Below are 55,307 nucleotides of genomic sequence, written 5' to 3' on the forward strand. Positions count from 1 at the left end.
GCCGAGCGCGACCGCCGCGGGCACCATCATGCGTGCGAGCTGGCCACCTCCGATGACGCCGACGACGGGCATGCGGGCTCTCCTCTAGATTGGGGGCTTCGTCTTCCATTGTGGTGCACCCCGGAGGCCCCATGCCCCACTTGCTCGCCCAGTTCGCCCGCTTCGGCGCGGTCGGGCTCGTCGGGCTCGTGGTCGACGTCGCGCTGTTCAACGTGCTGCGGGTGACGGTGCTCTCGCCCGAGGCGCTCGAGGCGGGCCCGATCATCGCCAAGGTCGTCTCGACGTCGGTCGCGATCGCCGTGAACTGGGTCGGCAGCCGCTACTGGAGCTTCCGCCTCCGTCGACGTCGCCCGCCGGCCCGCGAGGCGGTCGAGTTCGCGATCGTGAGTATCGGCGGCATGCTCATCGCCGTCGGCTGCCTCGCGGTCTCGCGCGAGGTGCTGGGCTTCACGAGCCTGCTCGCCGACAACATCGCCTCGAACGTCGTGGGGCTCGGCCTGGGCAGCCTGTTCCGGTTCGCACTGTACCGCTGGTGGGTGTTCCACCCCAGGCGGGATGCCCCCGCCGAGCAGCTCGTCGGCTGAGGTCAGCCCGCGAGGCGGGTGGCGCCGGTCTGGCGCCGAGCATCCGCGACCGATGACCGACTGTGCTCCATGAGGTCGGTGAGCGCCTCCTGCACGAGGGCGGCTCGGGGCAGGTCGCGCAGCACGACGGGGCGGTCGAGCCCCGTGTTGAGCAGGATATCGCCGGAGCGGAATAGCCGCTGCAGCCCCGACTGCCGCAGCGCGACGTCGTAGCTGCGACTGTGCAGCACCTCCTGCCGGGTGCGCACGACGAGCCCGTGCCGGATCACGATGCGCCGCGTCGTGATGAGCACGTGGCTGGCGAGCCAGCGCACGTACGGCGCGAGCACGAGCAGCAGCAGGGCGAGCGCGCCGGCGGCGATGATGAGGACGCGCAGCCAGAGCTCGTCGAGCACCGCCGCACCGTAGACGGCTCCGCCCGACACCGCGAGCAGCACGAGCACGGGCAGCACGAGCGCCCGCGCGTGGGCGCGCAGCAGCACGATCACGCGCTCCGGATCGGGCTGCTCGCCGGTCATGCCCTATTCATAGCGCAGGTGGGTCACGTCGCCGGCCGACACGGCGACGAGGCTCGAGGAGGGCTCAGCCGCGCGCACGAGCAGGCGGCCGTCGTCGTCGAGCGCCTCGGCGACGCCGCGAAGGGGTGCGAGCCCCGGCTGGTCGACCCGCACCGCGTGGCCGAGGGTCGCGAGCACGGGCTCGACGAGGGAGCGGAGGGCCGCCGCGGTCGGAGCGGCGCGCCACTGCGCCACGAGGTCGAAGGTCTCGCGCAGGAAGGCGGCGAGGGCGCGATCGGTGAGCGCAGCATCCGCCGCATTGTCGTGGTCGGAGGCGGCGGCGGTCGTCGCGACGCCCTCGAGGGCGAGCGAGGTCGCGGTCGGCACGGGCAGCTGATCCTCGCGCAGGGTGAGGTTGAGGCCCGCGCCGATGACGACGCCGTGCGGGGTCAGCTCGGTGAGCACGCCGCTGAGTTTGCGCCCGTGCACGAGCACGTCGTTGGGCCACTTCAGGCCCGCACCGGCCACGCCGAGCTCGCGCACCGCCCGCGTCATCGCGACGCCCGCGAGCAGCGGCAGCCAGCCGAGCTGCTGCGGGTCGAGGGCGGCCGGGTCGAGGCGCACGAAGATCGAGACGGCGAGGGATGCGCCGGCGGGAGCGCTCCAGACGCGGTCGAGGCGGCCGCGGCCGGCCGTCTGGTCGGCCGTGGCGAGCACCGCGAGGTCGGGCAGGTCGGCGGCCCGGCTCACGAGATCGGTGTTGGTCGAGGGGCAGGAGTCGCGCCACTCGAGCTGCGGTGCCACGGCGCGGGCCAGGGGATGCTCCATGCCTCGAGGGTACGGCGCGGTGGTACCGTGGCCGACCGTCCGCGACCGCTCCCGCCACCCCTGGAGGTCACGCATGACAGCCGCCCCCACCACCGCGCCCCGCGAGGCCTTCACCGGTCAGGTCGGGTTCATCCTCGCCGCGATCGGATCGGCCGTCGGCCTCGGCAACATCTGGCGCTTCCCCGGCGTCGCCTACGAGAACGGGGGCGGCGCGTTCCTCATCCCCTACGTGGTGGCGCTGCTGACGGCGGGCATCCCGATCCTCTTCCTCGACTACGCGATCGGCCACCGGTTCCGCGGCGCCGCGCCGACGGCCCTGCGGCGGCTCGGCGGTGCGCGCGCGGGCAGGCTGCTCGAGGGGCTCGGCTGGTTCCAGGTCGCGATCGCCTTCGTGATCGGGCTGTACTACACGGTCGTCATCGCGTGGGCGCTCAGCTACTTCGTGTTCTCGTTCGACATCCGCTGGGGGGATGACCCGGCCGGCTTCTTCACCGGCGAGTACCTGCGCGTCTCCGACCCGGGGCTCAGCCTCGACTTCGTACCGGGTGTGCTGCTGCCGCTCGTGCTGGTGTGGATCGCCACGATCGCGGTGCTCGGCCTCGGCGTCGCCAAGGGCATCCAGCGGGCGAACGTCATCTTCCTGCCGCTGCTGCTCGTGGGGTTCCTCGCGCTCGTGGTGCGCGCCCTCTTCCTCGACGGCTCGGCCGCGGGTCTGAACGCGCTCTTCACCCCCGACTTCGCCGCCCTCGTGAACCCCGACGTCTGGATCGCCGCCTACAGCCAGATCTTCTTCTCGCTGTCGATCGCGTTCGGCATCATGATCACCTACTCGTCGTACCGGCGACGCCGCTCGAACCTCACCGCACCGGCGCTCGTCGTGGCGTTCGCCAACTCGTCGTTCGAGATCCTCGCCGGCATCGGCGTCTTCGCGACGCTCGGCTTCTTCGCGGTGCAGCAGGGCGTCGCCGTCGGCGAGCTCGAGGGGCTCACGGGCGTCGGGTTGTCGTTCATCACCTTCCCCGCGATCGTCGCCGAGATGCCGGGCGGGCCGATCTTCGGCGCGCTCTTCTTCGGCTCGCTCGTCATGGCCGGCTTCACCTCGCTGCTGTCGGTGCTGCAGGTCGTCTCGGCGGCGTTCCAGGAGAAGTTCGGCGTCGGGCCGCGCGCCGCCGCGGCGACGATCGGCGGCGTCTCGGCGGTGCTGTCGATCCTGCTGTTCTCGACCACGAGCGGCCTCATCGCGCTCGACACCGTCGACCACTACGTCAACAACCTCGGTATCGTCGGCTCGGCGGTGCTGACGACCGTGCTCGTGATCCTCGTGCTGCGTCGCGGCGCCGAGCTGCGCGGGCACCTCACCGCGGTCTCGACCTTCCCCGTCGGCCGCATCTGGACGGTGCTCGTCGGCGCGCTCGCCCCGCTCGTGCTCGGCTTCATGCTCGTCTCGCGCATCATCGCCCTGCTCACCGAGGGCTACGAGGGCTACCCGCCGCTCTATCTCGGCATCGTCGGCTGGGGCTCGCTGCTGCTCATCGCGGTGCTCGCGGTCGCGCTCACCGCGCTGCGGTGGCGGCGATCGCCCGACGACTTCACCCCATGGCCGGCGCCGCACCAGCTGCCCACTTCGACCACGGGAGGCTCGCGATGACTCCCACCGCCATCCTCTTCCTCGTGCTCGCCATCGCGGTCGTGTGGGGCGGGCTCACGGCGAGCCTGCTCGTCCTGCGCGCGCGCCCCGAGCGCGCCGACTACCCCGCCGGCGGCGAGCACGACCAGCGCGAGGACGCCGGGCCGGTCGAGCGCGACACCTAGCCGAGCATCGCAACCGTCTCGGCCAGCGTCGGCGCCGTGGCCGGCCCCCGCCGCGTGACGGCGAGCGCGGCGGCCGCGTTCGCGAGCCGAGCGGCGCGCGCGGGCGCCTCGCCGCGGGCGAGCGCGGCGGCGAACGCACCGAGATGCGCATCACCCGCGCCGTTGGTGTCGACCTGCTCGACGGCGATGCCGGGGACTCGCTCGACCTGCCCGCACACCGCGACGAGGCAGCCCTCGGCGCCGAGCCGCACGAGCACGCCGCGCCCCTGCGCGGCGAGCGCGCGCGCCGCCGACTCCGGCTCGGGCTCGCCCGTGAGGGCTCGGGCTTCGGCGAGCGAGGCGCTCACCCAGTCGGCGCGCGCGAGGGCCGCCGCAAGCGCGTCGGGACGCTCGACGACGGCCAGCGGGCCGGGGTCGAGCAGCACGGTCGTGCGCTCGGGCAGCGCGGTCAGCCAGGGCGCGAGCACCCCGCCGTTCGTCGCCCCGAGCAGCCCGTAGCCGGAGACGTGCACGAGGTCGTCGTCGGCGACCTCGACCTCCGCGAGCGCGGCGCCATCGAGGTGCGCCTCGGCGCCGAACGCGGTCGCGAACGCCCGCTCGCCGTCGGCCTCGGTCATCGCGACATCGAGCCCGGTGTCGAGCGACGGATGCGCGGGCAGCAGCACCTCGACCCCCTCGGCCGCGAGGCTCGCCCGCACGAGCTCGCCGAGCGGACCGGTGCCGTGCGCCCCGGCGTAGGCGGCCGCGAGCCCCTGCCGGCGGGCGGCGAGCAGCACGTTGACGGCGCCGCCGGCGTGCAGGCCGCGGGAGCGGCCGAGCACGTCGCCGCCGCGCGCGGGCAAGTGCGGGAGGTCGAGGGCGAGGTCGACGAGGGCGTTGCCGACGCTGACGAGGCGCGCGGTCATCCCGCTGCCCGGTGACGGAGGGCGAGCAGAGCATCGGCGATCGCGGGCAGGCCGAGCGAGTCGGCGCCGAGCCTCGCAGCGCTCACCGCGTCGACGGTCGCCGCGGGCCCCCTCGCCCACGGCGCGGTGCCGTGCACGGCGCCGGCGATCGCACCCGCGATGGCAGCGATCGTGTCGGCATCGCCTCCGAGCGAGGCGGCGGCGCGCACCGCGAGCCACGGGTCGTCGACGAGGGCGAGCACGGCGAAGGCCGCCGGAATGGACTCCTGCGAGGCGAGGCTCGTGCCGACGACGAGCGCGAGGCGGTCGATGGCCTCGCCGAGCGGCACCTCGGCGGCGCGCAGCGACTCGACGAGGGCCATCGCCTCCCGGATGCGCGCCGCGACGTCGGCCCCCGCAACCCAGTGCCCGCGGTCGCGGCACCGCTCGGCCGCATCGACCCCGGCGGCGAGTGCGGCGGGCAGGTCGGCGCCGGCGACTCCGGCGCTCACGGCGGCGGCCACGGCCGAGGCGGCGGCGAGCGCGAGCGAGGTGGCGTGGGTCACCGAGCTCGCGGCCTCGACGGCGTCGAGCAGGGCATCCGCCCCCGCATCATCAGCAGAGAGGGGCGTCGCGATGCCGACGGGCGCGATGCGCATCGCCGCGCCGTTCGTCGTGCCCGTGCGTCCCGCGGTCTCGAGCGGCTCGCCGCGCAGCACCGCCTGCACGGCGCGCGTGGTCGAGGGCCCGAGCAGGTCGGTCGAACCGCGGCGGCGCATGTCGTCCTCCCACGCGACGAGGGCGCGGGCGAGCGCGGCCGCCTCGATGCGGCCCTCGCCGTCGATGAGCAGTCGCGCGACGAGCAGCGCCTGCTCGGTGTCGTCGGTGATCGCCCCGGCGGGCATGCCCCCGGCGAGCGGATGCTCGGCCTCGGCCTCCACGAAGCCGTCGACGACGCCGCCCGTTCGCTCCCGCACCGCATCGCGGCGCAGCAGCTGGAACGGCATGCCGAGGGCGTCGCCGACCGCGAGCCCCTGCAGCGCGCCGAGCGCGCGATCGAGTTCGCCCTCCGTCGGCGCCGTCGCGTCGCTCACGGGCCGGCGACCTCGGCGAGCACCGCGTCGGAGCTGGTGATCTCGATGAGCGGCGCGTAGAGCGCCATCGCGGCAAGCGCCCGCTCGTGGTCAGCCTCCGAGACCCCCGCGCACGCATCGGCGAGGACGCGCACCCGCACGCCCGCGTCGGCGGCGGCGAGCGCCGTCGAGAGCACGCAGCAGTCGGTCGAGACCCCGGCGAGCACCAGGTCGTGGCCGACGAGCGAGGCGAGCTCCGCATCCCATTTCGAGAACGTCGTGCGCGTCACGATCCGGTGATCGCCCGCCGGGAGGCTCGGCAGCAGATCCCAGATCGCATCGGTCGGCGGCACGAGCGCGAACGACCACTGCGCGTAGTAGGGCACCCACGCGCCGACCGGCTCATCGGGAGCCACGAAGCGCGTGAGGGCGACGCGATCGCCGAAGGCCTCCACGAGGCGCGCGACGGTCGGCTCGATCGCGGGCGAGCCGGGCGCGAACCACGGGCTGCCCGCCTCGCCGAAGACCCGCTGCATGTCGATGACGACGAGCCACGGATGCCCGCCCGCGCGATCCCCCGCCACCGGGGCCGCACCGCTCATCACGCGACGGGAGCGGTCGCGCCGAGGGCCTCCTGCCGCCGCACGGCCGCGCGGCCGAGCAGCAGGTAGCCGACGAACCCGATCAGCAGCGAGATGAGCACGCCGAGGTTCGCGCCCTCGAAGCCGGGCGTGAGACCGAGGAAGTACCCCTGCCACAGGAACGCGTCGCCGTAGAAGGCGTTCGAGACGAAGCCCCAGCCGATCGCGGTGCCGACGACGAGCAGCACGATCGACTCCCAGCGCACGGCGCCGTAGCGGCCGCGGCGGTCGTAGAGCTCGGCGTCGGCGTACGGCTGCTTCCGCAGGATGATGTCGGCGATGAACATGCCCGCCCAGGCCGCGATCGGCACGCCGAGCGTGATGAGGAAGCCCTGGAACGGCCCGAAGAAGTCCTGCGCGACGAAGACGACGAAGATCGTGCCGAGCACCATGAGGGCGCCGTCGATGCCGACCGCGGCGGCGCGCGGCAGCTTCAGGCCCGCGGCGAGCAGCGACAGCCCCGAGGAGTAGATGTCGAGCACGGCGCCGCCGACGAAGCCGAGCACGGCGACGATCGCGAACGGCACGAGGAACCAGGTGGGCAGGATCGTCGACAGCGCGCCCACCGGGTCGGCGCCGATCGCGTCGAGCAGCGTCGTCGACGAGCCGGCGAGCAGCAGGCCGACGAGCAGCAGCAGCGCGGGAGCCCACGAGGCGCCGAACGTCGTCCAGCCGACGACGCCGCGGCTCGAGGCCGAGCGCGGCAGGTAGCGGGAGTAGTCGGCGGCCGCGTTCACCCAGCCGAGCCCGAAGCCGGTGAGCATGAACATGAGGCCGCCGATCACGGCGCCCGCCTCGGCAACCGGCAGCGCGAGCACCGCGCCGAGGTCGATCTGCGGCAGCACGAGCACGACGTAGACGACCGTCAGCACGCCCGTGGCGATCGTGATCCACTTCTGCAGCCGCATGATGAGGTCGAAGCCCATGACGCCCGCCCCGATGACGAGCGCCGCGACGACCACGAGCGCCACGACCTGCGTGCCGACGCCGGCGTCGAAGCCGAGCGCGCCGAGCACCGTGGAGGTCGCGAGCACGGCGAGCGAGACGAGCACCGTCTCCCAGCCCACGGTGAGCACCCACGACAGGATGCTCGGCACGCGGTTGCCGTCGACGCCGAAGATCGCCCGGCTCAGCACGAGCGTCGGGGCCGAGCCGCGCTTGCCCGCAAGCGCGATGACGCCGACGAAGAAGAACGACACGGCGATGCCGATCGCGCCGACGATGAGCGCCTGCCAGAACGAGACGCCGAAGTACAGCAGGAAGGCGCCGTAGGCGATGCCGAACACCGAGATGTTCGCCGCCGCCCAGGGCCAGAACAGGTCGCGGGGCGCGCCCTTGCGCTCCGACTCGTGGATGACGTTGATGCCGTTCTGCTCGACGGCGAGCGCCGCAGCGCTCCCGCCCTCGGTCGCCGTCGACATGGGGGTTCCTCCAGTGCGCGGGGTGGTCGACCGCGGGTGAGGAGCGGCCGTCGCCGCGAGCGTATCCCCGGCCCCCGGGGCGGTCAACGCGCCGCGCACAGCGGTCCTCGGGCCGCACGCGACCACCGACGGGGGCGCGGGGGCGTCGCGAGCCCCGGATGCCCGGACTCAGCGGGCGAGCGCGCTCCGCACCCGGCGGGCGCCGGTGACGATCGCGCGCGCGGGCGCCCCGACGGCGAGCGCCGCCGCACCGCTCACCGAGCGGTCGTGGGCGCCGAGGGCGGTCTTGCGATCCCAGGCCCGGCGCAGCGGACCGCCGAGGGTCGAGCGCACGGGGCGGCGCGTCGGCAGCCCTCCGCCCGCGCGCTCGGCGACGAGCTCGGCGAGCGCGGTCGCGGCGTCGGCGTCGGCCTCGGCGTGGAGGTAGTTGTCGGCGGCCCACGCGGCCGCGGGCATCCGGAACCGGCCCTCGAGCATGTCGGCGACCGAGCCCAGCAGTCCCGAACCGCGGAAGACCGTGTTGATGAGCGCGTCGTCGACGCCGAAGTCGTCGAGCGCGATCGAGGGGATGCCCCGCGCGACCGCCTCGACGATCGCGGTCGAGCTCACCGTGGCGAGCGCGCCCGCGGTGTCGAGGGTCTGCAGCATCGAGCCCCCGCGCACGATGAGGTTCGGGGCCCGGTGCGGCAGCTCGTCAAGCAGCGCGGCGAGGGGCCAGCGCTCGGCGTGGGTCTGCTGCTCGCCCGCGCCCGCGCGCACCTTGAGCACGACGCGACGCTCGGGGCGACGCCTGGCGAGCTCGTCGAGGCGGGCGACGAGCCAGCGACGCTCGTCGAGCGACGCGGGCACGAGCGCCTGGGCGGCGAAGACGATGTCGTCGCCGGCCGAGGCGTGGCGCTCGAGGAAGGGCAGCGTCGACAGGGCGAACCGCTGCGGCCAGCCCAGCTCGCGGGCTCGGGCCGCGAACGCCCGGCGCTCGCCGCGCGAGTGCACGAGCATGAGGTCGGCCTGCGCGCGGTAGAACAGGGCCTTGCGGGTGGCGGGGATCGCCACCCCCGGCAGCCCCGTGACCAGCACCGGTCGGTGCGGCAGCTCGGCGAGCTCGCGCAGCACGACGGCCGCGGCGGGTCCGCGCATGCCGACGAGCACCGCGTCGGGGCGGCGCTGGCGCACCTGCTCGACGAGGTCGTCGAGCGCGAGCACGGCGAGGTCGCGACTGCGCCAGCGCGTGCGGTCGAGCGCGGCGCGGCGCTGCGGCTCGCTCGGCAGCACCGGATTCGCGAGCAGCTGCAGGGCCACGTCGCCGACCGTCCAGGGCGCCTGCTCGGCCAGCCGCTCGGCCGTGCCCGCGACCCACTTGAGGTACGAGTCGGAGTCGGCGAGCGCGACGAGGGTCATGCGCCGACGCGGCGCAGCTTCGCCATCGGCGCGAGCTCGCCGGGCTGCACGCGCTTGAAGCCGTCGCCGAGCGCCTGCTCGATGATCCGGATGTCGCGCACGAGGTGCTCGAGCCCCTGCGGCTCGAGCGAGGCGGCGTGGTCGCTGCCCCACATGGTGCGGTCGAGGGTGATGTGCCGCTCGATGACCGTCGCGCCGAGCGCGGTCGCCGCGAGGCTGATCTGCAGGCCCCGCTCGTGGCCCGAGTAGCCGATCGGCACCCCGGAGTAGCGCGCGCCGAGGGCCGGGATCATGCGAAGGTTCGCCTCCTCCGCCGGCATCGGGTACGTCGACGTCGCGTGCAGCACGATGAGTCGGTCGTCGGCGTCGAGCGCGGCGACGGCGGCGTCGATCTGCTCGAGCGTCGACATGCCGGTCGAGAGGATCACGGGCCGCCCGGTCGCGCCGATCGCCCGCAGCAGTGCGAGGTCGGTCACCGAGGCCGACGCGACCTTGTACGCCGCGACGTTGAGGCTCTCGAGGAAGTCGACGCTCGGCTCGTCCCACGGCGAGGCGAACCACGTCAGGCCGCGCAGCGTCGCGTGGTCGCCGATCTCGATGTACTGCTCGCGATCGAGCTCGACGCGGCGCCGGTACTCGAGGTAGGTCATGGTGCCCCACGGCGTCTCGCGCTCGACGTCGCGCATGTGCGCGGGCGTCGCGAGCTCGGGGGTGCGCTTCTGGAGCTTCACGGCGTCGGCCCCGGCATCGGCCGCGACGTCGATGAGGCGCTTGGCGAGGTTGACGTCGCCGTTGTGGTTGAGGCCGATCTCGGCGATGACGTAGACGGGGTGGCCGGGCCCCACGGGCCGACCGGCGATCGTGACGCTCACGCGTCTCCTCCTTCGATGGTGCCCGCGAGGGCGTCGGCGAGCCGCAGCTGCTGCTCGGTGTCGATCTCGAGCGCGCCGCGCTCGTCGACGACGGCCGGCTCGATGCGGCCGAAGAAGCGGTGCCGCGCGGCGCGGAACCCCGCGGCGTCGAGCACGTAGAAGGCGCCCGTCTCGGCGACCTGGGGCGGCAGCTCCTGCCGGCGGGGGCGGTGTGCGGCGTCGTGGTTGACGCCCGCCCAGCCGCCGGAGGGCTCGTTGCTCGGCGCCCAGAGGAACACCGGAGTCGCGATCGCGGCGAAGACGACGTCGGCCTCGCCGGAGCGCACGCGGGCGACCGCGGCATCCAGGTCATCGTGGTCGACGAAGGGCGACGTCGCCTGCACGAACACGAGGACGTCGACCCCGTCTCCCGCGACCTCGAGGGCGTGCAGCAGCGCGCTCTCGCTCGCCGCCTCGTCGGTCGCGAGCTCGGCGGGCCGCACGACGACGACCGCGCCGCTCGCCTCGGCCTCGCGGGCGATCGCCGGATCGTCGGTGCTCACCACGACCCGGTCGACGGATGCCGCGGCGCGGGCCGCGCCGACCGCCCTCGCCACGAGACTCCGCCCGCCGACCGTGCGCAGGTTCTTGCCGGGCACTCCCTTCGACCCGCCCCTCGCCGGGATCACCGCGAGCACGGTCATGACGCCGCCGCCAGCGGGTCGGCGAGCAGCACGCGCGAGCCGGTGCCCTCGAGCACGAGCTGCAGGGTCTCGAGCGCGCTCGACGGGCGGCTCACGATGTCGAGGGGGCGCGCGGCGCCGCCGAGCGCGAGCTCGACGGGCACGAGCGGGGCGATGACCTCGACGTGGCGCTCGCGGGCGAGGGCGCGCACGAACCACTCCGGCTCACGACGGTGGGGCAGGTAGGCGATGCGGCCGGCGCGCGCGAGGGCGAGCACGAGCGCGCGCTGCTCGTCGGGGGTCGAGGTGCGATCGGCGACGGCCGCGGTGCCGAGCACGACGCGGCGACCGGCCGGCACGTCGCGCGCGGCGAGACCGTGCGCGCGCGTCCAGGCGAAGCGGTGGTGCCGCACCGCGGCCCCGAGTCCCTCCAGCAGGGCGACCGCCGGGTCGCCGGGGTCGAGGTAGGTCGTCACCTCGAGCCGCCCCTCCTCGGCGAGCGCCCGCAGCGTGCGGGTGGTCGCCTCGGCGAGCGTGCGACGAAGCCCCGGCACGCGCTCACCCGGTCGGCGATCCGGGCGCAGCAGCGGCTCGCCCGCCGCGAGCAGCCGCGCGAGCCTGCGGGTGATGGCGCCGTCGTCGACGAGCACGAGCCGCTCGGGCACCGCCCGCGCGAGGCGCGCCTGCACGAGGCCGGAGAACGCGTCCCCGACGAGCCAGTCGCCGCCCGCCGCGAAGCGGTGCCACGGCAGCAGCCGGCGCTCGAGCCCGATGCCGACGCCCTCCGGCTCGCCGCCGCGCTCGTGCACGAGCGTCGCGGTGCGCTCCAGCTGCGCGTCGCCCGCCCGGGGCACGATGGCGATCGGCCGCTCGCGCTCGCCCTCGGTGAGCGCCGCGTGCTCGAGCGCGCCCAGCAGCTGCAGCGGCGACTCGACCCACGCAGTCGTGCACGGCCTCGGCATGCGGATCCCCCTCGCCAGCCCGCACGAGCGCGGGCACCCCCGCCCGCTCGCGGGCTCGGTTCGCCAGCGACGGTACGAGCGGCCGGTGACGGCGCGCGGGCGCCGCGGTGAACGGAGGGCGACCGTCCGATGACCGCGCGCCGTCTCGCGACGCACACCGGGCATCCCCCTTTTTGTGGCCTTCCACCAACGGCACCCCGCCCTGCCTGGTCGATAGGCTGACCCGGTGACCGACGAGACCACAGCCCCCGACCTGTCGACGACCGCCGGCAAGATCGCCGATCTGCGCGTGCGCTACCACGAGGCCGTGACGGCGGCGGGCGAGGCGGCGATCGAGAAGCAGCACGCGAAGGGCAAGCTCACGGCCCGCGAGCGCATCGACGCGCTGCTCGACCATGGCAGCTTCGTCGAGCTCGACGAGTTCGTCCGCCACCGCACGCACGCCTTCGGCATGGAGGCCAAGCGCCCCTACGGCGACGCGGTCGTCACCGGCACCGGCACGATCCACGGCCGGCAGGTGACCGTCTACAGCCAGGACTTCACGATCTTCGGCGGCTCGCTCGGCGAAGTCGCGGGCGAGAAGATCATCAAGGTCATGGAGCTCGCCATCAAGACGGGCGTGCCGATCATCGGCATCCTCGACTCGGGCGGCGCGCGCATCCAGGAGGGCGTCGTCGCGCTCGGCAAGTACGGCGAGATCTTCCGCCGCAACACCGCCGCGTCGGGCGTGATCCCGCAGATCTCGATCATCTGCGGCCCCGCCGCGGGCGGCGCCGTGTACTCGCCGGCCCTCACCGACTTCGTCATCATGGTCGACAAGACCAGCCAGATGTTCGTCACCGGCCCCGACGTCATCAAGACCGTCACGGGCGAGGACGTCGGCATGGAGGAGCTCGGCGGCGCGCTCACCCACAACCGCACCTCGGGCGTCTCGCACTACCTCGCGCAGGACGAGCCCGACGCCTTCGACTTCGCCCGCTCGCTGCTGAGCTACCTGCCCGACAACAACCTCGCCGAGCTGCCCGAGTACGCCTCCGACGCCGAGCTCGAGGTCACCGACGACGACCGCCGCCTCAACGCGATGATCCCCGACAGCCCGAACCAGCCCTACGACGTGCTCGACATCATCGACCACGTCGTCGACGCGGGGTCGTTCCTGGAGGTGCAGCCGCTCTTCGCGCCGAACATCGTCATCGGCTTCGCACGTGTCGAGGGCCGCAGCGTCGGCGTCATCGCGAACCAGCCGAAGGCGATGGCCGGCACGCTCAACATCGACGCCGGCGAGAAGGCCGCGCGCTTCGTGCGCTTCTGCGACGCCTTCTCGATCCCGATCCTGACGCTCGTCGACGTGCCCGGCTACCTGCCCGGCACCGACCAGGAGTGGACGGGCGTCATCCGCCGCGGCGCGAAGCTGCTGTACGCCTACGCCGAGGCGACCGTGCCGCTCGTCACGGTCATCACGCGCAAGGCCTACGGCGGCGCGTACATCGTCATGGGCTCGAAGCAGCTCGGCGCCGACATCAACCTCGCCTGGCCGACGGCCGAGATCGCCGTGATGGGCGGGCAGGGCGCGGTGAACATCCTGTACCGCAACGAGATCAAGGCGGCCGAGGCGAACGGCGAGGATGTCGCGGCGGTGCGCACGCGGCTGGCGAACGAGTACACCTACAACGTCGCGAGCCCGTTCCTGGCGGCCGAGCGCGGCGAGATCGACGGCATCATCGAGCCGGCGGCGACGCGCGTGGCGGTCATCAAGGCGCTGCGGGCGCTCAAGGGCAAGCGCGCGAGCCTGCCGCCGAAGAAGCACGGGAACATCCCGCTGTGACGCACGCCGACACCCCCGCGGCGGATGCTGCGCCCGCGCCCGTCGTGCGTATCGAGTCGGGGCACCCCACCGACGAGGAGCTCGCCGCCGTGCAGGCCGTGCTCGCGGCGGTGCTCGCGGAGCAGGCCTCGCTCGGGGCGCCGCGCACCGAGCCTCGGGTCAATCTGTGGCGTCAGGCCGCGCGGGCCCCTCGCGCGGAGGTGCACGCGGGCCCCGGGGCGTGGAGCGCCTCGCGAGGCCAGCGCGGCTGCTGAGGCCGCACATCGCCCGCGCGCGCGAGCGCGATGTGCGGATTCCGTCGTGCTGACGACGGATTCCGCATCGACAAGGGCATGCACGCCCTCGTCCGCTACCCCCGGACGGGGGATGTACCCCGATTCCGCACACATCACCGTTCCACACCCGCGCGAAATGGCCTCAGTCGCCGACCGGGGTACGAGAATTGTCCCCCAGGTGTCCCCCAAAATGACGACTATGCGGACACGATGGCGACCGGCACTATTGCAGGTAAGCGGTGCGGCTCTCTCTGAAGACCGCACCACCCTTCACCGGCCGACTAGGGTAATCGGCCCGTTGATTGGGGGGCGAGTTAGGTCCATATTCGGGTTGTGGATCTAACTCGATACGTTACGAGGGGCCGGAGATGGGTACTCCGGCCCCTCGATCGTTAACGGGCGGTGAGGCCCGTCGAGCGACGTCCCCATCGGGGGCGCTCACGCCGCCTCAGCGCGGAGACACCGCCGACGGCCGGGGGATCTCCATCCAGAGGTCAACCTCGTCGTCCTCGTCGTCCTCCTCCTCGGCCGAGCCGAGGTCGCGCGCCGAGCCGTCGCCGACGGGCGTGAGCCCCACGACGGTCACCGCCACATCCGAATCCGCGGGTGCCGTGCGAGCGATGATCCGCCGGGCGGTCGTGCCGCCGATCGCCGCCGCGAGCCGATCGAGCACCTGCTCCCGCTCGGCCGGGTCCATCCCGTCGAGCCCGCCCTCGTCGAAGAGCGTCACCGTCGCACCGCGACGCCGGGCCGCCATGACCTCGACGCGCACCGCGTCGTTGAGCAGCTCACGGCCGCGGATCTCGTCGCGGATCGCCGCCTCGAGATAGAGGCACTCGCGCCGCTGCTCGTCGGTCAGCTCGCCGCCGGAGCGCTCGATCACCTTGAGCATGGGCGCCGCTATCGTCGCGGTCTGGCCCAGCCGGAACTGCCGCTCGTAGAGGTGCGCCTCCTGCGCCGCCTGCCAGTCGGTGGCCTCCCGCTCGGCCTGGGCGAACCGCTGGGCGTCGAGGGAGGCCTTCGCGAGGGCGCGACTAAGGATGTGCGAGATCGCCACCCACGCCGCCGAGCCGATGACGCCGGTGCTGAGCAGCAGTCCCGCGCCGCCCCACCAGATCGTCTGGACGATGAGCAGCGCGATGCCCGTCCACGCGAACAGGTGCCGCCGACGCGTGGAAGTGATCGTCATGAGCGTGCCGATCGCGGCGACGTACCAGGTCGCGTAGCCGAGCCCACCCTCGCGCTCGGGGTCGAGCTGCGGCGTCACGAGCAGCGTCATGCTGACGCAGACGGCGACGTTGAGCGCGGCCATCCAGACCGGCATGCGCTCCGGCTGGCCCGGCAGGAGGCTGATGGTCGAGGCGAGCGCGTAGAGCGCCATCGCGGCGAGCACAGCGAGCGGGTTAGCGGGGATCGCGATCGTGTAGAGCCCGAGCACGATGTGGTAGCCGGAGAACAGCGCCGCCATCGTCACGATGAGCGAGCGGGGCACGCCGATCCTCATCGCGTCCCCTCGATCGTCGGCGACGCGGCGTCGAGCTCCGCAGCCCCGTCGAGCGGCGCCATCACGACAGGCCAGCGCAGCGTGATGACCGTGCCCGCCCCGGGCGCGGAGCGCACCTCGGCGCGGCCGCCGGCGTTCGCGACGCGCTCGATGATCGAGCGCCGCACGCCGAGCCGCTCCCCCGGCACCTGGTCGAGGTCGAAGCCGACACCGGCGTCGCCCACCTCGATCTCGATCGCACCGCCCTGCACGCCCGAGACGCGCAGCCAGCGCTTCACCTCGTGACCGCCGCCGTGCTGGAGGGAGTTGACCATCGCCTGCACCGCGGCGGAGTAGAGCGCCTCGGCCTGCGCCGCCGGCAGGATGCGAGTGTCGAGCGAGCGCACGCGGATCGAGAACGGCGCCGAGAGCTCGCGCGCCGCCGTGACGATGCGGTCGGCGACCTGCCGGAACCGCACGGTGCTGCCGTCGTCGGGAGTCGCGAGGGCCGCCTCCTCCAGATGCCGCATGGCATTGCCCGCCATGGTCGCGGCGAGCTGCTTCTCCTCCGCCGACTCCGCCCGCGCAGCCGAGAGGAACGTGGTCAGCACGCTGTCGTGCACGATCGCGTCGACGTGGACGCGCTCGACTTCGGTGGCGTGCTGCCGCACCGCGTGCGAGTACCGGTCGAGCGCCATGCCCTGCGCGTCGTCGACCGAGGTGGAGGCCGCGCGCGTCATCGTGATGATGACGAGCACCGCACCGCCGAGGATGACGGCATAGACGGCGTTGAACAGCCCGAGCTCCCACGGCCCGTCGCCGCCCCACGGGGTCGCCCGGATGATGCCGTAGATGAAGGGCACGACGAAGAGGTAGACGAGCGCGCCGCGCACGCTCAGCCCGATCGCAGCGCTCGCGGTGGCGACCGTCGTCAGCAGGTACAGCCAGTGATCGCCCTCCTGCGGCTGCGAGGGATCGGCGAGGAAGAACGGCCAGGTCAGCAGGGCGAGCACGTAGACGACGGCGACCGCGCGGTGGGCGCCGACCACGAAGCGTTTGACCGTCGAGCACAGCAGCGACAGCAGCAGCGAGCCGTACATCGCACCGACGGCGAGCGCCGACCACACCGGCTGGCCGAGCGAGTACTGCGGCAGCACGAGCAGCAGGGCCTGCAGGCCGAAGACCACGCCGAACCAGGCGACCGAGCGCGACAGCACGGTGTCGACCCGTTTGCGGCTGATCGGCTGTCGCGGCAGCTTGGCCGCGGAGGGAGCCGGGTCAGGCCGGCTCATCGCCATCGTTGTCGAGCCCCGGCAGGATGCCGTCCTCCACGGCGCGGCGCAGCAGGTCGACCTTCGTCGGGGCGGGCCTGCCGACCTCCACGTACTTCGCGCGGATCCGGTCGAGGTACTCGCGCGCCGTCGAGTAACCGATGCCCAGCTGCTGCGCGGCGAGCTTGAGCGGTAGGCCGGAGGCGTAGAGGTGCAGGATCTCGCGCTCGCGCCGGCCGAGCTGCGCCTTCGCGAAATCGCGGTCGGCGTCGATCGCGCTCGCCCACTCCAGGTTGTTGAGCACCTCGCCCCGCGCGACCGTCTCGGCCGCCGCGATGACCGTCTTCGTCGCCGACGACTTCGGGATGACGCCGGCGGCGCCGGCGGCGAGCGCCTCCCGCACGCTCGCGACGCGGTCGGCGATCGAGTGCACGAGCACGGCGGACCCCGTGGCCTGCACCGCCTTGACGTTCTCGGTCACGCTCGAGCCGTCGCCGAGCGAGAGGTCGAGCACGACCACGTCGACCTCACGGGCGCCGAGGCCCTCGACGAACTCGGGCACGGTGGCCGCGGCGAGCACGAAGTCGAAGCCGGCGTTCGTGAAGGCCGCCTGCAGGCCGAGGCGGACCGACTCGTGGTCGTCGACCACGGCGATCCGGACCTTCTTCCCCTGCGGTGCGACCACGACGCGCTGTTCCCCCTGTGCCGATCAAGCCCCGAGCGGTGGGGCGCACCGTCGGGCTGCGGTGCTCGCCCCCATGCTAGTCGGCACGAGCGCCCGCACGACCGTATCGGCGCGCCGCCGGGGAGCGCCCGCCCCCACCGCTCAGTCGCGCACGAGCGACGCGACCGCCTCCACATGGTGCGTGTGCGGGAAGAGATCGAAGGCCCGCAGGCCTGCCAGCCGATAGCCGTGCTCGGCGGCGAGCGCGACATCCCGGGCGAGGGCGACGGGGTCGCACGCGACGTAGACCAGCTGCGCGGGCTTCAGTCGGCCGAGCGCCCCCATGACCTCGGTGCCCGCACCCGAGCGGGGCGGGTCGAGCACGACCGTCGCCGCCCGCAGCCGCGCGCGCTCGGCGGCCGAGGCGCTCGCCTCGAGCTCGCGCAGGAAGCGGTCGACGCGCGCGGTCACCGCGGCGGCGCCCACCCACTCGGCCAGGTTCTCGGCGGCGTGCTCCGTGGCCCGCTCATCAGCCTCGACGGTCGTGATGCGGGTCGCCGGCCCGAACCGGTCGCCGACCGCCGCCGCGAGCAGGCCGACGCCGCCGTAGAGGTCGAGGTTCGCCGCGCGCGGGTCGAAGATCGCGTCGTCGATCGCCGCCTGCACGGCCGCCGTGAGGGCCGCGGGCGCCTCGCGGTGCACCTGCCAGAAGCCCGTGTCGTCGAGGCGGAACGTGCGCTCGCCGACCCGCTCGGTGATGATGCTCGGCTTCTGCTCGCCGAGCACGAGCCGGGCATCCCCCACGGTGGGCGCGAGCACGTCGACCGTCGGCAGCCCGACGAAGCGCTCGGCGAAGGGGATCGCGGCCTGCACGGCGGGCGAGGCGAGCGGGGCATCCGTGACCGGGATCACCGTGTGCGAGCGGCTCGCCATCGGCCCGATGCGGCCCTCGTCGTCGACGTGCAGGCGGATGCGCGTGCGCCACCCCAGCCCGTTCGCGGCGTGATCGCCGGGCAGCTGCTCGACGCGCACCTCGCTCGACAGCCCCGCCATGCGCTGTAGGGCCTCGGCGAGCACCTGACGCTTCAGCTCGCGCTGGTGGCTGAGCGCGATGTGACCGAACTCGGCCCCGCCGGCGCGCTGCCGCGGATCCCGGTCGATGCTCGCCGCCGCCCAGACGTGCTCGCGGCGATGCTCGCTCGCCTCGAGCACCTCGACGGCGTCGGCGCGCCAGAAGCTCTTCTTACGGTCGTCGCTGATGCGCGCGCGCACCCGCTCGCCCGGGATCGCGTCCGAGACGAAGACCACGCGCCCGTCGAGCCGGCCCACGGCGATGCCGCCGTGCGCGATGCGATCGACCGACAGCTCGACCTCGCGGCCCACGTTCTCACCCATGCCGCCAGCCTACGGGCCGGGCCCGCGGCGCCTCGCGGGGTGCGGCGCCTCGCGGCGGCGTGCGACGCCTCGCGCGCCTTCTCGCGGCCGCCGCCTAGCATCGGGGCGTGCGCCTCATCCTCGCCTCCACCTCGCCCGCCCGCCTCGCGACGCTGCGCGCGGTCGGCATCGAACCGCTCGCCCTCGCACCGCTCGTCGACGAGGATGCCGCGGTCGCCGCCGCCGGTCCGCTCGGCGCCGCCGAGATGGTGCAGCTGCTGGCCCGCCTCAAGGCCGAGGCCGTGCTCGACCCGGAGGTCACCGCCGCCGCGGGCCTGTCGCCCGCCGATCTGGACGGGTTCATCCTCGGCGGCGACTCGGCGTTCGAGCTCGACGGCACCGTGTTCGGCAAGCCGCACGAGCCGCACGTCGCGCGCGAGCGCTGGCTCGCCCAGCGCGGGCGCAGCGGCGTGCTGCACTCGGGGCACTGGCTCATCGACCACCGAGGCGGGCGCGTTCGCGGCGCCGTCGGCCGCGCCTCGAGCGCCGTCGTGCACTTCGCCGACGACATCGAGGATTCGGAGATCGACGCCTACATCGCCACCGGTGAGCCCCTCAAGGTCGCGGGGGCGTTCACGATCGATTCGAAGGGCGCGGGCTTCATCGACCGCATCGAGGGCGACCCGCACACGGTCGTCGGGCTGTCGGTGCCGCTCGTGCGCAAGCTCGTGCACGAGCTCGGCGGGCGGTGGACGGAGCTCTGGAACCGCTAGGCGCGCCGCGACGCTCGACGCTCGCGAGGGGGCCGGCTCACCCGCCGTCCACGCGGCGGCGGGCGAACGCCGCGAGGGGCTCGGGCAGCGTGGGAACGAGCATCCGGTAGCGGTCGACCGCGCGGTGGCGCTCGCCGCGCTGCCAGTCCAGGTCGGCGAGCGCGAGCGACGCATCGCGGCGCGAGGCCGGCATGCCCTCGCGCTCGAGCGTCTCGAGCTCGTCGACGACCGCAGCCACGTCGCCGCCCCCGCGCAGCAGCAACCGCCCCCGAGCGACCGCGGCCGCGACGCGCGCCGCGCTCGAGGGCCGCAGAGCGACGAGCCGCTCGTGCAGCGTCACGATCGCCGCCCAGTCGGTCGCCTCGACACGGGGGGCGGCGACGTGGAGGGCGGCGATCGACGCCTCGAGCGCGAATCGCCCGCCCGAGCCCGCCGTGCGCGCGGCGCGCGAGGAGCACGACGGCGGTGAGCGCCGCCGCCTCGGGGTCGTCGGGCTGGTCGCGCTCAGCCGCGACGGCGAGCGTGAGCGCGCTGCGCCCCAAGTCGTCGGTCGCGTCGCTGGGCCGCAGCGCGTCGCGCTGACCGACCGCGTGGACGGCCGCGATGCACTCCAGGACGCCCGGCAGACGGGGAGCCCGCTCGGCGCGATCGGGCACGCGGAAGGCGCCCACGGCATCCGCCAGACCGCGCTTGGCGCGCGTCAGTCGCGCCGCCGCCGCTCGCGGATCGATGCCGAGATGCCAGGCGATGCGCGCGGTGTCGAGCCCGCACACGAGCCGCAGGGCGAGCACGAGCCGGCCCCCGGCACCGATCGCCGGGTCGCACGCGACGTGGAGGAGCGCGAGCCGGTCGTCGACGGCGTGCGCGTGAGCGCGGTCGGCGTCGCGCTCGCTCGCGCGCAGCTCCAGCTCGGGCAGGGCGCGCTCGCGCACGGCGCTGCGGCGTACGAGGTCGACGTGGAGCCGGCGCCCCACGGTCGTGCACCAGGCCACGAGGTCGTCGATCTCGCCCTCGTGCGCGACGGCGCGCGCGAAGGCCTCGGCCGCGAGCTCCTCGCCCAGGTCGATCGAGCCCGAGTGCGCTGACAGCTGGCGCACGACGCTCGGCCATGCGCGGCGGAAGTCGAGATCGGCCGGGCGCACGCGCCCATCGTGGCACGCGGCACCCGGCACGACGAGTGCTCGGCGATCGAGGAGATCAGCCGCCGTCGAAGGGGAAGATCTTCCGCCACTCGATATGGCCGCCCGTCGGGATGAGCACGGCAAGCTGCCGAGCGACCTCCTCGTCGGCCTCGACGAGGTAGTAGCCCGTGATGACCTCGTCGCTCTCGATGCTCGCCCCGTCGGTCCACACGGCCTCGGCGAGCTCGCGCCCCTCCGGTCCGGGCTTCACGGTGCCGCCATGGCGACGGTGATGCAGCGCGTTGCCGCCGACGATGCGGGCGCCGAGCTCCTCAGCGCGCCTCTCGAACGAGGCGAACTCCGGGAACTCCGCCTCGATCCGTTCGGGGTTGCCGACGTACGCGTCGGAATCCCAATCCGGCTCGACGATCATGAACAGATACTGGTCGGCCATCGCCGTGTCCTCTCCATCGCGGACTGCGCGGATCGGCAGTCTCCCATGGAAGACGCGCGCGGTGGCGCGGAATCGACACGAGCGCCGCGAGATCTGCGCTAAGCCGGTGCCGAGCATCCGCCCTCTGGGCTCTTCTCCAATCGATCGACGCCGCTTCTGTGAGAATGGGCCAAACGGGGGGTGCGCGACGGCCCCTAGGGTAGAGAACCATGGCCCGCATCACGAAGGTTCTCATCGCCAATCGTGGCGAGATCGCCGTCCGCGTCATCCGCGCCGCTCGCGACGCGGGGCTCGGCACGGTCGCCGTCTACGCCGACCAGGATCGCGATGCGCGCCACGTGAAGCTCGCCGACGAGGCCTACGCGCTCGGGGGCACCACGAGCGCCGAGACCTATCTCGTGATCGACAAGCTGCTGTCGGTCGCCCGCCGCTCCGGCGCCGACGCCGTGCACCCCGGCTACGGCTTCCTCGCCGAGAACCCCGACTTCGCCCGCGCCGTCATCGACGCCGGCATCATCTGGATCGGCCCCTCGCCGGGGGCCATCGAGGCCCTCGGCGACAAGGTCAAGGCGCGCCACATCGCCGAGAAGGTCGGCGCACCGCTCGCCCCCGGCACCCTCAACCCCGTCGCCGGCGCCGAGGAGGTGCTCGAGTTCGTCGACCAGCACGGCCTGCCCGTCGCCATCAAGGCCGCCTTCGGCGGCGGCGGCCGCGGCCTCAAGGTCGCCCGCACGCGCGAGGAGGTGCCCGAGCTCTTCGAGTCGGCCACCCGCGAGGCGATCGCCGCCTTCGGCCGCGGCGAGTGCTTCGTCGAGAAGTACCTCGACAAGCCGCGCCACGTCGAGACCCAGTGCCTGGCCGACGCGCACGGGAACGTCGTCGTCATCTCGACGCGCGACTGCTCGCTGCAGCGCCGCCACCAGAAGCTCGTCGAGGAGGCCCCGGCGCCGTTCCTCACCGAGGCGCAGACGACGCTGCTGTACGAGTCGTCGAAGGCGATCCTGCGCGAGGTGGGCTACGTCGGCGCGGGCACGTGCGAGTTCCTCATCGGCGCCGACGGCACCGTGTCGTTCCTCGAGGTCAACACGCGCCTCCAGGTCGAGCACCCCGTCTCGGAGGAGGTCACCGGCATCGACCTCGTGCGCGAGCAGTTCCGGATCGCCGAGGGCCAGGCCATCGGCTACGACGACCCCGTCGCGCACGGCCACTCGATCGAGTTCCGCATCAACGGGGAGGACCCTGGGCTCAACTTCATGCCCATGCCCGGCCCCGTGCACGCGCTGCGCGTGCCCGGCGGCCCCGGCGTGCGCGTCGACTCGGGCGTCACCACGGGCGACGTCATCTCCGGCGCCTTCGACTCGCTGCTGGCCAAGCTCATCGTCACGGGCAAGACCCGTGAGGATGCCCTCGAGCGCTCGCGACGCGCTCTCGCCGAGTTCGAGGTGGCCGGCCTGCCCACCGTGCTCCCGTTCCACCGCGCCATCGTCGAGCACCCCGCGTTCGCGCCCGCCGACGGCGCCCCCTTCAGCGTCTTCACCCGCTGGATCGAGACCGAGTTCGACAACACCCTCGAGCCGTGGAGCGGCACCCTCACCGACGAGGTGTCGGCGCCCGTCGCCCGGCACACCGTCGTCGTCGAGGTCGGGGGCAAGCGCCTGGAGGTGTCGCTGCCGGAGACGCTCATGCCGAGCGGAGCATCCCGCGCCGCGAGCGCCACCGCGGTCGCTCCCCGCCGCCGCGGTGGATCGTCGGTCGCCGTCGGCGCCTCCGGCGACGCGGTGAAGAGCCCCATGCAGGCCACCGTCGTCAAGCTCGCCGTCGCCGAGGGCGACACCGTCGTCGCGGGCGACCTCGTCGTCGTCCTCGAGGCGATGAAGATGGAGCAGCCGATGACGGCCCACAAGGCGGGCACCATCACGGGCATCAGCGCCTCGGTAGGCGAGACCGTGGCCGCGGGCCACGTGCTGCTCAGCATCGCCGACTAGCGCGGCTGTCCGCACCCTTCGGGTGCCCGCGCACTGGCTGCCCCGGCACCGGCGCGGCTGCGCTGCGCGTGTGCCAAGAAGTGGCGAATGAGTGGAAACATTTCGACCCGATCGCCACTTCTCGACTCACTCGCGACCCACGGGGACGCCGAGGCGTCGGAGCGCGCTTGCCATGCGGCCCGGCGAGCGCGCGGTCGCCCAGTCCCAGCGACCGAATGTTCGCACGCATGGGCGGATGTCGTCCTCCCGCATCTTCTCGTCGTAGACCACCTCGGCAGGTGTGCGGCCCCTCAAGAACTGCGGATCGGCATACTTCGCGCGCCCGTCGAACTCGGCCACCACACCGAAGTCGGGCCAACCGAAGTCGGTGTGCCAGGCGCGCCCGGATGCACCGACCACGCGGAACTGCAGTTCCGGCGCTGGCGCACCGATCAGATGCATCGTGACTCGACTGAGAGACTCCCCTGGACGATTCGCCCGCTCGTCTGCGAAGTCGATCACCCTGCGGGCTCGCGCGCTTCCGGGCCCGCGGCCGAGCTCGTCGAGCGCGCCGGCGAGTTCGGATCGGAAAGATCCCGCGGTGAGACCGTCCTGGACGCCGCGGCTCACGGTGAAGAGCGCGGCATCCGCCACCACGACCGCCTCTGCGAAGCCCGACGTCGCCGCGACGTCGATGACGGTCCTCGCCAGAGACGTCACCGGCAGTCCCGCTCGGCGCTCCACCTCGGCGATCGGGCGAAGGGTCCGGTGGCGCCGAAAGGTGCGGTTGGAGCACAACCCACTGTCCGTCGGGACGGTCGAGTGAACTGCGTGCGGCCAGCCATTCACGGCAGGAAGACCCCATAGCGCGGCCGCTGACCAGTGCGAGATCACGTCGTGACGGTGCAGCCGACGCCCGGAGGCGAGCACCAGCACGCGGTAGCGCTCATCCCTGCTGAGCTGCTCGAGCTCGTCCGCAGCGATATGCACCCCCGGGTGCAGCGACAGCATCTCTCCTGATCGTCGTGCGCGATAGAGCCATGCTCTCTCCCCCGCATCGTCAAGATCTCGCGCCATGACGAGATGCGGTGGTCGAGAGGCTGCGGACCCGTGCATCGTGACAGCATGCTCAACCCGCACCCCGTGGATCGCGGCGCCCTCGCCCCCGGGCGAAGATGCTCCGCAAGGCTCCCTGGGGAGGAGCCCTGAGCGGGAAGGGACCTCGCAACTCGCGTCTCCCAAGGAGCCTGAGCCGGAAAGTGGCATCTGAGCCGAGAAGTTCCGACTCAAACGACACTTTTCGGCTCAAGTCCGGGGACGGGGGCCGGGGTAGGGCGCGAGCCGCTCTACTCGCGGATGACGTGCATCGCGCGCGCAGCATCCGTGATGCCGCCCGAGAGCGAGGGGTACACGCTCATCGCCGAGGCGAGCTGGTCGACCGTCAGGCGGTGCTCGACGGCGAGCGCGATCGGCAGGATGAGCTCCGAGGCGCGCGGCGCGACGACGACACCGCCGATGACGGTGCCCGAGGTGCGCGAGGCCATGAGCTTGATGAAGCCCTCCTTGATGCCCTGCATCTTCGCGCGCGGGTTCGCCGCGAGCGGCAGCTTGAGCACGGTGCCGCGCGCGATGCCGTCCTCGACGTCCTTCTGCGAGAAGCCGACGGTCGCGATCTCGGGGTGCGTGAAGATGTTCGAGGTCACGTTGCGGCGCTCGACCGGGTCGACCGCATCGCCCATCGCGTGGTACACCGCGGTGCGGCCCTGCATCGACGCGACGGAGGCGAGCGGCAGGAAGTCGCTGCAGTCGCCGACGGCGTACACCGACGGGATCGAGGTGCGCGCGACCCGATTGACGCGGATGTGCCCGCTCTCGGTGAGCTGCACGCCGGCCTCCTCGAGCCCGAGTCCGGCGGTGTTCGGCACGGCGCCGACCGCCATGAGGCAGTGGGAGCCCTCGACGACGCGACCGTCGGCGAGGGTGACGCGCACGCCCGAGTCGGTGTTCTCGACGCTCTCGGCGCGCGCCTTGGAGAGCAGCTCCATGCCGGAGCGGAGGAACACCGTCTCGATGAGGGCCGCGGCATCGGCATCCTCGCCCGGCAGCACCTGGTCGCGGGAGGAGACGAGCGTGACGCGCGCACCGAGCGAGCGATACGCGGAGGCGAACTCGGCGCCCGTGACGCCCGAGCCGACGACGATGAGGTGCTCGGGCACGTCGGCCAGGCCGTAGAGCTGCTTCCAGGTGAGGATGCGCTCGCCGTCGGGTCGAGCCGAGGGCAGCTCGCGGGGCGAGGCGCCGACCGCGACGATGACCGTGTCAGCCTCGCACTCGTCGAAGTCGACGCGCTTGCGACCGCTGCCGGTCGAGACGACGACGCGGTTCGGCCCGTCGAGGCGGGCCTCCCCGGTGAGGATGCGCACGCCGGCGCGCTCGAGCTGGTCGTGCATGTCCTGCGACTGCTGGGCGGCGAGGCGCAGCAGTCGCTGGTTGACGGCGGTGAGGTTGACGGCGATCTCGGGCTTGACCGCGCGGCCCTGCTCGCCGCGGGCGAAGAACTGCACGCCGACCTCGCCGGCCTCCATAATCGCCTCGGCCGCCTCGGAGGTGGCGATGAGCGTCTTCGAGGGCACGACGTCGGTGAGGACCGCCGAGCCGCCGACGCCCGCACGCTCGATGAGCGTCACCTCCGCTCCGAGCTGCCGGCCGGCGAGGGCGGCCTCGTAGCCGCCGGGGCCGCCGCCAAGGATAACGATGCGCTGAGTCCGCTCGAAGGTCGTCGACATGCCCTCCAGTCTTCCACTCGGCCCCGGCATGACCGAACGGATGCTCGGCTCGCGCTGAGCGCGGATGCGCAGAGCAGCGCGCGTCCGAGCATCCGCGCCCCTCACTACGATGATCGACATGTCCGACGTCGCACCGCACCCCCTCGACGACCCCGCCGTCGACCCGTTCGCGATCGCCGCTCAGGCGGCCGAGCAGATCGCCCGGCTGACGGGCGTCGAGCGCCACGACATCGCCCTCACGCTCGGCTCGGGCTGGGCGAAGGCCGCCGACCTCATCGGCGAGACGACGGCCGAGATCCCCGCGACGGAGGTCATCGGCTTCTCAAAGCCGGCGCTGACGGGGCACGTCGGCACGCTGCGCAGCATCCTCACGCCGAGCGGCAGGCGTGCCCTCGTGATCGGCGCCCGCACCCACTACTACGAGGGCCACGGCGTGCGCCGGGTCGTGCACTCGGTGCGCACCGCGGCCGCGACGGGCGCGACGACGATGATCCTCACCAACGGCGCCGGCGGCATCAAGGATCACTGGACGCCCGGCACCCCGGTGCTCATCAGCGATCACATCAACCTGACGGCGAACTCGCCGCTCGAGGGCGCGACGTTCATCGACCTCACCGACCTGTACAGCGCGCGGCTGCGCGATCTCGCGCGCGAGCTCGACCCGAGCCTCGACGAGGGCGTGTACGTGCAGTTCCGCGGCCCGCACTACGAGACGCCCGCCGAGGTGCAGATGGCGAAGGCCATGGGCGGCCACATCGTCGGCATGTCGACCGCGCTCGAGGCGATCGCGGCACGTCAGGCCGGCATGGAGATCCTCGGCATGTCGCTCATCACGAACCTCGCCGCGGGCATCAGCCCCGAGCCGCTCAGCCACGGCGAGGTGCTGCAGGCCGGCAAGGACGCCGAGCCCGTCATCTCCGCGCTGCTCGCCCGCATCGTCGCGGCGCTGTAGCGGCCGCGCCCCGACCAGCACGAGGAGGCACCATGACCACGCTCGACGACGCGAAGGCCTGGCGCGATCAGGATCCTGACCCGGTCACCCGGGCCGAGCTCGAGACCCTCATCGCGGATGCCGAGACCGGCGACGCAGCGGCCGTCGCGGCCCTGCGCGACCGCTTCGACGCGCGGCTCGCGTTCGGCACGGCGGGGCTGCGCGGCGAGCTGGGAGCCGGCCCCAACCGCATGAACCGGGTGCTCGTCTCGCAGGCCGCGGCGGGCTTCGCGCGCTTCCTGCTCGGTCGTGAGAGCCACCCGAGCGTCGTCATCGGCTACGACGGGCGCGTGAACTCCGACGTCTTCGCGCGCGACACCGCCGAGCTCATGGCGGGCGCGGGCGTGCGGGCGATCCTCCTGCCGCGAGCGCTGCCCACCCCGGTGCTGGCGTTCGCCGTGCGCCACCTCGACGCGAGCGCCGGCGTCATGGTGACGGCGAGCCATAACCCGCCGCGCGACAACGGCTACAAGGTGTACCTCGGCGGCCGCGACCACGGCTCGCAGATCGTCGCGCCGGTCGACGGCGAGATCCACGAGGCGATCCTCGGTGTGGCGACCACGACGTCGATCGACCAGCTGCCGCGCTCGACCGACTTCGAGACCGCTGGCGAGGAGGTCGTCGATGCCTACGTCGCCGCCACGGTCGCGCTCGTGCCGCACGGCGACGACGCCCCCGCGCGCACGCCCGTGCCGTTCGTCTACACGGCGATGCACGGCGTCGGGTGGGAGGTCGCGCGGCGCGTGTTCGTCGAGGCGGGCCTCGGCGAGCCGACCGTCGTGGCCGAGCAGATCGAGCCCGACGGCGCCTTCCCGACCGTCGCCTTTCCGAACCCGGAGGAGCCGGGCGCGATGGACCTGTCGTACGCGACGGCCAGCCGCGCTGGCGCGCAGCTGATCATCGCCAACGACCCTGACGCCGACCGGCTCGCGGTGGCCATCCCCGACGCGAGCGCCGAGGCCGGCTGGCGCCGCCTGACCGGCAACGAGGTCGGGGCGCTGCTCGGCTGGCGCGCCGCCGAGCGCCTGCGCCGGCAGGATCGCATGGCGAAGCTCGCCGCCTCCATCGTCTCCTCCCCCGCGCTCTCCGAGGTCGCGAGGGCCTACGGCCTCAGCTACAGCGACACGCTCACGGGCTTCAAGTGGGTCTCGCGCGTCGGCGGGCTCGCCTACGGCTACGAGGAGGCCCTCGGCTATCTCGTCGACCCCGAGAAAGTGCGGGACAAGGACGGCATCTCCGCCGCCGCCGACTTCCTCGCGCTCGCGGGCGAGCTCGCGGCCGAGGGCCGCACGATCGCCGACCACCTGCGCGCCTTCGACGAGCGCTTCGGCGCGTTCGCGAGCGCGCAGGTCTCGCTGCGGGTCACCGACCTGGCGCGCATCGGCCAGATCATGGCAGCGCTGCGGGATGCTCCTCCCGCGTCGATCGGCGGCGTGCGCGTCGACCAGGTCGATGACTTCATCCGCGGGTTCGGCGTCTTCCCGCCGTCCGACATCCTGCGCTTCTGGATGGAGGGCGGCGCCCGCGTCATCGTGCGCCCAAGCGGCACCGAGCCGAAGGTCAAGGTGTACATCGACGCTTCGAGCGCCGAGGGCACGGCCGAGCAGCGTCGCGCGGCCGCCGAGGCGCAGGTGGCGGCGCTAGAGGAGGGAATGCGGGCGCTCGTCGCGTGATCGGCGTCGCCTCGGCGTCGCATGCTTGGATGACTGCGTGAGCCAGCCCGACACGCCGCCGCGCCGCCCGCTCGCGCAGGAGCCGCTGCTGAGTCGCGGCGTCGCGCGCGCCCTCGTGGCCGCGCTCGTCGTCGACGCGCTCGGCATCGGCGCGGGCGCCCTCGGTGACGCCGCCGTGGGCGGGGCGCTGCGCACGAGCGGCATCCTCGTCGCGGCGGTCGCGCTCGTGCTGCTGTGGTCGCGGCGCGGCGACGATCGCCTCGAGCGCACGCCCGCAGCGGCCGCGATCGTCATGGCGGTGGCCACGGGGCTCGCCGCCGTAGGCGTCATCTGGCTGCTCAACAACGGCCCCGAGCGCGACATCGGCATCATCGGCACGACGGCCGCGGTCGGCGTCGTGACCGCTGCGGCTGCGGCAGCGGCCTCGACCGCGATCCTCATCCGCCCGCACGTGGAGGCCATGGCCGCCCACGTCTGGTCGGGCATCGCCGGCGCCGGCTTCGCGATTCCCTTCATGGCGGCGGGCGCGGCGCCCGAGCTCATCATGGCCGGGGCGGTGCTCATCGGCGTCGCCGATCGCGCGGGCCACCGCCGACGCGCCCGCGCGCTCGAGGCCCGGGAGCGCGCGCTCGTGCGCGCCGGCGACCGCGCCGCCGCACAGGGTCCCGACCCGCGCGACGTCGAGCGCGAGCGCCGGCGAGGCCCGGCGCTGAGCCCGCGCGAGCGTCGTCGGGCGGTCGGGCTCGGCGTCACCGCGATCGGCGTCGTCGTCGTCGCCTGGGCTGTGGGCGTCGCGGTCGGCTCGGCCCTCGACGACGGCGGCACGGCCACCGGGCAGGGCTTCGCCGCGGCCTCCCTCGCCGTGCTGCCGCTCGCAGCGCTGCTCGCCCTCCTGCGCGGCGCGCTCCCGACGCTGCGGCCGTGGCTCGCGGCGGGCGGCGGGATGCTCGCCCTCGCCTCCCTCGCGCTGCTCGCGGTGCCGACCGACGCCGTGTTCCTCGCCGCCGTCGCCGCGCAATCGGTGGGGGTCGCCCTGCTCGCGGGCGCGCTCGCCCGCCTCGGCTTCGGCACCGGTGCGGAGAGCGCCGTGCTCGTCGCAATCGTCGCGGCCACCGCCTGGTGGCTCGTCATCGTGAGCTCCGGAGGGCTGCTGCTAGCCTTCGCGGCCGTCGTGCCGACGCTGCTCGCCGTGCGGCGCGGGCCGCGACGCGCGCCGCGACGCTGAGCCGGGCACAAGCGGCTCGCACCGTCCGCGGCGGTTGGCCGGGAGCATCCGTCGGAGCGGTCGGCATGGAGCATCCGTCGGGGCGCTCGCGCCGGTCTGCTTGGATGGAACCATGACGGCTCTGCTGCAGGCGCTCGCCCGACCCGCGATGCCGCAGCGAGGGCTCGCGCTCGCCGTCGTCGCCCTCGCGCTCACCGTCGTCGGCGGGTGGGGGCCCTCGCTGCTGCTGGCGCTCGGCGCCCTCGACGCGAGCGATCAGGGTGCGCTCGTGCCCCTCTACCTCGGCGGCAGCGCCCTCGCGCTGCTTGGCCTCGTGCCGCTGCTGCTCGCCGTCGTGTCGCTCGTCGGCCGGCCCGCGCAGCCGCCGTGGCTGCTGGGCGTCGCGCTCGCGCTGCTGCTCGTGCGCCCGCTCGTGCTCGCGGTCGAGGCCGCGGCCGCGCCGCTCACCGTCGTGCCCCGCGAGCTCGCCCTGCCGCTGTTCCTCACGACCGCGATCGCGGCGGGCGTCGCGGCGGTCGCCCTGCTGCCGACGGCAGGGCCGGCGCGCCGGCCCGAGCGCATCGCCGTCGTCGGCGTCGCGGTCGCCGTCCTCGTCGGGCTCGCGCTGTTCGCGTACACGGGCACGATCGTGACCGTCGCCGCGATCGGTCTGGTGATCGCGCTCGCGCTGCGACTCAAGCGGCAGCGCGAGGATGCCCGGCTCGACGACGACGACACCGCCGGCTGACCGGGCGCCGCGACGTCAGCCGATCGCGGCCTCGAGCTTGCGGCTGAGCTCGTCGGTGTCGAAGTGGTTCTCGATCACGACGACGTCGGCGCGCGTGGCGCCGATCGCGTCGACGAACTCGGCGCTCGTGAGGATCACCTGCGCGTCGGCCGCGACCCTCGCGACCGAGCCGATGTCGGCGGCGACGACCGTCGCCGACAGGCCGAGGCGCTGCAGCACGCGCTCGGCGTTGACCTTGAGGATGCCGCTCGAGCCGATGCCGGCCCCGCAGATCGCGACGATCTTCATCGGCCCGCCGCCGTCACGCGTGGTCCGAGCGCTCGAGGATGGCGCGCACGGCCTCACGGGTCGGCGCCTCGGCGACCGCGGTGATCGCGGCCGAGTCGTTGAAGGCGTTCGCGAGGGCCGCGACGGCCGCGAGGTGGACATCCGGCGCCACCCCGGCCAGGCCGATGACGACGCGCACCGGGTCGTTGTGGGCGTGCCCGAACTCGACCGGCTGCGCGAGCGTGACGACCGAGAGGCCGTCGGTGCGCACGTCGGCGCCGGGGCGGGCGTGCGCGAGCGCGAGGCCCGGCGCGATGACGATGTACGGCCCGTGGTCGTCGACCATGCGGAGCATCGCCTCGGTGTACTCGTGCGTGGTGCAGCCGCTGTCGACGAGGGCGTCGCCGGCGATCCGCACCGCCTCGCGCCAGTCGGCGGCGCGGGCGCGCAGCACGATGGCGCGGTCGGCGAGGGGAGGCAGGCTCATTCGGCGATGTCACCCGCCATCGCGGCCTCGAACCCCTCGACGATGAGCTCGGCGAGCTCGGCGCGATCCTCGACGGGCAGGAACGCCGCCTCGGCCGCGTTGAGCTGCAGCGCGAGCAGGTCGTCGAGGTCGTAGCCGAAGGCCTCGGCGACGAGCGCGAGCTCGCGGCTCAGGGTCGTGCCGCTCATGAGGCGGTTGTCGGTGTTCACGGTGACGCGGAAGCCCAGCTGGTAGAAGAGGTCGAGCGGGTGGTCGACAATCTCGTCGCCCCACTGGGCGATCGCGCCGGTCTGCAGGTTCGAGCTCGGGCTCGCCTCGAGGGCGATGCCGCGATCCTTCACCCACTCGGCGAGCTCGCCGAGGCGCGCGTAGGTCGCCTCGCCCTCGGTCGTGATCTCGATGTCCTCGGCCAGGCGCACGCCGTGGCCGAGGCGCAGCGCGCGACCGTCGAGCAGCGCCCCGCGGATCGACTCGAGACCGTCGGCCTCACCGGCGTGCACGGTGGCCGGGAAGAAGCTCGCGGCGAGATGGTCGAAGGCGTCGCGCAGCCGGCTGGGCGGGAAGCCCGCCTCCGCACCGGCGATGTCGAAGCCGACGACGCCGTTGTCGCGGTGGCGCACGGCCAGCTCGGCGATCTCGAGGCCGCGGTCGGCGTGGCGCATGGCGCTCACGAGCTGACCGATGCGGATGCGGTGGCCGGCGGCGCGCGCCTCGGCCACGCCCGCCTCGATGCCGGCCTGCACCGCCTCCACGGTCTCGTCGAGGCTCAGGCCGCGCTCGAGGTGCTGCTCTGGAGCCCAGCGCAGCTCGCCCCACACGACGCCGTCCGCGGCGAGGTCGAGCACGGCCTCGCGGGCGACGCGCTCGAGGCCCTCCCGGGTCTGCATGACGGCGGTCGTGATCGCGAAGGTCTTCAGGTACTCCACGAGCGAGCCGGAGTTGCTCTTCTCGGCGAACCAGGCGCCGAGCTCGTCGGCGTCGGTGGTCGGCAGCTCGACGCCCGCGTCGGCGGCGAGCTCGACGATCGTCTGCGGCCGCAGCCCCCCGTCGAGGTGGTCGTGCAGCGACACCTTCGGCAGCGACTCGAGCACCACGTCGGTGCCGGGCAGGAGGGTCGTCGTCGCCGTCGTCATGCCTCAAACCTACCGGTTCGTTACGGCTTCGTGATCATGCCGAGCGATGCTCCGGGGTGCGGTGACGGGCTCCCGTGCGGCGCGCGCGAGCGTGTCTGCGGGGCGGATGGTCGGCCCTAGGCTCGGAGCATGCCCGAGAAGATCATCCTCGACTGCGACCCCGGCCACGACGACGCCGTCGCCCTCCTGCTCGCCCACGGCTCCCCCGACATCGAGCTGCTCGCGGTCACGACCGTCATGGGCAATCAGACGATCGAGAAGGTCACGCGCAACGCGCTCGCCGTGGCGCGCGTGGCCGGCATCACCGACGTGCCGTTCGCGCGGGGTGCGCACCGACCGCTCGTGCGCGCGATCGAGACGGCGCCGAGCATCCACGGAGAATCGGGTCTCGACGGCCCCGTGCTGCCGGAACCGGCGATCGAGCTGGATGCCCGGCATGCCGTCGACCTCATCATCGACCGCGTCATGGCTCACGAGCCGGGCACCGTGACGCTCGTGCCCACCGGCGCACTCACGAACATCGCGCTCGCCGTGCGGAAGGAGCCCCGCATCGTCGAGCGCGTCAAGCAGGTCGTGCTCATGGGAGGCGGGGTGCACGTCGGCAACTGGAGCGCGGTGAGCGAGTTCAACATCGTCATCGACCCGGAGGCCGCGCACATCGTGTTCAACGAGCCGTGGCCGCTCGTGATGGTCGGGCTCGACGCGACCCACCAGGCGCTCGCGACCCCCGAGGTCGCGGCGCGCATCGCGGCCGTCGGTACCGGCCCGGCACGCTTCGTCGGCGAGCTGCTGGAGTTCTTCGGCCACACGTACAAAGACGCGCAGGGCTTCAACCACCCGCCCGTGCACGACCCGTGCGCGGTCGCCTACGTCATCGACCCGAGCATCATGCGCACCGTGCGCGCACCCCTCGACGTCGAGCTCACGGGCGCCCTCACCGTGGGCATGACCGTGGCCGACCTCCGTGCGCCGGCGCCCGAGGGCTGCACGACGAGCGTCGCGATGGATCTCGACAACGACCGCTTCTGGGCACTCGTCGTCGACGCGCTCGAGCGCATCGGCGAGGTGGAGCCGTAGGGGCTCCTAGGCCTCGACGACCCCCGCGATGAGCGGGCCGCCGGTCTGAACCTCGTCGCCCGCGTCACCGATGCGGTACCCGCCCTCGAGCGCCTCGAGGGCGCGATCGAAGCGCGCCGCCTCGTTGGTGTGCATCGTGAACAGCGGCTGGCCCTTCGTCACGGTGTCGCCGGGCTTCGCGTGCAGGTCGATGCCCGCGGCGTGGTCGACCGGGTCCTCCTTGCGCGCGCGGCCGGCGCCGAGGCGCCAGGCTGCGATGCCGAACGGCAGCGCGTGCTGCTCGACGAGCACGCCGTCGCGGTCGGCCGTGACGACGTGGTGCTCGTTGGCCGTCGCCATGCGCGCACCCGGGTCGCCGCCCTGGGCGCGGATCATCGCGTTCCACGTGTCCATCGCCTGCCCGTTCCGCAGGGCGCCCTCGACGTCGGCGTCGATGATGCCGGCGAGCTCGAGCATGTGGCGCGCGAGCGTCACGGTCAGCTCGACGACGTCGGCGGGGCCCCCGCCGGCGAGCACCTCGACCGACTCGCGCACCTCGTTGGCGTTGCCGATGGCGAGCCCGAGCGGCACGTTCATGTTGGTGAGCACGGCGCGCGTGGCGACGCCGGCATCCTCACCGAGGCGCACCATGACCTTGGCGAGCTCGCGCGAGAGCTCGATGTCCTTCAGGAAGGCGCCCGAGCCGAACTTCACGTCGAGCACGAGCGCGGCCGTGCCCTCGGCGATCTTCTTCGACATGATCGAGGAAGCGATGAGCGGGATGCACTCGACCGTGCCGGTGATGTCGCGCAGCGCGTAGAGCTTGCCGTCGGCGGGGGCGAGGCCCGAGCCGGCGGCGCAGACGACCGCGCCGGCGCTCTCGAGCTGCGCCATCATCTCGTCGACGGTGACGTTCGCGCGCCATCCGGGGATGCTCTCGAGCTTGTCGAGCGTGCCCCCCGTGTGGCCCAGCCCGCGGCCGGAGAGCTGCGGCACCGCGACGCCGAACGAGGCGACGAGCGGCGCCAGCGGCAGCGTGATCTTGTCGCCCACGCCGCCGGTCGAGTGCTTGTCCGTGGTCTTCTTCGACAGGCCGGAGAAGTCGAGGCGCGTGCCGGTCGCGACCATGGCGAGGGTCATGTCGCGCACCTCCTCGCGGCTCATGCCGTTGAGGAAGATCGCCATCGTCATGGCCGACATCTGCTCGTCGGCGACGTAGCCGCGCGTGTAGGCGTCGATCATCCACTGGATCTGCTCGGTGGTGAGGGCGCCCTTGTCGCGCTTGGTGCGGATGAGGTCGACGACGTCGAACGGCTCGACAGCCATGGTGGTTCTCCTTTTGCGACGCCTCAGGCGCCGGTGTCGTGAGTGCCGTCGTGGAAGGCGGCCAGCGTGCGCGGCCCGAACGCGTCGGGCAGCACCTCGTCGATCGTTCTGATGCCCGAGACGGTCTCGAGCAGCATGCCCTCCGCCGAGTGCTCGAACAGCAGCTGCCGACAGCGGCCGCACGGCATGAGGGCGCCGCCGTTGCCGTCGACGCACGTGAAGGCGACGAGCTTGCCCCCACCGGTCATGTGCAGGCTCGACACGAGCGCGCACTCGGCGCACAGGGTGAGCCCGTAGGAGGCGTTCTCGACGTTGCAGCCGGAGATCACGCGACCGTCGTCGACGATCGCGGCGACCCCGACGGGGAACCTCGAGTACGGCACGTAGGCCTTCCGCATCGCCTCCATCGCGACGGCGCGCAGCGCGTCCCAGTCGATGGCGGCGGATGCTCCGCTCGCGTCGCTCATGCGCCCTAGGCCTTCAGATAGGGCTTGCCCGACGCCGCCGGGGGCCGCGAGAGGCCGACGAAGCCGGCAACCGCGACGATCGTGACGACGTACGGGAGCATGAGCATGAACTCGCTCGGCACCGGCGAGCCCACGATCGACAGGGTGGACTGCAGGTTCGTGGCGAAGCCGAAGAGCAGGGCGGCGAGCGTCGCCCGTATCGGATCCCATCGACCGAAGATGACCGCCGCGAGGGCGATGAAGCCCGCGCCGTTGGTCATGTCCTTGCCGAACGAGCCGACCGCAGCGAGCGTGAAGAACGCCCCGCCGCCGCCGACGATCGCGCCGGCGAGCAGCACGTTCCAGAAGCGCGTGCCGCGCACGTTGATGCCGACGGTGTCGGCCGCGGTCGGGTGCTCGCCGACCGAGCGCAGGCGCAACCCCCAGCGAGTCTTGAACAGGCCGAACCAGACCAGGAAGATCGCGAGGTACATGAGGTAGACGATGATCGTCTGCCGGAACAGGATCGGCCCGAGCACGGGGATCTCGCTCAGCAGCGGCAGGGCGATGCGCTCGAACTTCTCGGGCGAGTTGAACGTCTCGGCGTTGGGCACCATGACGGTCGAGTACAGGAAGCTCGTCAGGCCGAGCACGAGCACGTTGAGCACGACGCCGACGATGACCTGGTCGACGAGGTACTTGATCGCGAACGCGGCGAGCACGAACGAGACGAGCGCGCCGGCGACCATGGCGCCGAGCAGGCCGACGAACGGGTTGCCCGTGAGCGTGGCGAGCATCGCGGCCATGAAGGCGCCGCCGAGCAGCTGGCCCTCGATGGCGATGTTCACGACGCCGACGCGCTCGGAGATCACCCCGCCGAGCGAGCCGAAGATGAGCGGCGTGCTGACCGTGAGCGCCCCGGCGAGGAGGCCGACGAGCGGCACCGTCGCGCCGGCAGCCGCCCAGGTGAGGAAGCCGACGACGAAGAGCACCGCGAACACGGTCGTGAGCCACAGGGGCACCTTGATCGCCGCGCGGGCCAGCAGGAAGGCGCCGACCGTCGCGGCGGCCATGAGGATCGCCACGACGATCGTCGTCTCGGCGAGCCCCAGCTCGAGCGGGGGCAGCTGGATCGCGTCACGACCCTCGGAGAGCCGGTAGCTCGTGATCGGGTTGCCGTCGACGTCGGGTCGCCCGACGACGAAGAACAGCACGATCGCGATGACGGTGAAGATCGCGAACGCGATCGGCGCCTTCCAGCTGCGCACCGCGATCGACGCGGGGGCTCCCGGCGCGGAGGCCGTGGGGGCGGTGGTCAGGGGAGCAGCGGTCACTTCGACACCTCCGCCTTGCGGGCGAGCTTGGGTGCGCGCCACTGGAAGCTGCCGTCGGGCGTCGGCAGTCGGAAGATGGCGCGCACGAGCGGCGGCGCCGCGATGAAGAGCACGATGAAGCTCTGCACGACGAGCACGATGTCGACGGGGATGCCCTCGGCGCTCTGCATCGTGAACGAGCCCGCCTTGAGCGCGCCGAAGAGGATGCCGGCGAAGAACACGCCCCACGGCTTCGACCGGCCCAACAGCGCCACCGTGATCGCGTCGAAGCCGATGCCGGCGTCGAGCCCGGCGGCGAAGCCGCCCGTGAAGGTGCCGAGCACCTGCTGCACGCCGGCGAGCCCGACGAGCGCGCCCGCGATGAGCATGACCTTGACGTAGACGCTCTTGACGTTGATGCCGGCCACCTGCGCCGCGTGCGGGTTCTCGCCGACGGCACGGAACTGGAAGCCCATGGCCGAGCGGTTGAGCAGGTACCAGACGTAGATGGTCGCCACGATCACGAGGATGAAGCCGAGATCGAGGTTGTACTGCGGGCCGAGCAGGCTCGGGTACTGCGCCGACTCGAGGATCGGGCCCGACTTGGGGTTGTTCTGCCCGGGCGCCTGCAGCGCACCGGGGGTGCGCAGCAGGAACGACACGAGGTAGAAGGCGATGTAGTTGAGCATGATCGTGACGATCACCTCGTGCGCGCCGGTGCGCGCCTTCAGCAGACCGACGATGCCACCCCAGAGCGCGCCGCCGATGATGCCGACGACGAGGGCCACCACGAGGTGCAGCACGGGCGGCATCGGGATGTAGGCGCCGACGTAGCCCGCGGCGGCGGCGGCGATGAGCATCTGCCCGCGGCCACCGATGTTGAACAGGCCGACGCGGAACGCCAGGGCCACGCCGAGACCCGCCGCGATGAGCGGGGTCGCGAAGGTCAGCGTCTCGAGCAGCGGCCGGATCGCGATCGCGAAGCCCCGGTCGGTCTCGTAGTTGAAGACCGAGCCGCGGAAGAGCGCCGTGTACGCACCGCTGACCGCCTGCCAGGCCGCGCCGAGCGTGTCGCCGGGGCGGGCGAAGAAATAGCCCGAGGTCTCGGCGACTCGCTCGTCGGTGAGGATGATGAGGATGCCGCCGGCGACGAGGGCGAGCACGACCGCTAGCACCGAGATCGCGGCGGAGCCGCCGAGGATCTCGCGCATGATCTGGTTCGACCGGGGCGCGGCCGGCGTCTCGGGAGCTGCCGCGGGGGTCGCGGGGCTGGTCGTCGTGCTCATGCGGCCACCTCCGCCGGCGTCTCGCCGGCCATCATCAGTCCGAGGACGTCGCGGGGCGTGTCGCCGGGCACGATGCCCACGATGCGCCCGCGGTACATGACCGCGATGCGGTCGGCGAGCGCGACGACCTCGTCGAGCTCGGTCGAGACGACGATGACCGGCACGCCGGCGTCGCGGGTCTCGACGATGCGCTTGTGCACGAACTCGATCGAGCCGACGTCGAGACCGCGCGTCGGCTGGGCGGCGATGAACAGCCGCAGCTCGCGGCTGAGCTCGCGCGCCAGCACGACCTTCTGCTGGTTGCCGCCGGAGAGCCGGCCCACGCGGGTCATGATGCCCTGCGCCCGGACGTCGAACTCGCGAACCTTCTCGGTGGCGAACCGGGCGAGCTCGGCGAGCTGCAGCGTGCCGCGCTTGACGAAGGGCTCGCCGGTCGAGCGATCGAGCATGAGGTTCTCGGCGATCGTCATCTCGCCGACCAAGCCGTCCTCCTTGCGGTCCTCCGGCACGAAGCCGACGCCCGCGTCGAGCACGCCGCGGGTGGACTTGCCGATGAGCTCGTCGCCGTCGAGGGTGATCGAGCCGAGCACGCGGTGCTGCAGACCCATGATCGCCTCGGTGAGCTCGGTCTGGCCGTTGCCCTGCACGCCCGCGATGGCGAGGATCTCGCCGCGCCGCAGCGTAAACGAGACGTGGTCGACGAGTACCTGGCCGACGTGGTCGGTGACGGTGAGGTCGCGCACGACGAGGGCGTCATCGCCCGGCGTCGCCGGATCCTTGTCGACCGTGAGGTCGACAGCACGACCGACCATGAGCGAGGCCAGCTCGGCGTTGGTCGCGGTCGGCGAGGCCTCACCGACGACCTTGCCGAGGCGGATCACCGTGATGCGGTCCGCCACCTCGCGCACCTCGCGGAGCTTGTGGGTGATGAAGACGATCGAGGTGCCCTCGCTCTTGAGCTGGCGCATGATCGCCATGAGCTCGTCGGTCTCCTGCGGCGTGAGCACCGCGGTCGGCTCGTCGAACACGAGCACGTTGGCGTTGCGCGAGAGGGCCTTGATGATCTCGACCCGCTGCTGCACGCCGACGGGGAGATCCTCGATGCGCGCATCCGGGTCAATGTCGAAGCCGAAGCGGGCGGAGATCTCCTCCACCTTGGCGCGGGCGGCGTCGAGGTCGAGCAGACCGCCGGGCTTCGTGGACTCGTTGCCGAGCATGACGTTCTCGGCGACGGTGAAGACGGGGATCAGCATGAAGTGCTGGTGCACCATGCCGATGCCGGCGTTCATCGCGTCACCGGGACCGGAGAAGGCCTGCACGACGTCGTCGAGCAGGATCTGCCCTTCGTCGGCCTGGTACAGCCCGTAGAGGACGTTCATGAGGGTGGACTTGCCCGCACCGTTCTCGCCGAGCAGGCAGTGGATCTCGCCGGGCTCGACCACGAGGTCGATGTGGTCGTTGGCGACCAGGGCGCCGAAGCGCTTGGTGATGCCACGAAGCTCGAGTTTCATGCTCCGTGCCTTCCTGCGCCGTCGGGGTCGCGACGGCGCTCTCCGTGAGCGGGGGTCGGGATGCTCGTGCCGCGTTCAGGGCGACCGCGGTGTGCCCGATGCTCCACTGTAGAGGAGCCGCCCGACCGGGATCTGAGCAGGTGGGTGCGCATCTGAGCAGCAGCAGGGCATCCGCGGATCATGATCGATCGGGCGTCACCGCCCGGGAACGGGACCGGGGGAGGCCAGCCGCGCTGACCTCCCCCGGGATGGAGCTGTTCCGGACTACTGGCCGGGCGACGCCGGCGAGGTGACCTCGATCGAGCCGTCGATGATGCCGGCCGTGACCTCCTCGAGCTCCGCAGCGAGGTCGGGGCTGACCTTCGACTCGAAGTCGTGGAAGGGGGCGAGGCCGAGGCCGCCGTTCTCGAGCGTGCCGATGAACGGGGTGTTGTCGAAGTTGCCCTCGGCAGCACCGGTCGTGACGTCGTAGACGCCGACCGCGATGTTCTTCAGCACCGAGGTCAGGAGCAGGTCGGCGACCGAGGGGTCGGTCTCGTAGACGTCGGAGTCGACGCCGATGAGGGCGATCTCACGGCCGGAGTCGCGGATGGCCTCCGCGGCGCTCTGGTAGATCGGGCCGCCGACGGGCATGAGCACGTCGACGTTCTGGTCGATGAGGCCCTGCGCCGTGGTGAGCGCCTCGGTGCCGGGAGCGAAGCCACCGGTGAAGGCGCCGGTCTGGCCCTCGAAGTCCCAGCCGAGCGCCTGGACGTTCGTGCCCTTGACCTCGTTGTGGTACTCGACGCCCTGGACGAAGCCGTCCATGAAGATCGTCACGGGCGGGATCTGGATGCCGCCGAAGGTGCCGACGAAGCCGGTCTTCGAGTAGCTCGCGGCCGCGTAGCCGGCGAGGAAGGCCGCCTCGACCGTGTTGAACTGGATCGGCTTGACGTTCTCGCCCTCGACGAACTCGTCGATGATCGCGAAGTTGATGTCGGGGTTGGCCGTCGACGCCTCCGTCGTGGCCTCGGCCAGCAGGAAGCCGACGGTCACGATCAGGTCGCAGCCCTCGTCGACGAGGCTCGTCACGTTCGGGCCGTAGGCGTTCTCGTCAGCCGACTCGACCGCGTTGAACTCGACGCCGAGGTCGTTCGCGGCGTCCTCCAGGCCCGTGTAGCCGGCCTGGTTGAACGACTTGTCGTCGAAGCCGCCGGCGTCCGACACCATGCAGGGGTAGAAGTCGGGCGCCTCGTCGGTCGGGGTCGCGCCGGGCTCCTCCTCCGGGGCCGCCGCGCACCCGGCGAGCACGAGCGCGCTCGCGCCGAGAAGGGCGAGACCGCTGAAGGCGGTCTTGCGGGAAGTGAACGTCACTGTGTCCTCCAAAAAACGGTGCCCAGCGGGGGCGCTGGGTGGATGCCGATTACGTTAGCGCCCGGCATCGCCCCTCATCAGTGCCGGAAGGCCCGAGAACCGCAAGCGTTACGGAACTGCGACTCGTGCGGAATCCCGCGGAAACACGCGGATCTCGCCGCGGATCCCACCCGCTTCTGCTCGAATGAGCACGGATCGCGCGGAGCGCGGCGCCGCCTATGGCGCCGCGGAGCGGGCTAGAGCAGGTCGCTGCGCCCCGCCGACTTGATGGCGTCGACGACGGCCTTGACCCGCTGTGCGTGCTCGCGCGTGGTCACGAGCAGAGCATCCGGCGTATCGACGACGACGATGTCGCGCACCCCCACGAGCGAGATCAGGCGAGGGCTCTGACTCACCACGACGCCGCTGGAGGAGTCGGCGAGCACGCGCGCGCCCTCCCCCAGGATCGCCAGGTCGCCCGGTCGACCGCCGGAGAGCAGCTTCGCGAGCGACGAGAAGTCGCCCACGTCGTCCCAGGGGAAGTCGCCGCGCACGACCGCGAGCCGGCCGGCCTCCGCCGCGGGCTCGGCGACGGAGTAGTCGATGGCGATCTTCGTCAGCATCGGCCAGGTGGCGTCGACGACGTCGTCGCGGCGGTCGGTGTCCCACGCCGCCGCGATCTCGAGCAGGCCCTGGTGCAGCTCGGGCCGCGTCGCCGCGAGCTGCTCGAGCAGGGCATCCGCTCGCGAGATGAACATGCCCGCGTTCCACAGGTAGTCGCCCGAGCGCACGTACTCGGTGGCCGTCTCCAGGTCGGGCTTCTCGACGAAGCGGTCGACGAGCTCGGCGTGCGGGGCCCCGTCGATCTCGAGCGGTGCGCCGCAGTGGATGTAGCCGAAGCCCACCGAGGGCTCGGTCGGCGTGATGCCGATCGTCGTGATGAGGCCAGTGCGCGCGACGGCGACGGCCTCGGCGACCGCGCGGCGGAAGCGCTCGGCGTCGGTGATGACGTGGTCGGCGGCGAATGACCCGACGACGACATCGGGATTGCGACGATGCAGGATGGCCGCCGCGAGGCCGATCGCGGCCGACGACTCCTTCGGCTCGGCCTCGAGCACGAGGTTGGCGGCGCCCAGCTCCGGCAGCTGCTGCTGCACGGCGGCGCGGTGCGCGCGGCCCGTGACGACCATGATCCCGTCGCCGCCGGCGAGCGGGAGCAGGCGCTCCCACGTCTCGCGCAGGAGGGTGCGGCCCGTGCCGGTGAGGTCGTGGAGGAACTTCGGCGCCTCCGCGCGCGACAGCGGCCACAGTCTCGAGCCGACGCCCCCGGCGGGGATGATCGCGTGGAAGTCGGGCAGGCCGCCCTCGAGCTCTCGCATGCCCGTCACCCTAGCGTCGCGGGCGGGAGCACTCAGAAAGGGAACGTAGGATGAGGACCATCGGCGGCCACCAGTCGAGACCGGTACTCACCGGAGTTCAAGGACGCAGAATCCTGCGCCCGTCGTCCTTGCCCTGAGGAGGGTTTCTCGTGCCAGCGAAGGTAGCGGGAACCGCAGCGTCCAGCTCGGCTCCCCTGACCGTGCCCGCCCCCCGACCTCCCGCCATCGCCGGCACGCTGTACCGCGGCCGCGAGGGCATGTGGTCGTGGGTGCTGCACCGCATCACCGGTGTGGCGATCTACTTCTTCCTGCTCGTCCACATCCTGGACACCGCGCTCGTGCGGGTGAGCCCTGAGGCCTACAACGCCGTGATCGGCGCCTACAAGACGCCCATCATGGGCCTCGGCGAGCTCGCGCTCGTCGGCGCGATCCTGTTCCACGCGCTCAATGGGCTCCGCATCATCCTCGTCGACTTCTGGGAGACCGGCACGCGCCACCAGCGCACGCTGTTCTGGGTCGTGCTCGGCGTGTGGGCCGTGCTCATGATCGCGTTCACGCCCCGCCACCTCATCGCCGTGTTCGGAGGCTGATCATGACGACCATCGATGCTCCCCGCACCCCCGTCGCGACCACTCGCCGAGGCGTCAACCTCGAGAAGTGGGGCTGGATGTACATGCGAGTCTCGGGCGTGCTGCTCGTCGCGCTGATCTTCGGCCACCTCTTCGTCAACCTCGTCGCCGGCGAGGGCGTCAAGCAGATCGACTTCGCCTTCGTCGCCGGCAAGCTCAGCGACCCGTTCTGGCAGGTGTACGACACGCTGCTGCTGTGGCTCGCGCTCATCCACGGCGCCAACGGCATGCGCACGCTCGTCAACGACTACGTCGCCAAGCCCGGCGTGCGCCGCGCCCTGCACTTCGCGCTCGCCGCCTCGACGGCCGTGCTGCTGATCCTCGGCACGCTCGTCATCTACACCTTCGACCCGTGCCCCGTCGGCGCGGACCCGGAGCTCGTCGCCTCGTTCTGCGGCGACCTCTGATCCCGCACCACACGACCACAGCGGAGACAACTCTTGAGCACTGACACCCTGACCGCCTCCGAGCAGGCGGTGCACCATCACCAGTTCGACGTCGTGATCGTCGGCGCCGGTGGCGCCGGCATGCGCGCCGCCATCGAGGCCGGCCCGAACGCGAAGACCGCCGTGATCTCCAAGCTCTACCCGACGCGCTCGCACACGGGCGCCGCGCAGGGCGGCATGGCCGCCGCCCTCGCGAACGTCGAGGAGGACAGCTGGGAGTGGCACACCTTCGACACCGTCAAGGGCGGCGACTACCTCGTCGACCAGGACGCGGCGGAGATCCTCGCGAAGGAGGCCATCGACGCGATCATCGACCTCGAGAACATGGGCTTGCCCTTTAACCGCACGCCCGACGGCAAGATCGACCAGCGCCGCTTCGGCGGGCACACGCGCGACCACGGCAAGGCGCCGGTGCGCCGTGCCTGCTACGCCGCCGACCGCACCGGTCACATGATCCTGCAGACGCTGTTCCAGAACTGCGTCAAGCTCGGCATCGACTTCTACAACGAGTTCTACGTGCTCGACCTGCTGCTGAGCGAGGTCGACGGCGAGCGCCGTGCCGCGGGCGTCGTCGCCTACGAGCTCGCCACGGGCGACCTGCACGTCTTCCACGCCAAGAGCGTCGTCTTCGCCACCGGTGGCTTCGGCAAGATCTACAAGACGACCTCGAACGCACACACCCTCACGGGTGACGGCGTCGGCATCATCTGGCGCAAGGGCATCCCGCTGGAGGACATGGAGTTCTTCCAGTTCCACCCGACCGGGCTCGCCGGCCTCGGCATCCTCCTCACCGAGGGCGCTCGCGGTGAGGGTGCGATCCTCCGCAACGCCAGCGGTGAGCGCTTCATGGAGCGCTACGCCCCGACCATCAAGGACCTCGCGCCGCGCGACATCATCTCGCGCTGCATGGTGCAGGAGGTCGCCGAGGGTCGCGGCGCCGGCCCGAACAAGGACTACGTGCTGCTCGACTGCACGCACCTCGGCGCCGAGGTGCTCGAGACGAAGCTGCCCGACATCACCGAGTTCGCCCGCACCTACCTCGGTGTCGACCCGGTGCACGAGCCGGTGCCGGTGATGCCGACCGCGCACTACGCGATGGGCGGCATCCCGACGAACATCAAGGCCGAGGTGCTCGCCGACAACGAGACCGTCATCAAGGGCCTCTACGCGGCCGGCGAGTGCGCGTGCGTCTCGGTGCACGGTTCGAACCGCCTCGGCACCAACTCGCTGCTCGACATCAACGTGTTCGGCAAGCGCGCGGGCAAGTACGCCGTTGAGTACGCCAAGTCGGCCGAGTTCGCCACGCTGCCGGAGGACCCGGCCCGCGAGGTGCGCGAGATGGTCGAGCGCCTTCGCGCCGCCGACGGCCCCGAGCGCCTCGCGCCCCTGCGCAAGACGCTGCAGGAGGAGATGGACAAGAACGCGCAGGTGTTCCGCACCGAGGAGAGCCTCGCGAGCGTTACGAAGACCATCCAGGAACTGCGCGACCGCTATCAGAACATCGGCATCCAGGACCGCGGCAAGCGCTTCAACACCGACCTGCTCGAGGCGATCGAGCTCGGCTTCCTGCTCGACATCGCCGAGGTCGTCGTGTTCTCTGCGCGCAACCGCAAGGAGAGCCGCGGCGGTCACATGCGCGACGACTACCCCGACCGCAACGACGCCGACTACATGCAGCACACGATGGCCTACCTCGTGGGCGACCTGCACTCGGCGAACCCGGAGGACCACATCCGCATGGATTGGAAGCCCGTCACGATCACGCACTACCAGCCCATGGAGAGGAAGTACTGATGGCCACGACCGCCCCCGAGGCTCCCACGCAGGAGGTCGGCGCCGTCCAGGCCTTCACCGTCACCCTCATCGTGCGCCGGTTCGACCCCGAGAAGGACGCCGAGCCGTACTGGCAGGACTTCGACGTCGAGATGTACTCGACCGACCGCGTGCTCGACGCCCTGCACAAGATCAAGTGGGATCAGGACGGCACGCTCGCCTTCCGCCGCTCATGCGCCCACGGCATCTGCGGCTCGGACGCCATGCGCATCAACGGCCGCAACCGGCTCGCGTGCAAGACCCTCATCAAGGATCTCGACATCACGAAGCCGATCTACGTCGAGGCGATCAAGGGCCTGCCGCTCGAGAAGGACCTCATCGTCGACATGGAGCCCTTCTTCGAGTCGTACCGTCAGGTGCAGCCGTTCCTCATCGCGAGCTCGAAGCCCGAGAAGGAGCGCCTGCAGTCGATCGAGCAGCGCGCGCGCTTCGACGACACCACGAAGTGCATCCTCTGCGCCGCGTGCACCTCGTCGTGCCCCGTGTTCTGGACCGACGGCCAGTACTTCGGCCCGGCCGCGATCGTGAACGCGCACCGCTTCATCTTCGACAGCCGCGACGAGGCCGCCCAGGTGCGCCTGGACATCCTCAACGACAAGGAGGGCGTGTGGCGCTGCCGCACGACCTTCAACTGCTCGGAGGCGTGCCCGCGCGGCATCGAGGTCACGAAGGCGATCGCGGAGGTCAAGCAGGCGATCCTGCGCGGCAAGCCGTAAGCGCCGGCGCGCGTTCCGCACGCGCCGATCGAGGGCCCCGGGGATGCTCCCCCGGGGCCCTCGTTCGTGATGAGCCCTACAGCACGCCGTGGACGAGCCGCGCGGCGCGAGGCCGCGAGTTCACCGGGAAGTCGTGGCCGCGCATCCGCCACGATCGTTAGGGTGTCGGGATGCCCGACGCGACCCCCGGCTCCTCCCAGCCCTCGCGCCTGCAGCAGCTGATCGCCCGCGTGCAGCGGCTGAAGCCCGTGCGCGTGCTGCAGCACTACGGGCGCGAGCGCGGGCCAATTCTCTCCGCGGGGCTCGCCTATTCGGCGATCTTCGCCGTCTTCGCCGCCCTCTGGGTCGGCTTCTCCGTCATCGGCGCGATCGTCTCGGAGGATCTCGGACTGCGCATGACGGTCATCCGCGCCCTGTCGGACGCGGTGCCGGGCCTCATCGACACCGGCCTCAACGACGGCGCGATCGACCCCGACGATCTGCTCAGCACGGCGACGTTCACGTTCACGGGCGTCATCGCCCTGCTCGGCCTGCTCGTGACGGCGCTCGGCTGGCTCGACGCGGCGCGCAACGCGGTACGGGTGCTGTTCGACCTGCCGCCGGCCGAGGGCAACATCCTGCTGCGCAAGCTGAAGGATCTCGGCCTCGCCGTCGGGTTCGGCGCGATGCTCGTCATCTCGGCGACGCTCACGGTCGTCGGCACGCAGGCGACAGAGCTCGTGCTCGACGCCGTAGGACTCAGCGAGACGGTCGTGGCGACGGTGCTGTCGCGCATCGTGTCGCTCGCGATCATGTTCGTGATCGACGCGCTCGTGCTCGCGGCCTTCTTCCGAGTGCTCGTCGGTTTGCACATCCCCCTCGCGCAGCTGCGCTCGGGAGCGCTGCTCGGCGCCGCGGCGCTCGGGACGCTCAAGGTGCTCGGCTCGTCGCTGCTCGGCGGGGCGACATCGAACCCGCTGCTGGCGTCGTTCGCGGTCATCATCGGTCTGCTGATCTTCTTCAACCTGGTGTGTCAGGTGATCCTGCTGTCGGCGGCCTGGATCGCCGTGTCGGTGGCGGATGCGGGGCTCGTGCTCGACGAGCGAGTCGCAGCCGAGCGGCTCGAGGCCGCGCGGGCCCTCGTCGCGGCGCACGACGCGGCACCCGACGAGGAGCCCACCGGTTTCTGGGCGCGTCGGCGCGCCCGGCGGGAAGTGGCCCGCGCGCAGCGCGAGGTCGCGAAGCAGGCGGCGCGGGAGGCGGGCGCCGAGCAGGGTCGCGCGGCGGCCGAGGGCTGAGCCGCGCACCGCTGAGCGGCCCCGGCCCCGGCCCCGGCGACCGACGTCGGTGGTCGAACCTAGGATGGAGGGCATGCCGCAGCCGGTCCGCATCGCCTCCGTCAACGTCAACGGCATCCGCGCCGCCTACCGCAAGGGCATGGGCGAGTGGCTCGCGCAGCGCGACGTCGACATCCTCGCGCTGCAGGAGGTCCGGGCATCCACCGACGACGTCACGGGGCTGCTCGGCGAGGGCTGGACGGTGCTGCACGACGCCGCGACCGCGAAGGGTCGGGCGGGGGTCGCGATCGCGACGCGCTGGCCGATCCATGCGCACCGCGTCGAGCTCGGCGACGAGGACTTCGACTCGGCCGGCCGCTGGCTCGAGGCCGACCTGCACGTCGGCGACGTGCCCCTCACGGTCGTGAGCTGCTACGTGCACTCCGGCGAGGTCGACACCCCGAAGCAGGTCGAGAAGTACCGCTTCCTCGATGCGATGGAGGAGCGCCTGCCGCAGCTCGCCGCGCACGCCGAGTACGCGCTCGTCGTCGGCGACCTCAACGTCGGCCACTGCGAGCTCGACATCAAGAACTGGAAGGGCAACCGCAAGAACGCGGGCTTCCTGCCGCGCGAGCGCGCCTACTTCGACCGGTTCTTCGCGCCGGCCGGCGAGCGCGTCGAGTGCGTCGACGGGACGACCGGCACCGGGCTCGGCTGGGTCGACGTCGGGCGCGCCCAGGCGGGCGAGGTGCCGGGCCCGTACACGTGGTGGTCGCAGCGCGGGCAGGCGTTCGACACCGACACCGGCTGGCGCATCGACTACCACGTGGCCACCCCGGCGCTCGCGGCCGGCGTCGTCGGGTACGCCATCGACCGGGCGCCCTCGTGGGACACGCGCTGGAGCGACCACGCACCCGTGGTCGTCGACTACGAGCTCTAGCCCGGCGCTCGCCGAGCATCCGCCGCTTCGATCTTCGAGAAGGACCGTCACATGACCGCACCCCGCCTGTTCTCGGGCATGCAGCCCTCGGCCGCGAGCTTGCACCTCGGCAACTACGCCGGAGCGCTGCTGCAGTGGCGCGAGATGCAGGCGAGCCACGACGCCGTCTTCTGCGTCGTCGACCTGCACGCGATCACCGTGCCGCAGGACCCGGCCGAGCTGCGCGAGCGCACCCGCCGCACCGCCGCGCAGTACATCGCCGCGGGCATCGACCCCGAGCACTCGACCCTGTTCGTGCAGTCGCACGTCTCGGCGCACGCGCAGCTGGCCTGGGTGCTCAACACCATCACGGGCTTCGGCGAGGCCTCGCGCATGACGCAGTTCAAGGACAAGTCGGCCCGCTCGGGCACCGACGCGGCCTCGGTCGGGCTCTTCACCTACCCGATCCTGCAGGCGGCCGACATCCTGCTCTACGACGCCGTCGTCGTGCCCGTCGGGGAGGACCAGCGGCAGCACATCGAGCTCACGCGCGACCTCGCGACGCGCTTCAACTCGCGCTTCGGCGACACGCTCGTCGTGCCCGAGGTGCGCATCCTCAAAGAGACGGCGAAGATCTACGACCTGCAGAACCCGGGGTCGAAGATGTCGAAGTCGGGCGAGAGCCCCGCGGGCATCCTGTGGCTGCTCGACGACGAGAAGGCGCTGACGAAGAAGATCAAGTCGGCCGTCACCGACTCCGACGGGGTCGTGCGCTACGACCCGGTCGAGAAGCCGGGGGTGTCGAATCTGCTGTCGATCCTCGCGATCGTCACGGGGCGCGGCGTCGAGCAGGTCGAGGCGGAGTTCAACGGTCTGCAGTACGGGGCCCTGAAGGGCGCGGTCGCCGAGGCGGTCGTCGAAGCGTTCCGGCCGATCCGCGAGCGCACGCTCGAGCTGCTCGACGACCCGGCCGAGCTCGACCGGCTGCTCGCGATCAACGCCGACCGGGCATCCGCCATCGCCGACGCCACGCTCGCGCGCGTGTACGACGCCCTCGGGTTTCTGCCGCGCGCATGAGGCCGGTCGTGCTGCGCACGCCGCGGCTCGTGCTCTCGACGCCGGTCGCCGCCGACGCGCCGACCGTCTACGAGCACTGCCAGGAGGAGGCGCTGCAGCACTGGACGACGGTGCCGGTGCCGTACACGATGGCGGATGCCCGCGCCTTCGTCGAGGAGTTCGTGCCGCAGCAGTGGGCGCTCGGCTCCGAGTGCGTGCTCGCCCTGCGGCGGCCGGGCGTGCCCGGCGACCTGCTCGGCGTCGTGTCGTGGCAGCGGGCGCGCGGCGCCGTCGGCTACTGGCTCGGCGCGGCGCACCGCGGGCACGGCTACATGGCCGAGGCCCTGCGCGGACTCGTCGACTGGGTGTTCGGCCCCGAGCACGACGTCGACCACCTGCGCTGGGAGTGCTATGCCGGCAACCTCGGCTCGGCCCACGCCGCCCGGGCGGCGGGGTTCCGCTGGGTCGGCACCGGGCCGTGCGCGCTGCCCGACCGCTCGGGGGCGCATCCGGACGGGTGGCACGGCGAGCTGCGGCGGGAGCACCTCGGCACGGTGGAGGAGCTCGAGCGGTGGCCGGTGCTTGCGTGAGCGGCGGTGCGGGGGCGGATGCTCGGCCCGGGTCGAGCATCCGCGTCATGCTCTTCGACCTCGACGACTGCCTCCTGGCGCACTCGCGGGCCGTCGCGATCGGCCTCGCGCGGGCGCGGGCCGAGACCGGCGGCGCCGTCGCGGCTGCCGACCCCGACACCGAGCTGCGCCGCTGGCGCGAGCTCGAAGAGCACCACTACGGGCGCTGGCTGCGGGGCGAGATCGATTTCCTCGAGCAGCGGCGCGAGCGGGCGCGGGGGTTCCTCGCTCCGTTCGGCATCGCGCCGACGCCCGACGAGGCGCTGGGCTGGTTCGACCGGTACATGGTCGGCTACCGCGCGTCGTGGAGCCTCTTCGACGACGTGCTGCCCGCGCTCGATGCGCTCGAGAGGGCGGTGCCGGGCATCCGCTTCGGGGTGATCACGAACGGCGACCTGACCTTCCAGAGCGAGAAGCTCGAGGCGATCGGGCTCGCGGCCCGCATCGAGCACGTCATCGCCTCGGGCGAGGTCGGCGTGGCGAAACCCGCGGCCGGCATCTTCGACCTCGCGGCGGCGGCCTTCGGCGAGCCGGTGAGCGCCTGCGCCTACATCGGCGACCGCCTGCGCACCGACGCGACCGGCGCCCACGACGCGGGGATGCTCGGCCTCTGGCTCGATCGCCCGCTCGAGGCCCTCGGCGTGCCCGTCGAGGCGGGGGCTGTGCCGCCCGGGGTGGTGCGCCTCACGACGCTGCTCGACCTGCCCGCGGCGGTCGCCGCACCTCATGCCGCCGGAACATCGCCTGGAACCAGCTCACCCGCACCACGACGTAGCCCAACCGGAACAACATGAGGTCGCGGCGGTAGTCGCGCGCACGAGACGCATCGTCGTCGTGCCAGGCCACGCTGTCGACCTCGACGATCACACGAGACCCGACCAGGAGATCGACGCGACCCACGCCGGGAATCCGAACCTGCGGCACAGCAGAAAGACCGGCGCGCGTCAGAGCCAGCCGCACGAGCGTTTCCGTGCCGGACTCGGCTCGGGGGTCGAGTCGGTCGAACATCTGCCGTCGTGCCCGAGGCGACCGCTACGCCAACGCTGCGAGATCCGCGACGCCCAGCAGCCCGCGGAACCGAGCGTTCTCGACTATGGCGGCGAAGTGATCCCCGCCGATGCACCAGGCGGCGTGAGCGAGAGCATCGCCGGCGAGCAGCGGTCGACTGCGATTTAGCGGCGATCGGAGCCGCGATGCCCCCGGCAGCAGTGCGACGTGCGCGAACTCCCGCGTCGCGCCCGAACCAGCGCACCCGTGTGCACTGCGGCCGCCCGGCGGCGAGCACTCAGCCCATCGTGCAGGAGGACCGACCTCCGCAGGCAGATCGTGCGACGGCTAACGAAGGGCTGACGGGCATCCATGACGCTGCAGGATGCTCGACCCCGATCTCGACAAGACACCGGGGCCGCGCATCCGCGCACGAGGGTGGCACGACCGCCCCTGTGCAGGAGCGGCGTTCGCAACTCAGGCTGGGGCTGCGTACGTGGCCGTCGGATGGCAGCAGACAGCGCGTGAGCCTGAATTACGAACGTGGGGAGAGAGGGCCGGCTGCCGGCGACGCGCGGCGGGCGCCGTCCACTGAGCCGCGCGCGCCCCGGGTGCGCGGGCGCACGAGGAAGGGGCGGGGTGCCTGCGCGCACCCCGCCCCTCGAGCGGCCCTACCACGGCCGCCGCGACCCCGAGGGGCCGCTCCGCCCCGCTCGCGCGGGCCGGACTGCTACTTCACGTCGTCGTCGACCCAGTCGAACGTCTTCGTGACGGCCTTCTTCCAGTTGCGCAGCTGACGCTCGCGCTCGGCCTCGTCCATGTTCGGCGTCCAGCGCGAGTCCTCCTGCCAGTTCGCGCGCAGCTCGTCGAGCGAGCCCCACACGCCGACCGCGAGGCCCGCGGCGTAGGCGGCGCCGAGCGCGGTCGTCTCGGCGACGACCGGACGCACGACGGGCACGCCGAGGATGTCGGCCTGGAACTGCATGAGCGTGTTGTTCGCGATCATGCCGCCGTCGACCTTGAGCTCGGTGAGGTCGACGCCCGAGTCGGCGTTGACCGCGTCGAGCACCTCGCGCGTCTGGAAGGCGGTCGCCTCGAGCACGGCCCGAGCGATGTGGCCCTTGTTGACGTAGCGGGTGAGCCCCACGAGCGCACCACGGGCATCCGCTCGCCAGTACGGCGCGAACAGGCCCGAGAACGCCGGCACGAAGTAGGCGCCGCCGTTGTCGTCGACGGTCTTCGCGAGCTCCTCGATCTCGGGGGCGCTCGAGATGAGGCCGAGGTTGTCGCGCACCCACTGCACGAGCGAGCCGGTCACCGCGATGGCGCCCTCAAGCGCGTAGTGCGGCTTCTCGTCGCCGAGCTTGTAGCCGAGCGTCGTCAGCAGGCCGTTCTTCGAGTGGACGATCTCCTCACCCGTGTTGAAGATGAGGAAGTTGCCCGTGCCGTAGGTGTTCTTCGACTCGCCGGGCTCGAACGCGGCCTGACCGAACGTGGCGGCCTGCTGGTCGCCGAGGATGCCCGCCACGGGCACCTCGCGCAGCAGCGAGCTGCTGTGCACGGTGCCGTAGACCTCCGAGGAGGAGCGGATCTCGGGCAGCATCGAGGCCGGCACACCGAACGCGTCGAGGATCGACTGATCCCACTGCAGCGTCTCGAGGTCCATGAACATGGTGCGCGAGGCGTTCGTGACGTCGGTCGCGTGCACGCCGCCGTCGACACCGCCGGTGAGGTTCCAGAGCACCCAGGTGTCGGTCGTGCCGAACATGAGCTCGCCGGCCTCGGCCTTCTCGCGAGCGCCCTCGACGTTCTCGAGGATCCAGACGATCTTCGTGCCCGAGAAGTAGGTCGCGAGCGGCAGGCCGACCTTCTGCTTGAAGCGCTCCACACCGCCGTCGGCGGCGAGGCGGTCGACGATGGGCTGCGTGCGGGTGTCCTGCCAGACGATCGCGTTGTAGACGGGCTTGCCCGTGCTGCGCTCCCACACGACGGCGGTCTCGCGCTGGTTGGTGATGCCGACGGCGGCGATGTCGTGACGCGTGAGGTTCGCCTTCGACAGCGCCGAGCCGATGACCTCGCGCGTGTTGCCCCAGATCTCCATCGGGTCGTGCTCGACCCAGCCGGCCTTCGGGAAGATCTGCTCGTGCTCCATCTGCCCGGTCGAGACGATCGAGCCCTTCTGGTCGAAGATGATGGCGCGCGTGCTCGTCGTGCCCTGGTCGATCGCCAGTACGTAGTTGGCCATGGTCGGTATTACTCCTTCGTAATCGGGTTCGGCGTGAGCCTGCGTGGTAGGTGATGCGGAGGGAGCGCCGGTCTAGGAGAGCACCGGCAGGAGGGCGGTGGCGGCGACACCGGCGAGGGCTCCACCGATGAGCGGGCCGACGACCGGGACCCAGGCGTACGACCAGTCGCTCGAGCCCTTGCCCTTGATGGGCAGCACGGCGTGGGCGAGGCGGGGGCCGAGGTCACGAGCGGGGTTGATGGCATAGCCGGTGGGGCCACCGAGCGAGGCGCCGATGCCGACGACGAGCAGCGCGACGGGCAGAGCACCGAGGGCGGCGAGGCCGGCCGGCTCGGCGCGGCCGAAGCCGATGACGACGAACACGAGCACGAAGGTGCCGAGGATCTCGGTGACGAGGTTCCAGCCGTAGCTGCGGATCGCCGGGCCGGTCGAGAAGACCGCGAGCTTGGTGCCGGCGTCGGGCTCCTCGTCGAAGTGCTTCTTGTAGGCCAGGAAGGCCAGGGTCGCGCCGATGAAGGCACCGATGAGCTGGGCGCCCATGTAGGCGAGGATCGACACCAGGTTGACCGGCACGCCCTGCGCGAACTCGGTCGCGCCGTTGGTGACGAGGCCGAGGGTGACCGCGGGGTTAAGGTGTGCCCCCGAGGCGTACGAGACGGTGACACCGGCGAAGACCGCGAGTCCCCAGCCGAAGTTGATCATCAGGAAGCCGCCACCGAAGCCCTTGTTCTTGATGAGCACGGCGTTGGCGACGACGCCCGCACCGAGCAGGAGCAGCATGGCGGTGCCGACGACTTCCGACAGGAAGACCACTGCGAGATTGTCCACGTTGACTTTTCCTCTGTTCAGGGTGGATGCTCCGCCCGCGGTTCCGGGCGGAGGATGTTCCGAGCGGAGTTATCCGTTCGGTCTTTCCGCGTCGGGCGTCGATGCCGTCGGCGGAAGCTGAGAGGGGACGCGCAGGTCCCGGGGTGATGCTTCGGTCAGGATGCTCTAGCGGGCCCCCTGCGGGTGATCGACGTCCACACCGTGGTGGTCGGCCAGGTAGTCGGCGGCGGCCGCGCGCTCCGCGCGGCGCTGCTCGTCGCTCCAGCCGAGCACCTCGCCGACGACATCGGCGAGCTCGTCGAGCACGGCGGAGGTCACCGCGCCCGTGAAGGCCATCGACGTGCGGCGGAGCACGACGTCGACGAGTCGGACGACCTGCTCGGTCTGCACCAGGTGCTGCAGCTCGAGGCGCGAGTACGCCGGCGCCGACTCCAGCGGAGCATCCTGCCCCGAGGCGATGCGCTCGATGAGCGCTTCGGCGCTCGTGCCGTACCGGTCGAGGAGGGTGGCGGCGCGCTCGCGGCCGACGACTGCGCCGTGCTCGCGCAGCCAGGCCTCGCGCTCGGCGTCGGTCGTCGGGTAGCCGACGGCCCCGCCGATGAGGCGGCCGTCGGTGCTCACCGTGCGCGAGCGGCCGATGAGACCCATGACCTCGTTGGCGAGGTGCTCGCCGAGGGCGCGGAAGGTGGTCCACTTGCCGCCGACGAGGCTCAGCACGGGCACATCGCCGCGCGCGCCCTTCTCGATGCGGTAGTCGCGCGAGATCTGGCCGGTCGAGTCGGCGTCCTGGCGGGGCAGGGGGCGCACGCCGGAGAACCGGAAGACGATCTGCGAGCGGTCGACGTGGATGCGCGGGAAGACGTGCTTGACGAGGTCGAAGAAGTAGTCGACCTCCTCCTCGGTGCAGCGGATCGGCTCGCGCATGTCGTGGGCGAGGTCGGTCGTGCCGACGAGCACGCGCCCCTTGAGCGGGTAGATGAGCACGATGCGGCCGTCGGTGAACTCGAAGAAGATCTCGCGGCCGTTGCACGCCTCGAGCAGCTCCGGGTGGTCGAGCACGATGTGCGAGCCCTTGGTGCCGCCCATGTAGCGCGAGGGCTGGCCGAGGGCGTCGTTGGTCTGGTCGGTCCAGGGGCCGGAGGCATTGACGACGAGCTTCGCGGCGAAGTCGAACTCCTCCCCCGTCACGACGTCGCGGAGGCGGACCGTGCCGTCGTCGCGCATGCCGACGGCCTCGACGTAGTTGGTGGCGCGCGCGTGCGGGCCCGCGGCGATGCCGTCGCCGAGCACGTCGAGGGCGAGGCGCTCGGGGTCGTGCATGGAGGCGTCGTAGTAGGTGGCCGTCCACTTCACGTCGTCGCGCAGCTGCGGCAGCTCGCGGCGCGAGGCCTCGGCGCCGCGGAACTGGTGGCGCGGCACGCGGCCGCCGTCGCGCGAGAACGTGTCATAGATCGACAGGCCGACCTTGATGATGAGCGCACCGCGCTCCTTCTTCGCGCCGCCCTTGACGCCGATGAACTTCAGCGGCGCCGAGAGGATGCTCGAGAACGTCGAGAAGATCGGGATCGTCGTGCGCAGCGGGCGCACGTAGTGCGGGGCGAGGCGCAAGAGCGCGTTGCGCTCGTGCACCGACTCCTGCACGAGACGGAACTCGCCGTTCTCGAGGTAGCGGATGCCGCCGTGCACCATGTGCGAGCTCGCGGCCGAGGCGCCGGCGACATAGTCGTCGCGCTCGACGAGGGCGACGTCGACGCCGTTGAGGGCGAGGTCGCGGAATGTCGCGATGCCGTTGATCCCGGCGCCGATGACGAGCACGTCGGCGGAGGGGCGCGCGGTGAGCGCGGAGACGGTCGCGCGGGCGGGGTTCGACTTCTGCGTCGGCATCGGTGGTCTCTTCCTCGATCCAGCCGACGGCGGGTCGGCGGTGGAATAATCCTGAAGCGGTCGAGAACGATCGACCAAACCGGTTGCACAAACGTGCACGCTC

The 55,307-nt window shown here is 72.2% G+C and carries 55 protein-coding genes (1 of these 55 only partly in view); 23 read left to right on the forward strand and 32 right to left on the reverse strand.

What is annotated here, in order from left to right; translation table 11 throughout:
• Positions 1 to 72, reverse strand: partial view of a 5-(carboxyamino)imidazole ribonucleotide synthase gene (locus ID804_RS07990; protein WP_169079642.1) — the 5' end (the start) only. 1,029 nt of this gene lie to the left of the window's left edge; the window shows 72 of its 1,101 coding nt (coding positions 1-72); it begins with the start codon at positions 70 to 72; its stop codon lies beyond the left edge, outside the window.
• 59 nt (positions 73 to 131) lie between these two features.
• Between ID804_RS07990 and ID804_RS07995 the strand changes: the two genes are divergently transcribed.
• Positions 132 to 584, forward strand: a complete 453-nt coding sequence (locus tag ID804_RS07995; protein ID WP_169079641.1) for a GtrA family protein — start codon at positions 132 to 134, stop codon at positions 582 to 584.
• 2 nt (positions 585 to 586) lie between these two features.
• On the opposite strand, the gene ID804_RS08000 is transcribed toward ID804_RS07995, so the two are convergent.
• Positions 587 to 1,102 (reverse strand): PH domain-containing protein, encoded by a 516-nt coding sequence (locus tag ID804_RS08000; protein WP_211161159.1) that lies wholly within the window; start codon positions 1,100 to 1,102, stop codon positions 587 to 589.
• Positions 1,103 to 1,105: 3 nt separating this feature from the next.
• Positions 1,106 to 1,909, reverse strand: a complete 804-nt coding sequence (locus tag ID804_RS08005; RefSeq protein WP_169079640.1) for a biotin--[acetyl-CoA-carboxylase] ligase — start codon at positions 1,907 to 1,909, stop codon at positions 1,106 to 1,108.
• A gap of 73 nt (positions 1,910 to 1,982) precedes the next feature.
• Between ID804_RS08005 and ID804_RS08010 the strand changes: the two genes are divergently transcribed.
• Together ID804_RS08010 and ID804_RS08015 are read left to right on the forward strand one after the other, a co-directional pair.
• Positions 1,983 to 3,557 carry a sodium-dependent transporter gene (locus ID804_RS08010; protein WP_169079639.1) on the forward strand — a complete coding sequence of 525 codons (1,575 nt, stop codon included), beginning with the start codon at positions 1,983 to 1,985 and terminating at the stop codon, positions 3,555 to 3,557.
• Positions 3,554 to 3,721 carry a methionine/alanine import family NSS transporter small subunit gene (locus ID804_RS08015; protein WP_169079638.1) on the forward strand — a complete coding sequence of 56 codons (168 nt, stop codon included), beginning with the start codon at positions 3,554 to 3,556 and terminating at the stop codon, positions 3,719 to 3,721. Before ID804_RS08010 ends, ID804_RS08015 begins: the two co-directional genes overlap by 4 nt.
• On the opposite strand, the gene ID804_RS08020 is transcribed toward ID804_RS08015, so the two are convergent.
• The 8 genes from ID804_RS08020 to ID804_RS08055 form a co-directional block, all read right to left on the reverse strand.
• Complete coding sequence (locus ID804_RS08020) at positions 3,718 to 4,626, reverse strand: PfkB family carbohydrate kinase (protein WP_169079637.1); 909 nt, start codon at positions 4,624 to 4,626, stop codon at positions 3,718 to 3,720. The genes ID804_RS08015 and ID804_RS08020 overlap by 4 nt on opposite strands.
• Positions 4,623 to 5,699, reverse strand: coding sequence for an ADP-ribosylglycohydrolase family protein (locus ID804_RS08025; protein WP_317451227.1), 1,077 nt, complete (start codon positions 5,697 to 5,699; stop codon positions 4,623 to 4,625). Before ID804_RS08025 ends, ID804_RS08020 begins: the two co-directional genes overlap by 4 nt.
• Positions 5,696 to 6,280, reverse strand: coding sequence for a cysteine hydrolase family protein (locus ID804_RS08030; RefSeq protein WP_169079636.1), 585 nt, complete (start codon positions 6,278 to 6,280; stop codon positions 5,696 to 5,698). The genes ID804_RS08025 and ID804_RS08030 overlap by 4 nt, the downstream gene beginning before the upstream one ends.
• Positions 6,280 to 7,740 carry a purine-cytosine permease family protein gene (locus ID804_RS08035; RefSeq protein WP_169079635.1) on the reverse strand — a complete coding sequence of 487 codons (1,461 nt, stop codon included), beginning with the start codon at positions 7,738 to 7,740 and terminating at the stop codon, positions 6,280 to 6,282. The genes ID804_RS08030 and ID804_RS08035 overlap by 1 nt, the downstream gene beginning before the upstream one ends.
• A gap of 168 nt (positions 7,741 to 7,908) precedes the next feature.
• Positions 7,909 to 9,138, reverse strand: a complete 1,230-nt coding sequence (locus ID804_RS08040) for a DUF6716 putative glycosyltransferase (RefSeq protein WP_169079634.1) — start codon at positions 9,136 to 9,138, stop codon at positions 7,909 to 7,911.
• Positions 9,135 to 10,010: an N-acetylneuraminate synthase family protein gene (locus tag ID804_RS08045; protein ID WP_169079633.1), complete on the reverse strand. Its 876-nt coding sequence runs from the start codon at positions 10,008 to 10,010 to the stop codon at positions 9,135 to 9,137. Before ID804_RS08045 ends, ID804_RS08040 begins: the two co-directional genes overlap by 4 nt.
• Positions 10,007 to 10,693 carry an acylneuraminate cytidylyltransferase family protein gene (locus ID804_RS08050; RefSeq protein ID WP_169079632.1) on the reverse strand — a complete coding sequence of 229 codons (687 nt, stop codon included), beginning with the start codon at positions 10,691 to 10,693 and terminating at the stop codon, positions 10,007 to 10,009. Before ID804_RS08050 ends, ID804_RS08045 begins: the two co-directional genes overlap by 4 nt.
• The gene (locus ID804_RS08055) at positions 10,690 to 11,634 is read right to left on the reverse strand and encodes a hypothetical protein (RefSeq protein ID WP_169079631.1); all 945 of its coding nucleotides are present in this window, start codon (positions 11,632 to 11,634) and stop codon (positions 10,690 to 10,692) included. The genes ID804_RS08050 and ID804_RS08055 overlap by 4 nt, the downstream gene beginning before the upstream one ends.
• A gap of 226 nt (positions 11,635 to 11,860) precedes the next feature.
• Between ID804_RS08055 and ID804_RS08060 the strand changes: the two genes are divergently transcribed.
• Positions 11,861 to 13,459 (forward strand): acyl-CoA carboxylase subunit beta, encoded by a 1,599-nt coding sequence (locus ID804_RS08060; RefSeq protein WP_169079630.1) that lies wholly within the window; start codon positions 11,861 to 11,863, stop codon positions 13,457 to 13,459.
• Positions 13,456 to 13,713 carry an acyl-CoA carboxylase epsilon subunit gene (locus ID804_RS08065; protein WP_169079629.1) on the forward strand — a complete coding sequence of 86 codons (258 nt, stop codon included), beginning with the start codon at positions 13,456 to 13,458 and terminating at the stop codon, positions 13,711 to 13,713. The genes ID804_RS08060 and ID804_RS08065 overlap by 4 nt, the downstream gene beginning before the upstream one ends.
• A 469-nt stretch (positions 13,714 to 14,182) precedes the next feature.
• On the opposite strand, the gene ID804_RS08070 is transcribed toward ID804_RS08065, so the two are convergent.
• From ID804_RS08070 to ID804_RS08085, 4 genes are all read right to left on the reverse strand, one after another.
• A complete protein-coding gene (locus ID804_RS08070) occupies positions 14,183 to 15,226 on the reverse strand; it encodes a hypothetical protein (RefSeq protein ID WP_317451228.1) in 1,044 nt (347 codons plus the stop codon).
• Positions 15,227 to 15,234: 8 nt separating this feature from the next.
• Complete coding sequence (locus tag ID804_RS08075) at positions 15,235 to 16,509, reverse strand: sensor histidine kinase (RefSeq protein WP_188219183.1); 1,275 nt, start codon at positions 16,507 to 16,509, stop codon at positions 15,235 to 15,237.
• Positions 16,496 to 17,173 (reverse strand): response regulator transcription factor, encoded by a 678-nt coding sequence (locus ID804_RS08080; RefSeq protein ID WP_169079627.1) that lies wholly within the window; start codon positions 17,171 to 17,173, stop codon positions 16,496 to 16,498. The genes ID804_RS08075 and ID804_RS08080 overlap by 14 nt, the downstream gene beginning before the upstream one ends.
• Before the next feature lie 141 nt (positions 17,174 to 17,314).
• Positions 17,315 to 18,547, reverse strand: coding sequence for a class I SAM-dependent RNA methyltransferase (locus ID804_RS08085; protein WP_169079626.1), 1,233 nt, complete (start codon positions 18,545 to 18,547; stop codon positions 17,315 to 17,317).
• Between the two features lie 107 nt (positions 18,548 to 18,654).
• Here ID804_RS08085 and ID804_RS08090 point away from each other — a divergent pair, with 107 nt between their 5' ends.
• The gene (locus ID804_RS08090) at positions 18,655 to 19,299 is read left to right on the forward strand and encodes a Maf family protein (protein ID WP_169079625.1); all 645 of its coding nucleotides are present in this window, start codon (positions 18,655 to 18,657) and stop codon (positions 19,297 to 19,299) included.
• A 37-nt stretch (positions 19,300 to 19,336) separates the two neighbouring features.
• Here ID804_RS08090 and ID804_RS12210 read toward each other — a convergent pair whose 3' ends face one another.
• A complete protein-coding gene (locus tag ID804_RS12210) occupies positions 19,337 to 19,639 on the reverse strand; it encodes a hypothetical protein (RefSeq protein WP_223159067.1) in 303 nt (100 codons plus the stop codon).
• Between the two features lie 94 nt (positions 19,640 to 19,733).
• Between ID804_RS12210 and ID804_RS12215 the strand changes: the two genes are divergently transcribed.
• The gene (locus ID804_RS12215) at positions 19,734 to 20,384 is read left to right on the forward strand and encodes a hypothetical protein (protein WP_223159068.1); all 651 of its coding nucleotides are present in this window, start codon (positions 19,734 to 19,736) and stop codon (positions 20,382 to 20,384) included.
• Positions 20,385 to 20,496: 112 nt separating this feature from the next.
• On the opposite strand, the gene ID804_RS08100 is transcribed toward ID804_RS12215, so the two are convergent.
• Complete coding sequence (locus ID804_RS08100) at positions 20,497 to 20,874, reverse strand: YciI family protein (RefSeq protein ID WP_169079624.1); 378 nt, start codon at positions 20,872 to 20,874, stop codon at positions 20,497 to 20,499.
• Between the two features lie 209 nt (positions 20,875 to 21,083).
• On the opposite strand from ID804_RS08100, the gene ID804_RS08105 reads away from it, so the two are divergent.
• Positions 21,084 to 22,859 (forward strand): acetyl/propionyl/methylcrotonyl-CoA carboxylase subunit alpha, encoded by a 1,776-nt coding sequence (locus ID804_RS08105; RefSeq protein ID WP_169079623.1) that lies wholly within the window; start codon positions 21,084 to 21,086, stop codon positions 22,857 to 22,859.
• Between the two features lie 126 nt (positions 22,860 to 22,985).
• Here ID804_RS08105 and ID804_RS08110 read toward each other — a convergent pair whose 3' ends face one another.
• Both ID804_RS08110 and ID804_RS08115 read right to left on the reverse strand, forming a co-directional pair.
• Positions 22,986 to 23,849: a hypothetical protein gene (locus ID804_RS08110; RefSeq protein ID WP_169079621.1), complete on the reverse strand. Its 864-nt coding sequence runs from the start codon at positions 23,847 to 23,849 to the stop codon at positions 22,986 to 22,988.
• 335 nt (positions 23,850 to 24,184) lie between these two features.
• A complete protein-coding gene (locus tag ID804_RS08115) occupies positions 24,185 to 25,624 on the reverse strand; it encodes an NAD(P)H-quinone dehydrogenase (RefSeq protein ID WP_169079619.1) in 1,440 nt (479 codons plus the stop codon).
• Positions 25,625 to 25,742: 118 nt separating this feature from the next.
• Between ID804_RS08115 and ID804_RS08120 the strand changes: the two genes are divergently transcribed.
• From ID804_RS08120 to ID804_RS08135, 4 genes are all read left to right on the forward strand, one after another.
• Positions 25,743 to 26,576, forward strand: coding sequence for a purine-nucleoside phosphorylase (locus ID804_RS08120; protein ID WP_169079617.1), 834 nt, complete (start codon positions 25,743 to 25,745; stop codon positions 26,574 to 26,576).
• Positions 26,577 to 26,608: 32 nt separating this feature from the next.
• Positions 26,609 to 28,288, forward strand: coding sequence for a phospho-sugar mutase (locus tag ID804_RS08125; RefSeq protein ID WP_169079615.1), 1,680 nt, complete (start codon positions 26,609 to 26,611; stop codon positions 28,286 to 28,288).
• Between the two features lie 37 nt (positions 28,289 to 28,325).
• Complete coding sequence (locus ID804_RS08130) at positions 28,326 to 29,513, forward strand: hypothetical protein (protein ID WP_169079613.1); 1,188 nt, start codon at positions 28,326 to 28,328, stop codon at positions 29,511 to 29,513.
• 112 nt (positions 29,514 to 29,625) lie between these two features.
• Entirely contained in the window at positions 29,626 to 30,240 is a 615-nt protein-coding gene (locus ID804_RS08135) for a hypothetical protein (RefSeq protein ID WP_169079611.1), read from the forward strand.
• Between the two features lie 15 nt (positions 30,241 to 30,255).
• Here the strand turns inward: ID804_RS08135 and ID804_RS08140 are convergent, their stop codons facing one another.
• Genes ID804_RS08140 through ID804_RS08150 form a run of 3 tightly spaced genes read right to left on the reverse strand, consistent with a single transcriptional unit; the run spans position 30,256 to position 32,127 of the window.
• Complete coding sequence (locus ID804_RS08140) at positions 30,256 to 30,528, reverse strand: PTS sugar transporter subunit IIB (RefSeq protein WP_169079609.1); 273 nt, start codon at positions 30,526 to 30,528, stop codon at positions 30,256 to 30,258.
• Positions 30,529 to 30,541: 13 nt separating this feature from the next.
• On the reverse strand, positions 30,542 to 30,994 hold the full coding sequence (locus tag ID804_RS08145; RefSeq protein WP_169079607.1) for a PTS sugar transporter subunit IIA: 453 nt from the start codon (positions 30,992 to 30,994) through the stop codon (positions 30,542 to 30,544).
• Positions 30,991 to 32,127, reverse strand: coding sequence for an adenosine deaminase (locus ID804_RS08150; protein WP_169079605.1), 1,137 nt, complete (start codon positions 32,125 to 32,127; stop codon positions 30,991 to 30,993). Before ID804_RS08150 ends, ID804_RS08145 begins: the two co-directional genes overlap by 4 nt.
• 129 nt (positions 32,128 to 32,256) lie before the next feature.
• Between ID804_RS08150 and uriH the strand changes: the two genes are divergently transcribed.
• Positions 32,257 to 33,204: a uridine-preferring nucleoside hydrolase UriH gene (gene uriH / locus ID804_RS08155; RefSeq protein WP_169079603.1), complete on the forward strand. Its 948-nt coding sequence runs from the start codon at positions 32,257 to 32,259 to the stop codon at positions 33,202 to 33,204.
• A gap of 6 nt (positions 33,205 to 33,210) precedes the next feature.
• On the opposite strand, the gene ID804_RS08160 is transcribed toward uriH, so the two are convergent.
• The 7 genes from ID804_RS08160 to ID804_RS08190 all read right to left on the reverse strand — a co-directional run bounded on the left by ID804_RS08160 (position 33,211) and on the right by ID804_RS08190 (position 41,776).
• Positions 33,211 to 34,509: a thymidine phosphorylase gene (locus ID804_RS08160; RefSeq protein WP_169079601.1), complete on the reverse strand. Its 1,299-nt coding sequence runs from the start codon at positions 34,507 to 34,509 to the stop codon at positions 33,211 to 33,213.
• Between the two features lie 23 nt (positions 34,510 to 34,532).
• Positions 34,533 to 34,976: a cytidine deaminase gene (locus tag ID804_RS08165; RefSeq protein WP_169079599.1), complete on the reverse strand. Its 444-nt coding sequence runs from the start codon at positions 34,974 to 34,976 to the stop codon at positions 34,533 to 34,535.
• A gap of 5 nt (positions 34,977 to 34,981) precedes the next feature.
• On the reverse strand, positions 34,982 to 36,289 hold the full coding sequence (locus ID804_RS08170) for an ABC transporter permease (RefSeq protein WP_396790278.1): 1,308 nt from the start codon (positions 36,287 to 36,289) through the stop codon (positions 34,982 to 34,984).
• Complete coding sequence (locus tag ID804_RS08175; protein ID WP_169079597.1) at positions 36,286 to 37,554, reverse strand: ABC transporter permease; 1,269 nt, start codon at positions 37,552 to 37,554, stop codon at positions 36,286 to 36,288. The genes ID804_RS08170 and ID804_RS08175 overlap by 4 nt, the downstream gene beginning before the upstream one ends.
• A complete protein-coding gene (locus ID804_RS08180; protein WP_169079595.1) occupies positions 37,551 to 39,065 on the reverse strand; it encodes an ABC transporter ATP-binding protein in 1,515 nt (504 codons plus the stop codon). Before ID804_RS08180 ends, ID804_RS08175 begins: the two co-directional genes overlap by 4 nt.
• A 264-nt stretch (positions 39,066 to 39,329) precedes the next feature.
• A complete protein-coding gene (locus ID804_RS08185; RefSeq protein ID WP_169079593.1) occupies positions 39,330 to 40,418 on the reverse strand; it encodes a BMP family lipoprotein in 1,089 nt (362 codons plus the stop codon).
• Between the two features lie 236 nt (positions 40,419 to 40,654).
• A complete protein-coding gene (locus ID804_RS08190) occupies positions 40,655 to 41,776 on the reverse strand; it encodes a mannose-1-phosphate guanylyltransferase (RefSeq protein WP_169079591.1) in 1,122 nt (373 codons plus the stop codon).
• Between the two features lie 200 nt (positions 41,777 to 41,976).
• Here ID804_RS08190 and sdhC point away from each other — a divergent pair, with 200 nt between their 5' ends.
• The 10 genes from sdhC to ID804_RS12320 all read left to right on the forward strand — a co-directional run bounded on the left by sdhC (position 41,977) and on the right by ID804_RS12320 (position 50,436).
• Positions 41,977 to 42,366 (forward strand): succinate dehydrogenase, cytochrome b556 subunit, encoded by a 390-nt coding sequence (gene sdhC / locus ID804_RS08195; RefSeq protein ID WP_317451229.1) that lies wholly within the window; start codon positions 41,977 to 41,979, stop codon positions 42,364 to 42,366.
• A 2-nt stretch (positions 42,367 to 42,368) separates the two neighbouring features.
• Positions 42,369 to 42,812 carry a succinate dehydrogenase, hydrophobic membrane anchor protein gene (gene sdhD / locus ID804_RS08200; RefSeq protein ID WP_169079587.1) on the forward strand — a complete coding sequence of 148 codons (444 nt, stop codon included), beginning with the start codon at positions 42,369 to 42,371 and terminating at the stop codon, positions 42,810 to 42,812.
• 33 nt (positions 42,813 to 42,845) lie between these two features.
• Complete coding sequence (sdhA, locus tag ID804_RS08205; RefSeq protein ID WP_169079585.1) at positions 42,846 to 44,645, forward strand: succinate dehydrogenase flavoprotein subunit; 1,800 nt, start codon at positions 42,846 to 42,848, stop codon at positions 44,643 to 44,645.
• Positions 44,645 to 45,400 carry a succinate dehydrogenase iron-sulfur subunit gene (locus ID804_RS08210; RefSeq protein ID WP_169079583.1) on the forward strand — a complete coding sequence of 252 codons (756 nt, stop codon included), beginning with the start codon at positions 44,645 to 44,647 and terminating at the stop codon, positions 45,398 to 45,400. The genes sdhA and ID804_RS08210 overlap by 1 nt, the downstream gene beginning before the upstream one ends.
• A 170-nt stretch (positions 45,401 to 45,570) precedes the next feature.
• Positions 45,571 to 46,677, forward strand: coding sequence for a YihY/virulence factor BrkB family protein (locus tag ID804_RS08215; RefSeq protein ID WP_169079581.1), 1,107 nt, complete (start codon positions 45,571 to 45,573; stop codon positions 46,675 to 46,677).
• A gap of 73 nt (positions 46,678 to 46,750) precedes the next feature.
• Positions 46,751 to 47,596, forward strand: a complete 846-nt coding sequence (locus tag ID804_RS08220; protein ID WP_169079579.1) for an exodeoxyribonuclease III — start codon at positions 46,751 to 46,753, stop codon at positions 47,594 to 47,596.
• A gap of 51 nt (positions 47,597 to 47,647) precedes the next feature.
• Positions 47,648 to 48,652, forward strand: a complete 1,005-nt coding sequence (gene trpS, locus ID804_RS08225; protein ID WP_169079577.1) for a tryptophan--tRNA ligase — start codon at positions 47,648 to 47,650, stop codon at positions 48,650 to 48,652.
• An 8-nt stretch (positions 48,653 to 48,660) separates the two neighbouring features.
• Complete coding sequence (locus ID804_RS08230) at positions 48,661 to 49,221, forward strand: GNAT family N-acetyltransferase (RefSeq protein ID WP_169079575.1); 561 nt, start codon at positions 48,661 to 48,663, stop codon at positions 49,219 to 49,221.
• Positions 49,203 to 50,054: an HAD family hydrolase gene (locus ID804_RS08235; protein WP_169079573.1), complete on the forward strand. Its 852-nt coding sequence runs from the start codon at positions 49,203 to 49,205 to the stop codon at positions 50,052 to 50,054. Before ID804_RS08230 ends, ID804_RS08235 begins: the two co-directional genes overlap by 19 nt.
• A gap of 40 nt (positions 50,055 to 50,094) precedes the next feature.
• A complete protein-coding gene (locus ID804_RS12320) occupies positions 50,095 to 50,436 on the forward strand; it encodes a hypothetical protein (protein WP_248276776.1) in 342 nt (113 codons plus the stop codon).
• 541 nt (positions 50,437 to 50,977) lie between these two features.
• Here the strand turns inward: ID804_RS12320 and glpK are convergent.
• The 3 genes from glpK to ID804_RS08255 all read right to left on the reverse strand — a co-directional run bounded on the left by glpK (position 50,978) and on the right by ID804_RS08255 (position 55,204).
• The gene (glpK, locus tag ID804_RS08245) at positions 50,978 to 52,492 is read right to left on the reverse strand and encodes a glycerol kinase GlpK (RefSeq protein ID WP_169079569.1); all 1,515 of its coding nucleotides are present in this window, start codon (positions 52,490 to 52,492) and stop codon (positions 50,978 to 50,980) included.
• Between the two features lie 72 nt (positions 52,493 to 52,564).
• On the reverse strand, positions 52,565 to 53,272 hold the full coding sequence (locus tag ID804_RS08250; protein ID WP_211161211.1) for an MIP/aquaporin family protein: 708 nt from the start codon (positions 53,270 to 53,272) through the stop codon (positions 52,565 to 52,567).
• Between the two features lie 213 nt (positions 53,273 to 53,485).
• Positions 53,486 to 55,204: a glycerol-3-phosphate dehydrogenase/oxidase gene (locus tag ID804_RS08255; RefSeq protein ID WP_169079565.1), complete on the reverse strand. Its 1,719-nt coding sequence runs from the start codon at positions 55,202 to 55,204 to the stop codon at positions 53,486 to 53,488.
• Positions 55,205 to 55,307: the final 103 nt, after the last annotated feature.

The sequence above is a fragment of the Microcella alkalica genome, assembly GCF_014595885.1.
Taxonomy (GTDB): domain Bacteria; phylum Actinomycetota; class Actinomycetes; order Actinomycetales; family Microbacteriaceae; genus Microcella; species Microcella alkaliphila_B.

What these genes read in the sequence shown, in the direction of transcription:
- ID804_RS07995 (WP_169079641.1), top strand. Translation starts at nt 132, where the DNA reads ATGCCCCACTTGCTCGCCCAGTTCGCCCGCTTCGGCGCGGTCGGGCTC.
- ID804_RS08000 (WP_211161159.1), bottom strand. Translation starts at nt 1,102, where the DNA reads ATGACCGGCGAGCAGCCCGATCCGGAGCGCGTGATCGTGCTGCTGCGC.
- ID804_RS08005 (WP_169079640.1), bottom strand. Translation starts at nt 1,909, where the DNA reads ATGGAGCATCCCCTGGCCCGCGCCGTGGCACCGCAGCTCGAGTGGCGC.
- ID804_RS08010 (WP_169079639.1), top strand. Translation starts at nt 1,983, where the DNA reads ATGACAGCCGCCCCCACCACCGCGCCCCGCGAGGCCTTCACCGGTCAG.
- ID804_RS08015 (WP_169079638.1), top strand. Translation starts at nt 3,554, where the DNA reads ATGACTCCCACCGCCATCCTCTTCCTCGTGCTCGCCATCGCGGTCGTG.
- ID804_RS08020 (WP_169079637.1), bottom strand. Translation starts at nt 4,626, where the DNA reads ATGACCGCGCGCCTCGTCAGCGTCGGCAACGCCCTCGTCGACCTCGCC.
- ID804_RS08030 (WP_169079636.1), bottom strand. Translation starts at nt 6,280, where the DNA reads ATGAGCGGTGCGGCCCCGGTGGCGGGGGATCGCGCGGGCGGGCATCCG.
- ID804_RS08035 (WP_169079635.1), bottom strand. Translation starts at nt 7,740, where the DNA reads ATGTCGACGGCGACCGAGGGCGGGAGCGCTGCGGCGCTCGCCGTCGAG.
- ID804_RS08040 (WP_169079634.1), bottom strand. Translation starts at nt 9,138, where the DNA reads ATGACCCTCGTCGCGCTCGCCGACTCCGACTCGTACCTCAAGTGGGTC.
- ID804_RS08050 (WP_169079632.1), bottom strand. Translation starts at nt 10,693, where the DNA reads ATGACCGTGCTCGCGGTGATCCCGGCGAGGGGCGGGTCGAAGGGAGTG.
- ID804_RS08055 (WP_169079631.1), bottom strand. Translation starts at nt 11,634, where the DNA reads ATGCCGAGGCCGTGCACGACTGCGTGGGTCGAGTCGCCGCTGCAGCTG.
- ID804_RS08075 (WP_188219183.1), bottom strand. Translation starts at nt 16,509, where the DNA reads ATGAGCCGGCCTGACCCGGCTCCCTCCGCGGCCAAGCTGCCGCGACAG.
- ID804_RS08085 (WP_169079626.1), bottom strand. Translation starts at nt 18,547, where the DNA reads ATGGGTGAGAACGTGGGCCGCGAGGTCGAGCTGTCGGTCGATCGCATC.
- ID804_RS08100 (WP_169079624.1), bottom strand. Translation starts at nt 20,874, where the DNA reads ATGGCCGACCAGTATCTGTTCATGATCGTCGAGCCGGATTGGGATTCC.
- ID804_RS08105 (WP_169079623.1), top strand. Translation starts at nt 21,084, where the DNA reads ATGGCCCGCATCACGAAGGTTCTCATCGCCAATCGTGGCGAGATCGCC.
- ID804_RS08110 (WP_169079621.1), bottom strand. Translation starts at nt 23,849, where the DNA reads ATGCTGTCGCTGCACCCGGGGGTGCATATCGCTGCGGACGAGCTCGAG.
- ID804_RS08115 (WP_169079619.1), bottom strand. Translation starts at nt 25,624, where the DNA reads ATGTCGACGACCTTCGAGCGGACTCAGCGCATCGTTATCCTTGGCGGC.
- ID804_RS08120 (WP_169079617.1), top strand. Translation starts at nt 25,743, where the DNA reads ATGTCCGACGTCGCACCGCACCCCCTCGACGACCCCGCCGTCGACCCG.
- ID804_RS08125 (WP_169079615.1), top strand. Translation starts at nt 26,609, where the DNA reads ATGACCACGCTCGACGACGCGAAGGCCTGGCGCGATCAGGATCCTGAC.
- ID804_RS08135 (WP_169079611.1), top strand. Translation starts at nt 29,626, where the DNA reads ATGACGGCTCTGCTGCAGGCGCTCGCCCGACCCGCGATGCCGCAGCGA.
- ID804_RS08140 (WP_169079609.1), bottom strand. Translation starts at nt 30,528, where the DNA reads ATGAAGATCGTCGCGATCTGCGGGGCCGGCATCGGCTCGAGCGGCATC.
- ID804_RS08145 (WP_169079607.1), bottom strand. Translation starts at nt 30,994, where the DNA reads ATGAGCCTGCCTCCCCTCGCCGACCGCGCCATCGTGCTGCGCGCCCGC.
- ID804_RS08150 (WP_169079605.1), bottom strand. Translation starts at nt 32,127, where the DNA reads ATGACGACGGCGACGACGACCCTCCTGCCCGGCACCGACGTGGTGCTC.
- uriH (WP_169079603.1), top strand. Translation starts at nt 32,257, where the DNA reads ATGCCCGAGAAGATCATCCTCGACTGCGACCCCGGCCACGACGACGCC.
- ID804_RS08160 (WP_169079601.1), bottom strand. Translation starts at nt 34,509, where the DNA reads ATGGCTGTCGAGCCGTTCGACGTCGTCGACCTCATCCGCACCAAGCGC.
- ID804_RS08165 (WP_169079599.1), bottom strand. Translation starts at nt 34,976, where the DNA reads ATGAGCGACGCGAGCGGAGCATCCGCCGCCATCGACTGGGACGCGCTG.
- ID804_RS08175 (WP_169079597.1), bottom strand. Translation starts at nt 37,554, where the DNA reads ATGAGCACGACGACCAGCCCCGCGACCCCCGCGGCAGCTCCCGAGACG.
- ID804_RS08180 (WP_169079595.1), bottom strand. Translation starts at nt 39,065, where the DNA reads ATGAAACTCGAGCTTCGTGGCATCACCAAGCGCTTCGGCGCCCTGGTC.
- ID804_RS08190 (WP_169079591.1), bottom strand. Translation starts at nt 41,776, where the DNA reads ATGCGAGAGCTCGAGGGCGGCCTGCCCGACTTCCACGCGATCATCCCC.
- sdhD (WP_169079587.1), top strand. Translation starts at nt 42,369, where the DNA reads ATGACGACCATCGATGCTCCCCGCACCCCCGTCGCGACCACTCGCCGA.
- ID804_RS08210 (WP_169079583.1), top strand. Translation starts at nt 44,645, where the DNA reads ATGGCCACGACCGCCCCCGAGGCTCCCACGCAGGAGGTCGGCGCCGTC.
- ID804_RS08215 (WP_169079581.1), top strand. Translation starts at nt 45,571, where the DNA reads ATGCCCGACGCGACCCCCGGCTCCTCCCAGCCCTCGCGCCTGCAGCAG.
- ID804_RS08220 (WP_169079579.1), top strand. Translation starts at nt 46,751, where the DNA reads ATGCCGCAGCCGGTCCGCATCGCCTCCGTCAACGTCAACGGCATCCGC.
- trpS (WP_169079577.1), top strand. Translation starts at nt 47,648, where the DNA reads ATGACCGCACCCCGCCTGTTCTCGGGCATGCAGCCCTCGGCCGCGAGC.
- glpK (WP_169079569.1), bottom strand. Translation starts at nt 52,492, where the DNA reads ATGGCCAACTACGTACTGGCGATCGACCAGGGCACGACGAGCACGCGC.
- ID804_RS08250 (WP_211161211.1), bottom strand. Translation starts at nt 53,272, where the DNA reads ATGCTGCTCCTGCTCGGTGCGGGCGTCGTCGCCAACGCCGTGCTCATC.
- ID804_RS08255 (WP_169079565.1), bottom strand. Translation starts at nt 55,204, where the DNA reads ATGCCGACGCAGAAGTCGAACCCCGCCCGCGCGACCGTCTCCGCGCTC.